The sequence below is a fragment of the Paucisalibacillus globulus DSM 18846 genome (genome assembly GCF_000482485.1).
Taxonomy (GTDB): domain Bacteria; phylum Bacillota; class Bacilli; order Bacillales; family Amphibacillaceae; genus Ornithinibacillus; species Ornithinibacillus globulus.
Map to the genome: position 1 here is coordinate 1 of NZ_AXVK01000033.1, position 48,196 is coordinate 48,196.

58 protein-coding genes, 2 rRNA genes and 2 other annotated features are annotated in these 48,196 nt (G+C 38.2%); all 60 genes read left to right on the forward strand.

Annotation, left to right across the window (positions count from 1 at the left end):
* Positions 1 to 208 (forward strand): 23S ribosomal RNA (locus tag K332_RS0110715); the annotation flags it as partial.
* A gap of 118 nt (positions 209 to 326) precedes the next feature.
* Positions 327 to 442: ribosomal RNA gene (rrf, locus tag K332_RS0110720) — 5S ribosomal RNA — on the forward strand.
* Positions 443 to 735: 293 nt separating this feature from the next.
* A complete protein-coding gene (locus K332_RS0110725; protein ID WP_026907445.1) occupies positions 736 to 1,431 on the forward strand; it encodes an MgtC/SapB family protein in 696 nt (231 codons plus the stop codon).
* Between the two features lie 354 nt (positions 1,432 to 1,785).
* On the forward strand, positions 1,786 to 2,247 hold the full coding sequence (locus K332_RS0110730) for a CtsR family transcriptional regulator (protein WP_026907446.1): 462 nt from the start codon (positions 1,786 to 1,788) through the stop codon (positions 2,245 to 2,247).
* Between the two features lie 41 nt (positions 2,248 to 2,288).
* Complete coding sequence (mcsA, locus tag K332_RS0110735) at positions 2,289 to 2,831, forward strand: protein-arginine kinase activator protein McsA (RefSeq protein WP_026907447.1); 543 nt, start codon at positions 2,289 to 2,291, stop codon at positions 2,829 to 2,831.
* Positions 2,828 to 3,892, forward strand: a complete 1,065-nt coding sequence (mcsB, locus tag K332_RS0110740; RefSeq protein ID WP_026907448.1) for a protein-arginine kinase McsB — start codon at positions 2,828 to 2,830, stop codon at positions 3,890 to 3,892. Before mcsA ends, mcsB begins: the two co-directional genes overlap by 4 nt.
* Before the next feature lie 17 nt (positions 3,893 to 3,909).
* A complete protein-coding gene (clpC, locus tag K332_RS0110745) occupies positions 3,910 to 6,336 on the forward strand; it encodes an ATP-dependent protease ATP-binding subunit ClpC (RefSeq protein WP_026907449.1) in 2,427 nt (808 codons plus the stop codon).
* 260 nt (positions 6,337 to 6,596) lie between these two features.
* A complete protein-coding gene (gene radA, locus K332_RS0110750) occupies positions 6,597 to 7,970 on the forward strand; it encodes a DNA repair protein RadA (protein ID WP_026907450.1) in 1,374 nt (457 codons plus the stop codon).
* Positions 7,971 to 8,162: 192 nt separating this feature from the next.
* Positions 8,163 to 9,254 carry a PIN/TRAM domain-containing protein gene (locus K332_RS0110755; RefSeq protein ID WP_026907451.1) on the forward strand — a complete coding sequence of 364 codons (1,092 nt, stop codon included), beginning with the start codon at positions 8,163 to 8,165 and terminating at the stop codon, positions 9,252 to 9,254.
* Between the two features lie 254 nt (positions 9,255 to 9,508).
* Positions 9,509 to 10,978 (forward strand): glutamate--tRNA ligase, encoded by a 1,470-nt coding sequence (gene gltX, locus K332_RS0110760; RefSeq protein WP_026907452.1) that lies wholly within the window; start codon positions 9,509 to 9,511, stop codon positions 10,976 to 10,978.
* A 222-nt stretch (positions 10,979 to 11,200) separates the two neighbouring features.
* Positions 11,201 to 11,415, forward strand: a binding site (T-box leader).
* A gap of 63 nt (positions 11,416 to 11,478) precedes the next feature.
* The gene (gene cysE / locus K332_RS0110765) at positions 11,479 to 12,126 is read left to right on the forward strand and encodes a serine O-acetyltransferase (protein WP_026907453.1); all 648 of its coding nucleotides are present in this window, start codon (positions 11,479 to 11,481) and stop codon (positions 12,124 to 12,126) included.
* A 3-nt stretch (positions 12,127 to 12,129) separates the two neighbouring features.
* Positions 12,130 to 13,530 (forward strand): cysteine--tRNA ligase, encoded by a 1,401-nt coding sequence (cysS, locus tag K332_RS0110770; RefSeq protein WP_026907454.1) that lies wholly within the window; start codon positions 12,130 to 12,132, stop codon positions 13,528 to 13,530.
* A gap of 4 nt (positions 13,531 to 13,534) precedes the next feature.
* Positions 13,535 to 13,933: a Mini-ribonuclease 3 gene (locus tag K332_RS0110775; RefSeq protein ID WP_026907455.1), complete on the forward strand. Its 399-nt coding sequence runs from the start codon at positions 13,535 to 13,537 to the stop codon at positions 13,931 to 13,933.
* Positions 13,933 to 14,676 carry a 23S rRNA (guanosine(2251)-2'-O)-methyltransferase RlmB gene (gene rlmB / locus K332_RS0110780; protein ID WP_026907456.1) on the forward strand — a complete coding sequence of 248 codons (744 nt, stop codon included), beginning with the start codon at positions 13,933 to 13,935 and terminating at the stop codon, positions 14,674 to 14,676. The genes K332_RS0110775 and rlmB overlap by 1 nt, the downstream gene beginning before the upstream one ends.
* Positions 14,677 to 14,678: 2 nt before the next feature.
* Complete coding sequence (locus K332_RS0110785; RefSeq protein WP_026907457.1) at positions 14,679 to 15,188, forward strand: NYN domain-containing protein; 510 nt, start codon at positions 14,679 to 14,681, stop codon at positions 15,186 to 15,188.
* Positions 15,189 to 15,389: 201 nt separating this feature from the next.
* Positions 15,390 to 16,040: an RNA polymerase sporulation sigma factor SigH gene (gene sigH, locus K332_RS0110790; RefSeq protein ID WP_026907458.1), complete on the forward strand. Its 651-nt coding sequence runs from the start codon at positions 15,390 to 15,392 to the stop codon at positions 16,038 to 16,040.
* 72 nt (positions 16,041 to 16,112) lie between these two features.
* Entirely contained in the window at positions 16,113 to 16,262 is a 150-nt protein-coding gene (gene rpmG / locus K332_RS23605; RefSeq protein ID WP_084287922.1) for a 50S ribosomal protein L33, read from the forward strand.
* A gap of 54 nt (positions 16,263 to 16,316) precedes the next feature.
* Positions 16,317 to 16,490, forward strand: coding sequence for a preprotein translocase subunit SecE (secE, locus tag K332_RS0110795; RefSeq protein WP_026907459.1), 174 nt, complete (start codon positions 16,317 to 16,319; stop codon positions 16,488 to 16,490).
* A gap of 146 nt (positions 16,491 to 16,636) precedes the next feature.
* Positions 16,637 to 17,170, forward strand: a complete 534-nt coding sequence (nusG, locus tag K332_RS0110800) for a transcription termination/antitermination protein NusG (protein ID WP_026907460.1) — start codon at positions 16,637 to 16,639, stop codon at positions 17,168 to 17,170.
* A gap of 233 nt (positions 17,171 to 17,403) precedes the next feature.
* The gene (gene rplK / locus K332_RS0110805; protein WP_026907461.1) at positions 17,404 to 17,829 is read left to right on the forward strand and encodes a 50S ribosomal protein L11; all 426 of its coding nucleotides are present in this window, start codon (positions 17,404 to 17,406) and stop codon (positions 17,827 to 17,829) included.
* Positions 17,830 to 18,006: 177 nt separating this feature from the next.
* Complete coding sequence (gene rplA / locus K332_RS0110810) at positions 18,007 to 18,699, forward strand: 50S ribosomal protein L1 (protein WP_026907462.1); 693 nt, start codon at positions 18,007 to 18,009, stop codon at positions 18,697 to 18,699.
* Between the two features lie 48 nt (positions 18,700 to 18,747).
* Positions 18,748 to 18,877: a sequence feature (ribosomal protein L10 leader region), on the forward strand.
* A 42-nt stretch (positions 18,878 to 18,919) separates the two neighbouring features.
* Positions 18,920 to 19,420 carry a 50S ribosomal protein L10 gene (gene rplJ / locus K332_RS0110815; protein ID WP_026907463.1) on the forward strand — a complete coding sequence of 167 codons (501 nt, stop codon included), beginning with the start codon at positions 18,920 to 18,922 and terminating at the stop codon, positions 19,418 to 19,420.
* Between the two features lie 63 nt (positions 19,421 to 19,483).
* Complete coding sequence (gene rplL, locus K332_RS0110820) at positions 19,484 to 19,849, forward strand: 50S ribosomal protein L7/L12 (protein WP_026907464.1); 366 nt, start codon at positions 19,484 to 19,486, stop codon at positions 19,847 to 19,849.
* 109 nt (positions 19,850 to 19,958) lie between these two features.
* The gene (locus K332_RS0110825) at positions 19,959 to 20,561 is read left to right on the forward strand and encodes a class I SAM-dependent methyltransferase (protein WP_026907465.1); all 603 of its coding nucleotides are present in this window, start codon (positions 19,959 to 19,961) and stop codon (positions 20,559 to 20,561) included.
* Positions 20,562 to 20,987: 426 nt separating this feature from the next.
* The gene (gene rpoB / locus K332_RS0110830; protein ID WP_026907466.1) at positions 20,988 to 24,524 is read left to right on the forward strand and encodes a DNA-directed RNA polymerase subunit beta; all 3,537 of its coding nucleotides are present in this window, start codon (positions 20,988 to 20,990) and stop codon (positions 24,522 to 24,524) included.
* Positions 24,525 to 24,605: 81 nt separating this feature from the next.
* Positions 24,606 to 28,211: a DNA-directed RNA polymerase subunit beta' gene (gene rpoC, locus K332_RS0110835; protein ID WP_026907467.1), complete on the forward strand. Its 3,606-nt coding sequence runs from the start codon at positions 24,606 to 24,608 to the stop codon at positions 28,209 to 28,211.
* 227 nt (positions 28,212 to 28,438) lie between these two features.
* The gene (locus K332_RS0110840) at positions 28,439 to 28,690 is read left to right on the forward strand and encodes a 50S ribosomal protein L7ae-like protein (protein ID WP_026907468.1); all 252 of its coding nucleotides are present in this window, start codon (positions 28,439 to 28,441) and stop codon (positions 28,688 to 28,690) included.
* A gap of 134 nt (positions 28,691 to 28,824) precedes the next feature.
* Positions 28,825 to 29,244: a 30S ribosomal protein S12 gene (gene rpsL / locus K332_RS0110845; protein WP_026907469.1), complete on the forward strand. Its 420-nt coding sequence runs from the start codon at positions 28,825 to 28,827 to the stop codon at positions 29,242 to 29,244.
* A 43-nt stretch (positions 29,245 to 29,287) separates the two neighbouring features.
* A complete protein-coding gene (rpsG, locus tag K332_RS0110850) occupies positions 29,288 to 29,758 on the forward strand; it encodes a 30S ribosomal protein S7 (RefSeq protein ID WP_026907470.1) in 471 nt (156 codons plus the stop codon).
* 42 nt (positions 29,759 to 29,800) lie between these two features.
* Positions 29,801 to 31,879 (forward strand): elongation factor G, encoded by a 2,079-nt coding sequence (gene fusA / locus K332_RS0110855; RefSeq protein ID WP_026907471.1) that lies wholly within the window; start codon positions 29,801 to 29,803, stop codon positions 31,877 to 31,879.
* 123 nt (positions 31,880 to 32,002) lie between these two features.
* Positions 32,003 to 33,193 (forward strand): elongation factor Tu, encoded by a 1,191-nt coding sequence (tuf, locus tag K332_RS0110860; protein WP_026907472.1) that lies wholly within the window; start codon positions 32,003 to 32,005, stop codon positions 33,191 to 33,193.
* Positions 33,194 to 33,652: 459 nt separating this feature from the next.
* On the forward strand, positions 33,653 to 33,961 hold the full coding sequence (rpsJ, locus tag K332_RS0110865) for a 30S ribosomal protein S10 (RefSeq protein WP_026907473.1): 309 nt from the start codon (positions 33,653 to 33,655) through the stop codon (positions 33,959 to 33,961).
* Positions 33,962 to 33,992: 31 nt separating this feature from the next.
* Positions 33,993 to 34,622 carry a 50S ribosomal protein L3 gene (rplC, locus tag K332_RS0110870; RefSeq protein ID WP_026907474.1) on the forward strand — a complete coding sequence of 210 codons (630 nt, stop codon included), beginning with the start codon at positions 33,993 to 33,995 and terminating at the stop codon, positions 34,620 to 34,622.
* 26 nt (positions 34,623 to 34,648) lie between these two features.
* Entirely contained in the window at positions 34,649 to 35,272 is a 624-nt protein-coding gene (gene rplD / locus K332_RS0110875) for a 50S ribosomal protein L4 (protein ID WP_026907475.1), read from the forward strand.
* On the forward strand, positions 35,272 to 35,559 hold the full coding sequence (gene rplW, locus K332_RS0110880; RefSeq protein WP_026907476.1) for a 50S ribosomal protein L23: 288 nt from the start codon (positions 35,272 to 35,274) through the stop codon (positions 35,557 to 35,559). Before rplD ends, rplW begins: the two co-directional genes overlap by 1 nt.
* Before the next feature lie 27 nt (positions 35,560 to 35,586).
* Positions 35,587 to 36,417: a 50S ribosomal protein L2 gene (gene rplB, locus K332_RS0110885; RefSeq protein WP_026907477.1), complete on the forward strand. Its 831-nt coding sequence runs from the start codon at positions 35,587 to 35,589 to the stop codon at positions 36,415 to 36,417.
* Positions 36,418 to 36,471: 54 nt separating this feature from the next.
* Complete coding sequence (gene rpsS, locus K332_RS0110890) at positions 36,472 to 36,750, forward strand: 30S ribosomal protein S19 (RefSeq protein WP_026907478.1); 279 nt, start codon at positions 36,472 to 36,474, stop codon at positions 36,748 to 36,750.
* A 20-nt stretch (positions 36,751 to 36,770) separates the two neighbouring features.
* A complete protein-coding gene (gene rplV / locus K332_RS0110895; protein WP_026907479.1) occupies positions 36,771 to 37,112 on the forward strand; it encodes a 50S ribosomal protein L22 in 342 nt (113 codons plus the stop codon).
* 3 nt (positions 37,113 to 37,115) lie between these two features.
* Positions 37,116 to 37,757 carry a 30S ribosomal protein S3 gene (rpsC, locus tag K332_RS0110900; RefSeq protein WP_026907480.1) on the forward strand — a complete coding sequence of 214 codons (642 nt, stop codon included), beginning with the start codon at positions 37,116 to 37,118 and terminating at the stop codon, positions 37,755 to 37,757.
* Between the two features lie 18 nt (positions 37,758 to 37,775).
* Positions 37,776 to 38,210, forward strand: coding sequence for a 50S ribosomal protein L16 (gene rplP, locus K332_RS0110905; RefSeq protein WP_026907481.1), 435 nt, complete (start codon positions 37,776 to 37,778; stop codon positions 38,208 to 38,210).
* Complete coding sequence (gene rpmC, locus K332_RS0110910) at positions 38,200 to 38,400, forward strand: 50S ribosomal protein L29 (RefSeq protein WP_026907482.1); 201 nt, start codon at positions 38,200 to 38,202, stop codon at positions 38,398 to 38,400. The genes rplP and rpmC overlap by 11 nt, the downstream gene beginning before the upstream one ends.
* Before the next feature lie 24 nt (positions 38,401 to 38,424).
* Positions 38,425 to 38,688, forward strand: coding sequence for a 30S ribosomal protein S17 (rpsQ, locus tag K332_RS0110915; protein WP_026907483.1), 264 nt, complete (start codon positions 38,425 to 38,427; stop codon positions 38,686 to 38,688).
* Between the two features lie 42 nt (positions 38,689 to 38,730).
* Entirely contained in the window at positions 38,731 to 39,099 is a 369-nt protein-coding gene (gene rplN / locus K332_RS0110920; RefSeq protein ID WP_010095756.1) for a 50S ribosomal protein L14, read from the forward strand.
* Between the two features lie 34 nt (positions 39,100 to 39,133).
* Entirely contained in the window at positions 39,134 to 39,445 is a 312-nt protein-coding gene (gene rplX, locus K332_RS0110925; RefSeq protein ID WP_026907484.1) for a 50S ribosomal protein L24, read from the forward strand.
* A gap of 27 nt (positions 39,446 to 39,472) precedes the next feature.
* Entirely contained in the window at positions 39,473 to 40,012 is a 540-nt protein-coding gene (gene rplE / locus K332_RS0110930; protein ID WP_026907485.1) for a 50S ribosomal protein L5, read from the forward strand.
* A gap of 31 nt (positions 40,013 to 40,043) precedes the next feature.
* A complete protein-coding gene (locus tag K332_RS0110935; RefSeq protein ID WP_026907486.1) occupies positions 40,044 to 40,229 on the forward strand; it encodes a type Z 30S ribosomal protein S14 in 186 nt (61 codons plus the stop codon).
* A 30-nt stretch (positions 40,230 to 40,259) separates the two neighbouring features.
* Positions 40,260 to 40,658 (forward strand): 30S ribosomal protein S8, encoded by a 399-nt coding sequence (gene rpsH, locus K332_RS0110940; protein WP_026907487.1) that lies wholly within the window; start codon positions 40,260 to 40,262, stop codon positions 40,656 to 40,658.
* A 30-nt stretch (positions 40,659 to 40,688) separates the two neighbouring features.
* A complete protein-coding gene (gene rplF, locus K332_RS0110945; protein ID WP_026907488.1) occupies positions 40,689 to 41,225 on the forward strand; it encodes a 50S ribosomal protein L6 in 537 nt (178 codons plus the stop codon).
* Positions 41,226 to 41,255: 30 nt separating this feature from the next.
* Positions 41,256 to 41,618: a 50S ribosomal protein L18 gene (gene rplR, locus K332_RS0110950; protein WP_026907489.1), complete on the forward strand. Its 363-nt coding sequence runs from the start codon at positions 41,256 to 41,258 to the stop codon at positions 41,616 to 41,618.
* Positions 41,619 to 41,638: 20 nt separating this feature from the next.
* Positions 41,639 to 42,142: a 30S ribosomal protein S5 gene (rpsE, locus tag K332_RS0110955; protein ID WP_026907490.1), complete on the forward strand. Its 504-nt coding sequence runs from the start codon at positions 41,639 to 41,641 to the stop codon at positions 42,140 to 42,142.
* A gap of 13 nt (positions 42,143 to 42,155) precedes the next feature.
* Entirely contained in the window at positions 42,156 to 42,338 is a 183-nt protein-coding gene (gene rpmD / locus K332_RS0110960; RefSeq protein ID WP_026907491.1) for a 50S ribosomal protein L30, read from the forward strand.
* A 30-nt stretch (positions 42,339 to 42,368) separates the two neighbouring features.
* Positions 42,369 to 42,809, forward strand: coding sequence for a 50S ribosomal protein L15 (rplO, locus tag K332_RS0110965; protein WP_026907492.1), 441 nt, complete (start codon positions 42,369 to 42,371; stop codon positions 42,807 to 42,809).
* Positions 42,809 to 44,101, forward strand: coding sequence for a preprotein translocase subunit SecY (gene secY, locus K332_RS0110970; protein WP_026907493.1), 1,293 nt, complete (start codon positions 42,809 to 42,811; stop codon positions 44,099 to 44,101). The genes rplO and secY overlap by 1 nt, the downstream gene beginning before the upstream one ends.
* 28 nt (positions 44,102 to 44,129) lie before the next feature.
* Positions 44,130 to 44,774, forward strand: coding sequence for an adenylate kinase (locus K332_RS0110975; protein ID WP_026907494.1), 645 nt, complete (start codon positions 44,130 to 44,132; stop codon positions 44,772 to 44,774).
* A 279-nt stretch (positions 44,775 to 45,053) separates the two neighbouring features.
* The gene (infA, locus tag K332_RS0110980; RefSeq protein WP_010095735.1) at positions 45,054 to 45,272 is read left to right on the forward strand and encodes a translation initiation factor IF-1; all 219 of its coding nucleotides are present in this window, start codon (positions 45,054 to 45,056) and stop codon (positions 45,270 to 45,272) included.
* Positions 45,273 to 45,303: 31 nt separating this feature from the next.
* Positions 45,304 to 45,417, forward strand: a complete 114-nt coding sequence (gene rpmJ / locus K332_RS0110985; RefSeq protein WP_010095733.1) for a 50S ribosomal protein L36 — start codon at positions 45,304 to 45,306, stop codon at positions 45,415 to 45,417.
* Positions 45,418 to 45,437: 20 nt separating this feature from the next.
* On the forward strand, positions 45,438 to 45,803 hold the full coding sequence (gene rpsM / locus K332_RS0110990; RefSeq protein WP_026907495.1) for a 30S ribosomal protein S13: 366 nt from the start codon (positions 45,438 to 45,440) through the stop codon (positions 45,801 to 45,803).
* A 21-nt stretch (positions 45,804 to 45,824) separates the two neighbouring features.
* Positions 45,825 to 46,217: a 30S ribosomal protein S11 gene (gene rpsK, locus K332_RS0110995; RefSeq protein ID WP_026907496.1), complete on the forward strand. Its 393-nt coding sequence runs from the start codon at positions 45,825 to 45,827 to the stop codon at positions 46,215 to 46,217.
* A gap of 295 nt (positions 46,218 to 46,512) precedes the next feature.
* Positions 46,513 to 47,457, forward strand: coding sequence for a DNA-directed RNA polymerase subunit alpha (locus tag K332_RS0111000; RefSeq protein ID WP_026907497.1), 945 nt, complete (start codon positions 46,513 to 46,515; stop codon positions 47,455 to 47,457).
* 45 nt (positions 47,458 to 47,502) lie between these two features.
* Positions 47,503 to 47,856 carry a 50S ribosomal protein L17 gene (gene rplQ, locus K332_RS0111005; RefSeq protein ID WP_026907498.1) on the forward strand — a complete coding sequence of 118 codons (354 nt, stop codon included), beginning with the start codon at positions 47,503 to 47,505 and terminating at the stop codon, positions 47,854 to 47,856.
* Positions 47,857 to 48,196 lie beyond the last annotated feature (340 nt).

The window sequence follows — 48,196 nt, forward strand, 5'->3', positions numbered from 1 at the left end:
AGTTGTTCTGCCAAGAGCATAGCTGGGTAGCTACGTGTGGAAAGGATAAGTGCTGAAAGCATCTAAGCATGAAGCCCCCCTCAAGATGAGACTTCCCATCACTTCGAGTGAGTAAGATCCCTTAGAGACTATGAGGTTGATAGGTCCGAGGTGGAAGCGTGGTGACACGTGGAGCTGACGGATACTAATAGATCGAGGACTTAACTAACTTTTTGATATCGTTGTTTATTCTTATTTAGTTTTTAGGGTATAAATTTATTTAAAAAACCCTTGCATTTCTTCTGAGAAATGAATATAATATATCTTGTCTTGATTTTAAGACAATGTCTGGTAGCGATAGCGAGAAGGTCACACCTGTTCCCATACCGAACACAGTAGTTAAGCTTCTCAGCGCCGATGGTAGTTGGGGCTTTGCCCCTGCAAGAGTAGGACGCCGCCAGGCAATCAAAAGTCGGGAGATGACTAAATCATCTCCCGGCTTTTTTGTTGCTTACAAGTTAAAGTAATCAGACTAATTTCCTTATGGCGGGATACCTAAAGATTATTAGAAAAAAATTTAGTTAATTGATATAGATAGATTCAAATGAAATTAATTAAGCAAAAGTCCTAGTTCAAAAAAGAGCTAGGACTTTATTTAATATTAAAAGAAGTAAAATCAAAAGCAAAATAATTCAAAATTCATATTTACAATTTTGCAGACTAAACTGATAATATATATAAAAGAAGGGGATAAATATGAACGCAATTTTTTCACAATTAATTGATGAACACTTTTTGCTTATACTAGTTCGTGTACTTATTGCCTTATTTTTATCAGGTTTAATAGGATTTGAACGGGAAATAAAGAATCACTCCGCAGGATTTCGTACACATATCCTAGTTGGAGTAGGTTCCTGCTTGATGATGGTGCTATCTTTGTACGGATTTGAAGCATTCATAGAAAAATATGAAAATGTACGTTTTGATCCAGCAAGAATCCCTTCTTATGTTATTAGTGGGATAGGCTTTCTAGGTGCCGGTACTATTATGGTTTATGGTGGTACTATTAGAGGATTAACAACTGCGGCGTCTATATGGGCTGTTGCTGGTCTTGGTTTAGTGGTTGGTGCTGGAATGTATGCTGTTGCAGTATTTACGACACTAATTATCTTATTAAGTCTTGTATTCCTAAATAACTTTGAAAAGCTATTTACAAAAGGCAAGAGCTCAATGGTTGTAGAAATTGTCTCCTACCCGAACCTGGCTATTAACAAGGTTGTCTCTGTATTTGAAGAAAGCAATCTAAAGGTTAGAAAGGTTGAAGTACTAAAAGTAGAAAATGATCTTCGAAGTATTTTTATAAAGTTAGAACCAAATGAGGAGCTTAATCGAATTACATTATTTGAAAGCCTCTCTAACATTGATGCTGTAAAAAGCGTTTCTGAAAGATAAATACTTCAAAGAAATCCCGTACTTCAGAAAACGATGATACGGGATTTCTTTGGTGAATAGTATATAAACTCTTTATTCGTTTTGTAACCTTGAGCCTTAGTAGTGAAAAAAGTTCAGATAGTTAGTTTTGTTTCTTAAAAATTTGTCAACAATGGATAGGGTAAGAATGGTTGCATCTGGTTAAATTTGAAGTATAATAAAAATATAGTCAAAGTTAGTCAAAGTCAAGATGGAAAAGGATTACTCTTGGCAGATAGGAAAGTACAAAGGTCTTTCTCGCCTGCATACGAAAAACTATCGTATTCAATAATGACAAGTGAATCGAGTTTTTCTAAAACTTAGGGAGGGAATCAATTGAGCAATATTTCAGATGTAATCGAACAATATTTAAAAAAGGTTTTACAGGCAAGGGGGCAAGATGCCATTGAAATAAAACGTAGTGAAATTGCAGATAGGTTCCAATGTGTTCCGTCTCAAATTAACTATGTTATCAATACTCGCTTTACCATCGAGAAGGGTTATATTGTTGAAAGTAAACGAGGTGGTGGAGGGTACATTCGTATCATAAGAGTAAGACACCGAGATAAATCAGAAATGATCGATGAAATTATAAAATTAATTAATCCTACTGTTACACAACAAGCGGCCTTCGATGTATTAGAGCGACTTATGGAGGAAGAAATTATTACTACAAGAGAAGCCAAAATAATGGCTAATGGAATTGGTAGGGAGACTTTAGCATTTAAACTGCCATTAAGAGATGAAATTAGAGCTCGTATTTTAACTGCCATGTTGACAACATTAAAATATTTATAATAAACATATTGGTTTTAGTTTAATCGTAAGGGGGAAAAACAATGGAGTGTCATGAATGTCACGAGCGGCCAGCTACCCTACATTATACACAAGTAGTTAACGGTCATAAAACCGAAGTGAAAATATGTGAGGTTTGTGCTAAAGAAAAAGGATATATGACGACATATCCAGAAGAAGGGTATTCTCTTCATAATTTACTAACAGGTTTATTTAACTTTGACACTGGTCATGTGAAGACACCTGGTTCCCATATACAAAAAGAACATCAATGTCCAAAATGTGGATTAACATTTTCAGAATTCAAACAGATTGGTAAATTTGGCTGTGGAGAATGCTACCATACTTTTTCAGCAAATCTTAATCCTATTTTTCGACGGGTTCATAGTGGAAATACAGAGCACCGTGGGAAAATCCCGAAACGAAAAGGTGGCAGTTTACATTTAAAAAAGCAAATAGTAATATATAAAGCTGAATTGCAGGAGTTAATAATGAACGAAGAATTTGAACAAGCTGCTGTAATCAGGGATAAAATCAAGGAATTGGAAGCAAATATTAATCAAAAAGAAGCAGGTGATAGCAAGTGACACTTCAACATTTTATGAATGAGGCGATTAGTCCTTGGATGCGTGAACAAGGTCCAAATCATGATATTGTTTTAAGTAGTCGCATTCGTTTAGCGAGAAACTTTGCTGATGTACCATTTCCTATCATCGCTGATCAAAAGGATTTAGAAAAAATAAGAGAGTTCTTTAAAGAGAATTATGAGCATAGTTCTTTTGAGGAGCATCAAAACTTTGAGTTTATTTCTATTCGTGATTTAACAGCTATTGAAAAAAGTGTATTAGTGGAAAAGCATCTCATTAGTCCATTGCTAGCCAAAAAAGAGGGAGCAGCAGCTACACTGATCTCAGATAATGAACAAGTATCCGTTATGATCAATGAAGAAGATCATATACGCATTCAGATTTACTTTCCGGGGTTGCAATTAACAAAGGCGTTAAGTAAGGCATTGGAATTTGATGACTGGATTGAAGAGAAGGTTAATTATGCTTTTGATGAAACTAGGGGATTTTTAACAAGTTGCCCTACTAATGTTGGTACTGGTATGAGGGCGTCCGTTATGATGCATTTGCCTGCTCTTGCGATGACGAAGCAAATTAACAGAATGATGCCAGCAATTAACCAACTTGGACTTGTGGTAAGGGGTATTTATGGTGAAGGTAGTGAAGCACTAGGTAATATTTTTCAAATTTCCAATCAAATTACCCTTGGTAAAGCAGAAGAACATATCATAGAGGACTTAGAGAGTGTTGTTCAACAATTAATTGAACATGAGCGTAAGGCGAGAACAAGAATACTTGAGCAGTCCGGAATTGAACTGGAAAATCGTATTTTTCGTTCTTTAGGAGTTTTAGAATATAGTAGAATTATTGAATCTAAAGAAGCTGCAAGATGTTTATCTAATGTTCGATTAGGAATTGATTTAGGAATCATTAAAAATGTTTCACGTAATATACTTAATGAACTGATGGTTTTGACACAACCCGGATTTTTACAGCACTATGCGAAAAAGACGCTAACGAGCACGGAGAGAGACATACTTAGAGCGTCATTAATCCGAGAACGATTACAATTTGAGGAATAGGTAGGAGGAAATCTTATATGATGTTTGGACGTTTTACTGAAAGAGCCCAAAAAGTACTTGCACTATCACAGGAAGAAGCGGTACGTCTTGGTCATAATAATATTGGTACGGAACATATTTTACTGGGACTCGTGCGTGAAGGGGAAGGAATTGCTGCAAAGGCATTGGAATCTTTAGGTTTGGAAGTTTCTAAAATTCAAGAGGAAGTAGAAAAGTTAATTGGAACTGGTAAGCAACCAATGCAGACCATTCATTATACACCTAGAGCAAAAAAAGTTGTGGAACTTTCACAAGATGAAGCCCGTAAATTAGGACATTCCTATGTCGGAACAGAACATATATTACTTGGTTTAATTCGAGAAGGTGAAGGAGTCGCTGCCCGAGTTTTAAATAACTTAGGTGTGAGCTTAAATAAAGCCAGACAGCAGGTGCTTCAATTACTAGGTAGCAATGAGTCACAGGCGGGAAGACAAGGCCGGGGTCAGGCTACAAGTGCTAATACACCTACACTTGATTCGCTTGCCCGTGATTTAACAGCTAGTGCAAAAGAAGGAAACATTGACCCGGTTATTGGAAGAAGTAAAGAAATTGAACGGGTTATTCAAATATTGAGTCGCCGCACGAAAAATAACCCTGTATTAATTGGAGAACCAGGTGTGGGTAAAACGGCTGTTGCTGAAGGTCTAGCACAGCAAATTGTAAATAACGAAGTACCAGAGACACTACGTGATAAACGAGTTATGACCCTTGATATGGGAACGGTTGTTGCTGGTACAAAATATCGTGGTGAATTTGAAGACCGTCTGAAAAAGGTAATGGAGGAAATTCGCCAGGCAGGGAATATCATTCTTTTTATTGATGAGCTACACACTTTAATAGGTGCAGGTGGTGCAGAAGGTGCTATTGATGCATCCAATATCTTGAAACCGTCGTTAGCACGTGGGGAACTGCAATGTATTGGTGCTACTACTTTAGAAGAGTATCGTAAATATATTGAAAAAGACGCAGCTCTAGAAAGAAGATTCCAACCAATTCAAGTAGATGAACCGACTCTTGAAGAAACTATTCAAATTTTAAAAGGGCTAAGAGATCGGTATGAAGCACACCATCGTGTAACCATTACAGATGAGGCGATTGAAGCGGCTGCTAATCTTTCTGATCGATATATTACGGACCGCTTTTTACCGGATAAGGCAATTGATTTAATTGATGAAGCAGGTTCAAAGGTAAGACTTCGTTCATACACTGTTCCGCCAAACCTAAAAGACTTAGAACAAAAGCTTGAAGAAGTACGTAAAGAAAAAGATGCAGCAGTACAGAGTCAAGAGTTTGAAAAGGCTGCTTCTTTAAGAGATTCAGAACAGCGACTTCGTGAAGAATTAGAGACAACGAAAAATGAGTGGAAAGAAAAGCAAGGTCAAGAAGATTCACAAGTAACAGTTGAAGATATTGCAAGTATTGTTTCCATATGGACTGGTGTACCTGTTTCTAAATTGACAAAAGATGAGAGTGAGCGACTCCTTAATTTAGAAGAGGTACTACACGGACGTGTTATTGGTCAGGAGGAAGCAGTTAAAGCAATCTCTAAAGCCATTAGAAGGGCTCGTGCAGGTCTTAAGGATCCAAAACGCCCTATAGGGTCCTTTATCTTCCTTGGCCCTACAGGAGTGGGAAAAACAGAATTAGCACGTGCACTTGCAGAAGCAATGTTTGCGGATGAAAATGCAATGATACGAATTGATATGTCTGAATACATGGAAAAGCACTCCACTTCACGTCTTGTCGGTTCCCCTCCAGGATATGTTGGATATGAAGAAGGTGGGCAATTAACGGAGAAAGTACGTAGAAAGCCTTATTCCGTTGTACTGTTAGATGAAATTGAAAAAGCGCATCCTGAAGTATTTAATATTTTATTACAGGTGCTTGAAGATGGACGTTTGACAGACTCCAAGGGACGTGTCGTGGACTTCCGTAATACCGTGTTAATTATGACATCGAATGTAGGTGCAAGTGAATTAAAACGGAATAAATTCGTTGGCTTTAATTTAGATGAAGATGGAAAAGATTATGCTAATATGAAGTCAAAAGTACTCGATGAATTAAAGAAAGCCTTCCGACCAGAATTTTTAAATAGAATTGATGAAACGATTGTGTTCCACTCCTTAGAGAAGAAACACATGAAGAGTATTGTTACGTTAATGATAAAGGATGTACAAAAGCGCTTAGCACAACAAGATATTGATTTTACTCTTACAGATAAAGCGGTTGAAAAGATTGCTAATGAAGGATTTGATCCGGAATATGGTGCTAGACCATTACGTAGGTCAATTCAGAAAAATATTGAGGATCTTTTATCTGAAGAGTTATTGAAGGGTAATATTAAAATTGGGCAAAAAGTTAAAATTGGACTTAATAATAAGGGAGATTTTATTATTTTGTCCTAGTGAAAAAAGATAAAATCTAATAGAAAAACTAGTAGGAACCCACCTTCTAGTTTTTTCTTTTGGATAAAAATTATGTTACGATGCGAATATGAAGTTTACGTGTATTAAAGGAAAATCAAAGATTTGTAGTTCCTGGGTACCCCCGCGCTTTTTTAATATGTGGCAGACTTTAGGAATTTTAACTTAAATTGATAGATTCTTGTAACCATACTGCATTTTAAAACGTTTATAATAGAGATATACGAAGGGACTGAATCGTTTTGGCAAAAATAAAGACAAAGTTTGTTTGTCAAGAATGTGGATATGAATCTGCAAAATGGATGGGAAAATGTCCCGGCTGTAACAATTGGAATAGTTTCGTTGAGGAAACGGCCATTACGGGTAAACAAACAAGACATACATTTAGTGGAATAACAACAGCAGGGAGCAAACCGGAGAGGATAACATCCATTGTATCAGAACAAGAACCACGTATTACGACAGATTTGAAGGAATTAAATCGTGTACTTGGTGGAGGAATTGTTCCGGGTTCACTTGTATTAATAGGTGGTGACCCAGGTATTGGAAAGTCTACGTTATTATTACAGGTTTCCCAGCAGCTAGCCAAAAAGCAACTACCAGTTTTATATATTTCTGGGGAAGAATCGACTAGACAAACCAAGCTTCGTGCCGATCGCTTAGGAGTTAGTTCAGATTCGCTATATGTACTGGCAGAAACAAATATGCTAAGTATAACCAATCATATAGAACAATTAAAACCTTCCCTTGTTATTATTGATTCCATTCAAACGATTTATCGTGAGGAAGTAACCAGTGCACCAGGTAGTGTGTCACAAGTACGTGAATGTACAAGTGAACTGATGCGAATTGCAAAAACTAGTGGTATCCCAATTCTTATAGTGGGACACGTTACGAAAGAAGGTGCTATTGCGGGTCCTAGGTTACTGGAGCATATGGTGGATACAGTGCTTTATTTCGAGGGAGAAAGACATCATACTTACCGCATATTACGTGGAGTAAAAAATAGGTTTGGAAGTACGAATGAAATGGGTATTTTTGAAATGAAGGAAGAAGGATTACGAGAAGTGTTAAATCCTTCTGAAATATTTCTTGAAGAAAGGTCTCAAGGATCTGCTGGTTCTACAGTAGTTGCATCGATGGAAGGGACAAGACCAATATTAGTGGAAATCCAAGCACTTATATCACCATCTAGCTTTGGCAACCCAAGGAGAATGGCAACAGGGGTAGATCACAATAGAGTGTCCTTATTAATGGCCGTATTAGAAAAGCGAGTAGGTTTAATGCTACAAAATCAAGATGCTTATATAAAAGTAGCAGGAGGAGTTAAACTGGATGAACCAGCTATTGACTTGGCCACTGCTATAAGTATTGCTTCAAGCTTTCGAGATATTCCAACAAGACCAGATGATATTTTTATTGGAGAAGTTGGATTAACTGGGGAAATAAGACGGGTATCTCGAATTGAACAGCGGGTACAAGAGGCAGCAAAGTTAGGATTTAAACGAGTAATTTGTCCACAAAATAATTTAGATGGATGGACCTTTCCAAAAAGTATTGAGGTAATTGGAGTTAAAACAATCCAGGAAGCATTAAATCTTGCAATACCAAGATGATAGTTTAAAAAAACACTAGAAATTTGTCGAATATTCGTTGACTTAACTATTTTAGTGTGTTAAAATTTAATGTTTTACCAATTTGATTGTTTGCTTAAGCTGTGCTATGATGATGAAGTACTACTCAAATTTCAAAATAATGGTTATTTTTTTAGGTTAATAGGCAATAATAATGGTTAGGAGGTGACAGTGGTGCTGAAAAAAATTGTACACTTATTTTTTATCATTTTAGGAGCTACCATTGGGTATTTATATATACCGTACATTATTAGGCTATTAGATTTTACCGATTTAACTTGGGTTGATTCACCATTTTTAGGAGCGGCATTAGGTGCAATTATATTATTTGTTATTTCCTATTGGATTGCCGAATATATTGTAGGTTTTTTAAGGTGGATAGAGGAAGGATTAGTAAAAATACCAATTGGTGATTTGCTTTTGGGAAGTCTTGGTTTAATCATCGGTTTGATAACAGCATTTTTGATTAATCTACCAATCCAAGAAATTCAAATCGAGTTTATTTCCAATGTAATGCCACTATTTATAACAATTCTGTTAGGTTATTTTGGCTTCCAGGTTGGATTTAGGAGACGCGATGAATTATTAAACTTGTTAAGTATTAATCGTAAAGAAAAGAAGAAGGGTTCTTCTGATAATGAAGGATCTGATGCAAATCCCCGACCTAAGATACTAGATACTAGTGTTATTATAGATGGACGTATTGCGGATATTTGTCAAACAAGTTTTATAGAGGGGACAATTGTAATCCCGCAATTTGTACTGGGTGAATTGCAACATATTGCTGATTCATCTGATGTATTGAAACGTAATCGTGGACGACGAGGATTAGATGTATTGAATCGAATTCAAAAAGAATTACCTATAAAAGTAGAAATCTATGAAGGTGATTTTGAAGACATTCATGAGGTTGATAGTAAATTAATAAAACTAGCTAAGGTTATCGACGGGATTGTTGTTACGAATGACTTTAATCTTAATAAGGTTTGTGATCTGCAAGGTGTACACGTACTAAATATCAATGACCTAGCAAATGCAGTTAAACCAGTAGTTTTGCCTGGTGAAGAACTGATGGTTCAAGTCATCAAGGATGGAAAAGAGCAAAATCAAGGTATTGCATATTTAGACGATGGAACAATGATTGTAGTAGAAGAAGGCAGAAATTATATTGGAAAAACGATTGAAGTACTTATAACTAGTGTTTTACAAACATCTGCCGGGCGAATGATCTTCGCCAAGCCAAAATTACTTGAAAAAGCACTATAAAAAAGGTATAACTTATATTGAGATTATCAATAAATAAAAGTGATAACAAACATGTTATCACTTTTTGTTATAATGTAATAAGTAAGATGATTGTAGTTCTTAGTTGATACGCAAATTATTATAATAAATGAATATTATAATGGATGCACTGAGTGGAGTGTATTCCAACCGCGGGCTACATTAGGCAGTCAATCATTAAGTGTTAATTTTAATTCAATCAAATATAAACCAATAAAAGAAGGAAGAGACCAAACATGACAAACGAAGTTCGCGTGCGCTATGCACCAAGCCCGACTGGCCATTTACATATAGGAAATGCAAGAACAGCACTATTTAACTATCTATACGCCAAACACTTTAATGGAAAATTCATCATCCGAGTGGAAGATACAGATGAAAAACGTAACGTAGAAGGCGGAGAGGAAAGCCAGAATAAATTCCTTAAATGGTTAGGGATAGAGTGGGATGAGGGAGCAGATGTTGGCGGAGAATACGGTCCATATCGTCAAATGGAACGCCTTGATATTTATAATAAGTATGTTAATGAGCTATTAGAGAAGGGATTAGCTTATAAATGCTATATGTCAGAGGAAGAATTAGAAGCAGAACGTGAGGAACAAATTGCGAGTGGCAAACCACCGAAATATTCCGGGAAACATCGTGATTTAACTCCTGAACAAATTGCTGCATATGAAGCGGAAGGACGTAAAGCTAGTATCCGTTTCCGTGTTCCTGATCATGTAACCTATAAATTTAATGATATTGTTCGTAATGAAATTAAGTTTGAATCTAGTGATTTTGGTGACTGGGTAATGGTGAAGCAAAATGGAGTTCCGACCTATAACTTCGCTGTTGCTATTGATGATCATTTAATGAATATTACCCATGTCTTCCGTGGTGAAGAGCATATTTCAAATACACCTAAACAGCTAATGATATACCAAGCATTTGGATGGGAAGCACCATTATTTGGTCATATGACATTAATCTTAAATGAAGACCGTAAAAAATTAAGTAAGCGTGATTCACATATTATCCAATTTATTGAGCAATACAAAAACCTTGGGTACTTACCAGAGGCGCTATTTAACTTTATTACGCTTCTTGGTTGGTCCCCAGGTGGCGAAGAAGAGATATTTACAAAGGAAAAGTTGATTGAAATTTTTGATTCAGAAAGACTATCTACATCGCCGGCGATATTTGATGTAAATAAATTAAAATGGATGAACGGCGAATATATTAAAGCATCTAATCTTGAAAAAGTAATTGAACTTGCTTTACCACACTTAATTGAAGCGGGAAGACTTCCTGACAATATGGATGACCAAACCCGTAATTGGGCAGAAAAAGTGATTGGTTTATACCATGATCAATTACGCTATGGTCATGAAATCGTAGAGCTCACAGATTTATTCTTTAATAAAAAAGTTACCCTTGATGAAGCTGCTAAAGAAGTCTTAGCAGAAGAACAAGTACCTGAGGTATTACAAGTATTTACCGATAAATTAATACACTTAGATGAGTTTAATAAAGATACAATTAAAGACCAAATAAAAGCAACACAAAAAGAAACAGGACATCGTGGTAAAAAGTTATTCATGCCAATTCGCGTAGCAACAACTGGTCAAACCCATGGCCCTGAACTACCACTAGCAATCGAATTATTAGGTAAAGAAGTAATAGTAGAACGCCTTGATAATTTATTAAAAGAACTAGATGCTTGATTAAGACCTTTGTGACCGACATTCTGTTGGTCCGAGGTTCTCCAACCTCCCATGGCAAGGTAGACACTGTGATGGTTCTTTTGGGCAGATGTCGTCCTGGTACTGGAAATGAAAGCGGAGTGTATGTCGACTGCGGGTAACGTCAGAAAGAGTTTAATTCGAAAAATATGAGCAATCCAATTCACATTTCACCCAAACTATAATATAGTATTAATACATTAATAAAGAACGTTGAAAAGGGAAAGTAATAGACAGTAGATTACACAGAGAGAATCACCTTGGCTGGGAGTGATTTTTATCGCTGACTATGAAGTGCCCCTTGGAGTCCGTTATGGAAAGGTACAGTACATAACGGCGGTTCTCTACCGTTATGAGAGCATAAGTTGGAAGGCGACTGCCTTCAAACAGAGTGGAACCGCGCTAAAAGCGTCTCTGTGTATTTACACAGAGACGCTTTTTTTGTTTATTATAGACAAAATTTTAGTTTAGGGGGATGGAAGATGGGGTTTTTAAAACGGATGAAGGAAGACATGGATGTGGTATTTGAACAAGATCCCGCAGCAAGAACCTATATAGAAGTGTTTTTAACATATTCTGGATTACATGCCATATGGTCCCATCATTTTGCTCATTGGTTCTTTAAGCGTAAACTATATTTCATTGCCCGTTCTATCTCACAGGTCAGTCGCTTTTTTACTGGAATAGAAATCCACCCAGGAGCCAAGATTGGAAGACGCTTTTTTATTGACCATGGTATGGGTGTGGTTATTGGCGAAACCTGTGAAATTGGGAATAATGTAACTGTGTTTCAAGGTGTTACATTAGGTGGAACCGGAAAGGAAAAAGGAAAACGGCATCCTACAATTAAAGATAATGCACTAATTGCATCAGGGGCAAAGGTATTAGGATCTATCACTATAGGGGAGAACGCAAAAATAGGTGCGGGTTCAGTAGTATTGAAAGATGTCCCTGACGATTCAACCGTCGTTGGTATTCCGGGTAAAGTAGTCATTAGAGATGGAAAAAGAGTAAGTCGTGATTTAAATCATCATAGATTACCAGACCCGGTGGAGGATCGTTGTAAGGAATTACAAAATGAAATCAATATGTTAAAAGAGGAAATTGTAAAACTAAAGGAAGGGAACTAGATTATGGCAATTACGATTTATAATACGTTATTAAGGGATAAACAGGAATTCAAACCAATTGAAGATGGGAAAGTACGTATGTATGTATGTGGACCAACTGTTTATAACTATATCCATATTGGAAATGCCCGCCCGGCCATTGTATTTGATACAGTTAGAAGATATCTAGAGTACAAGGGTTATCAAGTTGATTATGTTCTCAACTTTACTGATGTGGATGACAAAATTATTAAGCGAGCAAATGAATTAGGTGAAGATGTATTTGCTGTCTCCAATCGTTATATTGACGCCTATTTAGAAGACGTTACAAGACTTGGGGTAAAAAAGGCTACTCATAATCCAAGGGTTACCAATACGATGCAAGAAATTATTGGATTTATTGATAGCCTAGTGGGAAAGGGCTACGCCTACGTATCAGATGGTGATGTTTACTTTAAACCAAGAGCTTTTGATGGATATGGGAAACTCTCCCATCAATCAATTGATGAGTTAAGATCTGGAGCTAGAATTCAAATAGGAGAAAAGAAGGATGATCCTTTAGATTTTGCATTGTGGAAAGGTGCAAAAGAGGGAGAAATTTCTTGGGATTCTCCTTGGGGAAAAGGCCGTCCAGGTTGGCATATAGAGTGTTCAGCTATGGCAAAAAAATACCTAGGTGAAACAATTGATATTCATGCTGGTGGTCAAGACTTGACGTTTCCACATCATGAAAATGAAATTGCACAATCCGAGGCAAATAATGGTAAGTCTTTTGCCAACTATTGGATGCATAATGGGTATATTAATATTAATAATGAAAAAATGTCGAAGTCCCTTGGGAACTTTGTATTAACCAGAGACCTATTAGAGAATCATGATCCAAACGTTATTCGTTTCTTTATGTTAAGTGTCCATTATCGTCATCCAATTAATTTTTCTGAGGAGCTATTAGAATCTGCGAAAAACAGTTTGGAAAGAATAATAACATCTTATCAAAACTTAGAGCATCGGAAAGTATCCAGTACAAATCTTGATAAAAAGGGACAAGAATGGCTAGATAAAATTGATGTATATAAACAACGTTTTGAAGTGGAAATGGACGATGATTTTAATACTGCAAATGCTATTTCCGTACTTTTTGATTTAACGAAAGAGGCAAATGTTTATTTGAATCAAGATCATACTTCCGATAAAGTTATTACTCGCTTCCAAGAGATGATTCATGGCTTCCTTGAAGTATTAGGAGTAACGATACAAAATGAGGAGTCACTATTGGATGAAGAGATTGAGGTACTAATTGTAGAAAGAGATGAGGCAAGAAAAGCACGTGATTTTACTCGTGCGGATGAGATTCGTGACTTATTAAAAGATAAGAATATTATTTTAGAGGATACACCACAAGGGGTACGTTGGAAGAGGGGCTAAGCCGATGGAATCTGATATTAAACAAATGAAAAGCTTGGCCCTCGCCTATATGGGTGATGCTGTTTATGAGGTATATGTACGAGAACACTTATTAGAAAAAGGAACTGTTAAACCAAACCAACTTCATCAAGAAGCGATTACCTTTGTTTCAGCCAAAGCCCAAAATGCTGTTTTGAGAGACTGGTTGGACCAAGGTATCCTTTCTGAAGAAGAGGCGAGTATTGTAGCTAGGGGTCGAAATGCAAAATCTGGTTCTGTTCCGAAACATACAAGTGTACAAACGTATCGTTATTCGACGGCATTCGAAGCTTTGATTGGCTTTCATTATTTATCTAAGAACGAGTCCCGTCTGCAAGAGTTATTGAAATTAGCTATTAAAAATTTGGAAGGGAGGAAGCCTTAATGGAACAGGAAATGATTATGGGAAAAAACCCTGTTATTGAAGCACTTAAATCTGGTCGTTCGGTTAATAAGGTTTTAATATCGGATCAATTAAATTCAAATTCACAAGGGAAAATAATGCAACTTGGCAAAACAGCCGGAACAATTGTTCAAAAGGTTCCTAGAAATAAACTTGATCACTTGACTGATGGGAATCATCAAGGTGTAATTGCCTATGTTGCTTCCTACCAATATGCTTCACTAGATGATTTGTTTCGGAGAGCAAAGGAAAGAAATGAGGAACCATTTTTTATAATTTTGGACGAGTTAGAAGATCCTCATAACTTAGGTTCTATTTTAAGGACGGCTGATGCTACTGGTGCACACGGAGTTATTATTCCGAAACGGCGTTCAGTAGGGTTAACCGCAACAGTGGCAAAAACAGCAGCGGGTGCTCTGGAGCATATCCCTGTTGTTCGTGTTACCAATATTGCAAGTACAATTGATGAGTTAAAGAGCGAGAATATATGGGTTGTTGGCACAGAAGCGGAAGCAACAGAAGACTATAGAAAGCTTGAGGGTACACTTCCTATTGCAATAGTAATTGGTAATGAAGGAAAAGGTATGAGTAGACTTGTCAGGCAAAAGTGTGATTGGACTGTTAGCTTACCAATGAAAGGTGAGGTTTCATCTCTTAATGCCTCCGTTGCTTGTAGTTTACTGTTATATGAGGTTTTCAGGAAAAGGTTCCCAGCTGGTGTTTAGTTATGGTTGTATTGATAGTTGATGGTTACAACATTATCGGTGATTGGGATGAACTTAAGTTATTGAAACAGAAGGATATGAGCCAGGCCCGAGACCGCCTTATCGAGTTAATGGCCGAATACCAGGCATATTCTGGGTGTCGTGTCATCATCGTGTTTGATGCATACTATGTTCGGGGGATTGAAAGCAAGCTTAAGCAATTTAAGGTAGAAATTATTTATACAAAGGAGAAGGAAACGGCAGACGAGTGTATTGAACGGTTAGTAAAAAAGTTAAAAAACGTTAAGACTCGAGTCTATGTCGCAACTTCTGATTATACAGAACAAAGGGTTACATTTGGACAAGGTGCACTTAGGAAATCGGCAAGAGAATTAGCAATTGAACTAGAAAACCTAAACCGAGAAATTAGTAATAGTGTAATCAAACATGAAAACTCAAAGCCTAAATCAAAAATACCACTACCAGACGATATATTAGAGAAGTTTGAAAAATGGAGAAGAGGGGATATGTAGACTAGTGCATTCCCTGATTCTCTTTTATTTTTTTATCACATTTTCGAGAGGTATAAAGATTAAACTGGTGTTTCTGGAGCGGTTGACCAGATTATTTTAATGATTTTCAAGAAACGTTAGAAAATTAAAGCTATTGAGTTATCAAAGCGCTTACGGTATAATTGTTTGTAAAAATTGACTTTGTGTCAAGGGGGCATCCGGATGAACATCAAGCAATTAATCAAAGACAAAGACAAACTACTTACGCTTGATGATGACGATATATTAGAACTGGTACATCAAGGAGACAATCAGGCGCTAGACTATCTTATACATAAATATAAAAACTTTGTCCGGGCAAAAGCTAGAACCTATTTCTTAATCGGAGCAGATAAAGAGGATATCATCCAGGAAGGAATGATAGGCCTTTATAAAGCTATCCGTGATTATAATGAGGACAAGCTTACTTCATTTAAAGCATTTGCTGAGTTATGTATTACTAGACAAATTATTACAGCAATTAAGACGGCTACAAGACAAAAACATATTCCGTTAAATTCATATGTCTCATTGGACAAGCCTATTTATGATGAAGAGTCTGATCGAACATTACTTGATGTGATTGCGGGTTCAACAGAAATTGACCCACAAGAATTACTAGTAAATCAAGAAAAGTTTGGTGATATGGAGATTAAACTTTCTGAGTTATTAAGTGAATTTGAGAGAGGCGTTCTCCGACTATATCTTGAAGGAAGAACATATCAAGAAATATCAGCAGAATTAAAACGACATGTAAAATCTATTGATAATGCACTCCAGCGAGTAAAAAGAAAGCTGGAACAATTAATGGAAACAAATGAAGTGAATCTCTAGCTGGCGTTGACACAACTGGACAACCATGCTACATTAATATGAGAATAACCCTAAGAAATTCGGGGTGAAATTATGACGAATAAAGTTATACTAGCGTGTGCAATCTGTTCTAGCAGAAATTATACAACTAGCAAAAATGTATCCACACAAACAACTCGCATGGAAGTGCGTAAATATTGTAAGACATGTGGGCAACATACATTGCATCGCGAAACAAAATAATTTGATATAATAGTTTACGCATTTTCGAGGCTTTAGTTTGGGGAGGGCACAAGCATGTTTAAGTTTCTATCAAATGTATCTAGAGAAATGAAAAAAGTTAGCTGGCCAAAAAGCAAAGAATTAACAAGTTATACAGTAGTTGTTATTTCTACTGTAGTATTTATGGCTATTTTCTTTGGAGTAATTGATTTAGGGATTTCAGAGCTCTTGAACTTATTTTTTGAATAAATTTCCTATAAATATGCTATAATGAAAAATGGATGCAATATTTGTTTAAAAACCCGGTTAATCGGGTTTTTTTAATATGAATTTTTATTGTTTTTAATTGTGATTCACCTATAAAGGGAGGGACGGGCAATTATTGTCCTATAATAATGGAGAAAAATTGGTATGTGGTTCATACTTATTCAGGGTATGAAAATAAAGTTAAAACAAATTTAGAGAAACGCGTGGAAACGATGGGTATGGAAGATAAAATCTTTCGTGTTATTGTTCCGGAAGAAGAAGAAACTGAAATCAAAAATGGTAAAAAGAAAGTACAAAAAAAGAAAGTATTCCCTGGTTATGTTTTAACTGAAATGATCATGACAGATGATTCTTGGTATGTTGTTCGTAATACACCAGGAGTGACAGGTTTTATTGGTTCAAGTGGTGGTGGAACAAAACCTACTCCGTTATTGCCGGGTGAAGCAGAAGCGATATTAAAACGAATGGGCATGGCAGAACCGATTGTTCAAGTTGATTTTGAATTAAAAGAAAATGTTCGTGTCAATGACGGACCATTTGCGAACTTCACTGGAACTATCGAACATATTGACATAGATAAGCAGAAAGTAAAAGTACATGTTAACATGTTCGGAAGAGAGACCCCAGTAGAACTAGATTTTGCACAAGTTGAGAAATTATAATTTTTTTGTTGGGTTTGTATTAAGAAAAGTTTATGACAATGTATGTACCGGGTGTATCCGGGCTGCGGATATGTAAAGAGAGTTAACTGAAATTCGCGAACTGCACTTGCATTTTTTTCTTATTCATGCTAAAATTCTTTTGTTATTCATGCCCTCTAAGGAGGGAATGAAATTTGAGTGGGAGGGGAAAATCCCCAATTTACCACATCACGGACTTTAAGGAGGTGTGTCTCGTGGCTAAAAAAGTAATCAAATTAGTTAAATTGCAAATTCCAGCTGGTAAAGCGAATCCGGCTCCACCGGTAGGACCTGCACTTGGTCAAGCTGGTGTTAATATCATGGGATTCTGTAAGGAATTCAATGCACGTACACAGGATCAAGCTGGTTTAGTTATTCCGGTTGTTATCACTGTATACGAAGACCGTTCATTTACATTTATTACGAAAACTCCACCTGCTGCTGTATTGCTTAAAAAAGCGGCTGGTTTAGATTCAGGTTCTGGTGAGCCTAATAAAAACAAGGTTGCGACGTTAAAACGTGATAAAGTAAGAGAAATTGCAGAAACTAAGATGCCAGATTTAAACGCCGCTGACGTAGAAGCAGCGATGCGCATGGTTGAAGGAACTGCACGAAGCATGGGTATTGTTATCGAAGACTAATACTCTTTCATTTACAAAATTGTTAAGGTTGCGGTGATGGTCTTCCGTTTCGCGCAACCTTTTTCGTGAAAACAATTTACAGAGGTAAGTTGTTTTGTAAGCTTTATAGAAGCCAAGATGTGCTTTTATAAGTGGGAGGTACTACCGTTATTACCACAATAGAGGAGGATATTATTAATGGCTAAAAGAGGTAAAAGATATCAAGAAGCAGCTAAGCTTGTTGATCGTACTAAACAATATGATGTTAGCGAAGCTGTATCTTTATTAAAAGAAACTGCAAAAGCTAAATTTGATGAATCTGTGGAAGTTGCTTTCCGTTTAGGGGTTGACCCTAAGAAAGCGGACCAACAAATCCGTGGCGCTTTCGTATTACCACACGGTACTGGTAAAACACAACGTGTACTAGTATTCGCTAAAGGCGAAAAGCTTAAGGAAGCAGAAGCAGCAGGAGCTGATTATGTAGGGGATCAAGATCTTATCGCTAAAATCAACCAAGGTTGGTTTGAGTTTGATGTGATTGTAGCGACTCCTGACATGATGGCTGAGGTTGGTAAACTTGGACGTGTACTAGGACCTAAAGGGTTAATGCCGAACCCTAAAACTGGAACTGTAACATTCGAAGTTGAAAAAGCAGTTAAAGAAATTAAGGCTGGTAAGGTTGAATATCGTGTAGATAAGCAATCTAACATTCACGTTCCAATTGGTAAGATTTCATTTGATAACCAAAAGCTTATTGAAAACTTTACAGCACTTGTTGAAACAATTGTTAAAGTTAAACCACAAGCGGCTAAAGGTGTCTATATGAAGAATGTATCTATCACTTCAACTATGGGACCTGGAATCAAAGTTGACGTTTCAAACTACCGTTAATTGGTAATTGACTTTTTAGTGTCAATTCGGTATACTATTTTTTGTTAATCAATTAAATACGTTGTACCGTAGACAGTAGGTGCGGATTCGCTTAATTTCCTACCGAGGTTTTTGAAACAAGTGATATATTTGTTTGTTCGAGCCTTCATGTCTACATGAGGGCTCTTTTGATGAAGAGACCCAAGGACGGTATGATGAGAAACTAACGGGAGGTGGAACAATGTCTAAAGTAATGGAAAAGAAACAACAACTAGTTCAAGAAATCGCTGATAAACTACGTGAGAGTCAATCTACAGTTTTGGTTGATTACCGTGGACTTGATGTCGCGGAAGTAACTGAACTTCGTAAAGAACTTCGCGAAGCTGGTGTTGAATTCAAAGTTTACAAAAACACGATGGCACGCCGTGCTGCTGATGATGCTAACCTAAGTGAGTTGAACGAATCATTAGTTGGACCTACTGCTATTGCTTTCAGTAAAGACGATGTAATTGCTCCTGCTAAAATCCTAAGCAACTTTGCTAAAAGTCATGATGCTTTAGAGATTAAGGCTGGTGTGTTGGAAGGTAAAATGGTATCCCTTGACCAAATCAAGGAACTTGCAGACCTACCGAACTACGAAGGAATGCTTTCTATGCTACTCAGCGTACTACAAGCACCAATTCGCAACTTTGCACTTGCTACAAAAGCTGTTGCAGAGCAAAAAGAAGAACAAGGCGCATAAGTTGATTGAAAATCAACAACTTGCCTACGTATAAAAAACATAATAATTTAGGAGGAACTAAAAATGACTAAAGAGCAAATTATCGATGCTATTAAAGAAATGTCCGTATTAGATCTAAACGATCTAGTTAAAGCTATTGAAGAAGAATTTGGAGTAACTGCTGCAGCACCTGTAGCTGTTGCTGGTGGAGCTGCTGCTGGTGGCGCTGCTGAAGAACAAACTGAATTTGACGTTGTACTTGCTAGCGCTGGTGCTTCTAAAATTAAAGTTGTTAAAGCGGTTCGCGAAATCACTGGTCTTGGCTTAAAAGATGCTAAAGACTTAGTTGACAACGCACCTAAAGCAGTTAAAGAAGGCGTTTCTAAAGATGAAGCTGAAGAAGTTAAAGCTAAACTTGAAGAAGCAGGCGCTTCTGTAGAAGTTAAATAATTATAATTTTATTGAAATTTAAATGAGCTCGTCGCAATTATTCGACGGGCTCTATATTTACACAAAAGTATCTTCTCTTTTACATAATTACATTAAAGTAGGTGCCCAAATGTCTGAGCATTACTTTTCAGAAAAACCCCAATCTAAAAGTTCACCCTTACAATTGAATTACAGACTACGAGGAAAAACCTATAAGTTCACAAGTGATGTAGGTGTGTTTTCGAAAAAAGAAATAGATTTTGGTACTAAGTTACTGATTGAGGCATTTACACCACCTGGGATTCCAGGGAATGTTTTGGACTTAGGGTGTGGGTATGGACCAATTGGTATTACAACGGCGGACCTTTTGGATGAACGTGAAATTGTCATGGCGGATGTGAATGAACGCGCCATAGCACTGGCGAAGTCGAATGCCGAACTAAACGGTGTATCGAATGTTCGATTTGTGAAGAGTGACCAATTTTCCGGACTTGATGATCAAAGGTTTGCGGTTATCATAACAAACCCACCTATCAGAGCTGGGAAAAAAGTTGTACATGGAATGTTTGAAGGCAGTAAGGAAAGACTGCATAAAGGCGGAGAGCTTTGGGTGGTTATACAGAAAAAACAAGGTGCGCCGTCAGCGATGCAGAAAATGGAAAGTTTATTTGGAAATTGCGAGATCGTAATACGTAGTAAAGGTTATTATATTTTAAGGTCAATAAATGATTGACTTCTCATGTTGAAATATGATAATATAATAAAATGCTAATATGGGGTTCTTTTGTCAAGAGGAATTTTTGCGAATTTAAGAAAAGTGTATATTTCATTGGTTAACGGAAACAATGATAGAATCGAGTAAATGGGCGTTCTATCTGTTTTTCTAGTTTGCGGAGATTATGAATTGGATTCTTATTATTGCTTTTCTATTCTAAAATCATACCCCATAATCTTGAATATGACAAGTAATTATTTTATTCGAGAAATTTAAGTTGTTTTAAATAGGGTTATCGTTTTTGTGTAAACCTATTAGTTTCTATCAGTTGTGAAAACGTGATTTATTCTAACTGAAATAAATGATCGTTTTCTAACAATATATTGCTTTTTCATGTGGGCTATGCTCGCAAATAAAATATGCATGATTTGAGAGGTGAAGCAGTTGACAGGTCAACTAGTTCAGTATGGACGGCACCGAAAGCGTAGAAGTTATGCGCGCATCAGTGAAGTATTAGAATTGCCGAATCTAATCGAAATCCAAACCGCTTCATATCAATGGTTTATGGAAGAAGGTTTGCGGGAAATGTTCCAAGACATTTCTCCGATCGAGGACTTCACAGGTAATCTATCACTTGAATTTGTAGATTATAGCTTAGGAGAGCCTAAGTACCCTGTAGATGAATCAAAAGAAAGAGATGTAACTTATAATGCTCCTCTTCGTGTAAAGGTACGTTTGATCAATAATGAAACTGGCGAAGTGAAAGAGCAAGAAGTTTTTATGGGAGACTTCCCTCTCATGACAGATACTGGTACATTCGTAATTAATGGAGCTGAACGTGTTATTGTTTCTCAGCTTGTGCGTTCGCCAAGTGTCTATTTTAATGAAAAAATCGATAAAAACGGAAAAAGAGGTGTAGCTGCAACTGTAATTCCGAACCGTGGAGCATGGTTAGAGTTTGAAACAGATGCAAAAGACGTCGCTTATGTTCGTATTGATCGTACGCGTAAATTACCAATAACAGTATTATTACGTGCTTTAGGTTTCGGTTCAGATCAAGATATTATTGATTTGATTGGTGAAAATGAATACTTAATTAATACGTTAGAAAAAGATAATACGGAATCAACTGAAAAAGCATTACTTGAAATTTATGAGCGTTTACGTCCGGGTGAACCACCTACCGTAGAAAATGCAAAAAGTTTATTGATTTCTCGCTTCTTCGATCCGAAGCGCTATGATTTAGCTCATGTTGGTCGTTACAAGATTAATAAAAAGCTTCATTTGAAAAACCGCTTGTTTAATCAAGTATTAGCTGAGCCGATTGTAGATGCTGAAACTGGTGAAGTATTAGCAGAGGCAGGAGACAAGGTTGAGCGTAGATTATTAGATAAAATTATCCCGTATATTGAAAAAAATGATGTTGTTCTTGGAGAAAAAGTTCTTGAACCACATGATGGGGTATTGGAAGACCCAATCCACATTCAATCTATTAAGATTGTAGATCCTACAGATCCAAGTGGTGAAAGAGTTCTTAATGTAATTGGTAATGCAAACATTGAATCTAGTGTTAAACATATTACACCAGCTGATATTTTAGCATCAATCAGTTATTTCTTTAACCTACTACACAAAGTGGGGGATACAGATGATATTGACCATTTAGGAAACCGCAGATTACGTTCTGTAGGTGAACTTTTACAAAATCAATTCCGTATTGGGTTGTCTCGTATGGAACGTGTAGTTCGTGAACGTATGTCAATTCAAGATACATCAAGTGTAACACCACAACAATTGATTAATATCCGTCCGGTTATTGCATCAATTAAAGAATTCTTTGGTAGTTCTCAGTTATCACAGTTCATGGATCAAACCAATCCATTAGCTGAATTAACACATAAACGTCGTCTATCGGCATTAGGACCAGGTGGTTTAACTCGTGAGCGTGCAGGATTTGAAGTGCGTGACGTTCACTATTCACACTATGGTCGTATGTGTCCGATTGAAACTCCAGAAGGACCGAACATTGGATTGATTAACTCTCTATCCTCCTATGCAAAAGTAAATAAATTTGGATTTATTGAAACGCCTTATCGACGAGTTGATCCAGATACAGGTAAAGTTACAAATCAAATTGACTACTTAACTGCTGATGAAGAGGATAACTATGTAGTTGCACAAGCAAATGCTAGATTGAATGATGATGGTACATTTGTCGATGAAGAAGTTATTTCGCGTTTTCGTGGTGAAAACACGATTGTTGCTCGTGGAAAACTTGATTATATGGACGTTTCTCCTAAACAAGTAGTGTCAGCTGCGACAGCGTGTATTCCTTTCTTAGAAAACGATGACTCTAACCGTGCACTTATGGGAGCGAACATGCAACGTCAAGCGGTTCCTTTGCTAAGACCTAGATCACCTCTTGTAGGTACGGGTATGGAATATGTGTCGGGTAAAGACTCTGGTGCTGCAGTAATTTGTAAACATGATGGCATTGTAGAACGTGTAGAAGCTAAAGAAGTATTAGTGCGTCGAGTTTCTATTATTGATGGTAAAGAAGTACAAGGGGATCTTGATCGATACAAGGTTCAGAAGTTTATCCGTTCAAACCAAGGTACATGTATTAACCAACGTCCAATTATTTCAGAAGGTGACCGTGTGGTGAAAGGTGAAGTGCTTGCAGATGGTCCTTCCATGGAGTTAGGTGAATTAGCTCTAGGACAAAACGTTTTAGTAGCGTTTATGACATGGGAAGGTTACAACTACGAGGATGCAATCATCATGAGTGAACGCCTTGTGAAAGATGATGTTTATACTTCTATTCATATTGAGGAATACGAATCAGAAGCTCGCGACACAAAGCTTGGACCAGAAGAGATTACAAGAGATATTCCTAACGTAGGTGAAGAGGCACTTAAAAACCTGAACGAACAAGGAATTATTCGGATCGGTGCTGAAGTTACTGATGGTGATATTCTAGTTGGTAAAGTAACACCTAAGGGAGTAACGGAGCTCTCTGCCGAAGAGCGTTTATTACATGCAATATTTGGAGAAAAAGCACGCGAAGTTCGTGATACCTCTCTACGAGTACCACATGGTGCGGGTGGAATTGTCCTAGATGTTAAAATCTTTAATCGTGAAGATGGAGATGAATTGCCACCTGGTGTTAATGAGTTAGTTCGTGTTTATATTGTTCAAAAACGTAAAATTCACGAAGGAGATAAGATGGCTGGTCGCCACGGTAATAAAGGGGTTATTTCCCGCATATTACCAGAAGAGGATATGCCATTCTTACCAGACGGAACGCCGGTAGATATCATGCTTAACCCACTAGGGGTACCATCACGTATGAATATCGGACAGGTGTTTGAATTGCATTTAGGTATGGCTGCTAGACAGCTAGGTATCCATGTTGCATCCCCTGTATTTGATGGAGCAACAGAACAAGATGTTTGGGATACATTAGAAGAAGCAGGTATGCCAAGAGACGCTAAGACCATTCTTTATGATGGTAGAACTGGAACTCCGTTTGATAATCGTGTGTCAGTTGGGGTTATGTATATGATCAAACTAGCTCACATGGTTGATGATAAATTACACGCTCGTTCCACAGGACCATACTCACTAGTAACACAGCAACCGCTGGGTGGTAAAGCTCAGTTTGGTGGTCAGCGCTTTGGTGAGATGGAGGTATGGGCATTGGAAGCATATGGTGCTGCGTATACACTTCAAGAGATCTTGACTGTTAAGTCTGATGATGTTGTCGGACGTGTGAAGACATATGAAGCTATCGTTAAAGGTGACAATGTCCCAGAACCGGGAGTCCCTGAATCATTTAAAGTTCTGATTAAAGAATTACAAAGTCTAGGTTTAGATGTGAAGATTCTTGCTGGTGATGAATCAGAAATTGAAATGCGTGATTTAGAAGAAGAAGAGACGCAAGCTGCAAGTAAGCTTAATTTAGAAGTTGAAGAAAATTAATTAAGATGGGGAATAGACTACTTGTCTTTCCCCCATATCTTTAATCCATAGGGAATCGCACATTAAAAGGGAGGTAGACCCTTGATAGATGTAAATAACTTTGAATTTATGAAAATTGGTTTAGCTTCACCGGAAAAAATTCGTTCTTGGTCTTTTGGTGAAGTTAAGAAGCCGGAAACAATTAATTATCGTACATTGAAGCCAGAGAAAGATGGACTATTTTGCGAGCGGATTTTTGGGCCGACTAAAGATTGGGAATGTCATTGTGGTAAATACAAGCGAGTACGTTATAAAGGCGTCGTTTGTGATCGCTGTGGTGTTGAAGTTACCAAATCTAAAGTTCGTCGTGAAAGAATGGGGCATATTGAGTTAGCAGCTCCGGTATCACATATTTGGTATTTCAAGGGAATTCCTAGCCGAATGGGGCTAGTGTTAGATATGTCACCAAGAGCTTTAGAAGAAGTAATTTACTTTGCTGCTTATATTGTTACTGAACCAGGAAATACACCTCTAGAGAAAAAGCAATTGCTTTCTGAGAAAGAATACCGTGCGTATTATGAAAAGTACGGTAATTCATTCAAAGCTCAAATGGGTGCTGAAGCAATTCGTAAGCTTCTTCAAGATATAGATCTTGATAAAGAAGTTGATGCTCTTAAGGAAGAGTTGAAAACTGCTCAAGGACAACGTAGAACAAGAGCTATTAAACGTCTAGAAGTGTTAGAAGCTTTCCGTAATTCTGGTAATGAGACTTCTTGGATGATATTAGATGTACTACCTGTTATTCCGCCAGAAATAAGACCAATGGTACAATTGGATGGTGGACGTTTTGCTACTTCTGACTTAAACGATTTATATCGCCGTGTTATTAACCGAAATAATCGTTTAAAACGATTATTAGACTTAGGTGCGCCAAGTATTATTGTACAAAATGAAAAGCGTATGCTGCAAGAAGCAGTAGATGCTTTAATTGATAATGGTCGTCGTGGTCGCCCTGTTACAGGACCAGGTAACCGTCCGTTAAAATCACTTTCACATATGCTTAAAGGTAAACAAGGTCGTTTCCGTCAAAACTTACTAGGAAAACGTGTTGATTATTCAGGTCGTTCCGTTATTATAGTTGGTCCGAACCTAAAAATGTATCAATGTGGGTTACCGAAAGAAATGGCATTAGAGTTATTTAAGCCGTTTATTATGAAAGAGCTTGTTGAACGTGGAATTGCCCATAATATTAAATCTGCAAAACGTAAAATTGAACGTGTTCATCCTGATGTATGGGGTGTTCTGGAAGATGTAATTAAGGAGCATCCGGTATTGCTTAACCGTGCCCCTACACTTCACAGACTTGGTATTCAAGCATTTGAACCTACTCTAGTGGAAGGTCGAGCAATTCGTTTGCACCCACTAGTATGTACAGCATATAATGCTGACTTTGATGGTGACCAAATGGCGGTACACGTTCCGTTATCAGCTGAAGCACAAGCTGAAGCTCGTCTGTTAATGCTTGCTGCACAGAACATTTTAAATCCGAAAGATGGTAAGCCAGTTGTTACACCATCTCAGGATATGGTATTAGGTAACTATTACCTAACGTTAGAAAGAGCAGGTGCAATTGGTGAAGGATCTGTATTTACGGATGTGAATGAAGCAAAAATAGCATATCAAAATGGTTATGTTCATTTGCATACTCGTATTGCAGTTCAAGCATCAACGTTACACAAACAAACATTTACAGAAGAACAAAATAGTCAATTGTTAGTTACTACAGTTGGAAAATTGATTTTTAATGAAATTCTTCCAGATTCGTTCCCTTACATTAATGAACCAACAAGGTTTAACTTGGTGGAACAAACTCCTGAAATGTACTTTGTCGAAAAGGGAACCAATATTAAAGAAGACATTAAAGGTCGCGAAATTGTTAAACCGTTTAAGAAAGGTTTCTTAGGAGATATCATTGCAGAGGTCTTCAAACGCTTTAAGATTACGGAGACATCTAGAATGCTTGACCGTATGAAAGATCTAGGTTTTAGTATGTCTACAACAGCTGGTATGACGGTTGGTATTTCAGATATTGTTGTATTGCCTGAAAAAGAAGTAATTTTAGAAGAAGCACAGAAGAAAGTTGACAATGTAATGAAGCAATTCCGTCGCGGTTTAGTTACAGATGAAGAACGCTACGATAGAGTTATCGCAATCTGGACACAAGCTAAGGATAATATTCAAGATCGATTGATGGAATCACTTGATAACCGTAACCCAATCTTCATGATGAGTGACTCAGGTGCCCGTGGTAACGCGTCGAACTTTACACAGTTAGCGGGTATGCGTGGGCTAATGGCTAACCCGGCTGGTCGTATCATTGAATTACCAATTAAATCAAGTTTCCGTGAAGGATTAACAGTACTCGAGTACTTTATTTCTACTCATGGTGCTCGTAAAGGTCTTGCGGATACAGCGCTAAAAACTGCTGACTCTGGTTACTTGACACGTCGTTTAGTTGATGTTGCACAAGATGTAATTGTTCGCGAAACTGATTGTGGAACAGATCGTGGATTACCTGTTGCTGCTTTAACAGACGGTAACGAGGTAATTGAACCGTTATTCGATCGTTTAGTTGGACGTACAGCATTTGAAGCAGTTGTACACCCTGAAACTAACGAAGTTATTGTTGAATTTGATGCAGTAATTTCTGAAGATCAAGCTAAACAGATTGTCGAAGCCGGTATTGAACAAGTAACAATTCGTACGGTGTTTACATGTAATACGAAACACGGTGTATGTAAAAAATGTTATGGACGTAATCTTGCTACAGGTTCGGAGGTTGAGGTTGGAGAAGCAGTTGGTATAATTGCTGCTCAATCAATTGGTGAACCAGGAACACAGCTGACAATGCGTACATTCCATACAGGTGGGGTTGCTGGGGACGATATTACGCAAGGTCTTCCTCGTATCCAGGAGCTATTTGAGGCACGTAACCCTAAAGGTCAAGCGATAATTACTGAAATATTCGGTACTGTACTTGAAATACACGAGGTGAAGGATAAACAAGAAATTGTTATCCAAGGCGAGGTTGAACAGCGTTCGTACGCAGTGCCATACAACGCTCGTTTGAAAGTTTCTGTAGGCGATGAGGTAATCGCAGGGCAAGAACTTACAGAAGGTTCAGTAGACCCTAAAGAACTTATCCGTGTCCAAGGTGTAGCGGGTGTTCAAGACTACTTGCTTCGCGAAGTGCAACGTGTATATCGTATGCAAGGGGTAGAAATTGGCGATAAGCACGTTGAGGTAATGGTTCGTCAAATGCTTCGTAAAATCCGTGTTGTAGATGCGGGTGATACGGATGTTCTTCCGGGATCCTTGCTTGAAGTACATCAGTTCAAAGACGCAAACAGTAAAGTTCTAGCAGAGGGTAACCAACCAGCAGTTGGAAAACCAGTCCTACTAGGTATTACAAAAGCGTCTCTAGAAACAGATTCATTCTTATCGGCAGCTTCCTTCCAGGAAACTACTAGAGTACTTACAGATGCAGCAATTAAAGGCAAACGTGATGAACTACTAGGTCTGAAGGAAAACGTAATTATTGGTAAGTTAGTTCCAGCTGGAACTGGAATGCAACGCTACCGCAAAATTCAATTGCCTGCTGTAGAAACAGAAGAAGAAATCGAAGAATTAGAGCAACCTGTACAGTAATAAATAATATATTTTCTTGCGTTTGTGAGAGAAACTGTTTGTATATACTGCGTGGCCCGGTTGAAGTGTATCCGGGCTGCGGGTTTGTTCGACAATGAATTGTTTTGAGTCAAAAAACATCCGGAAGCACCAAAAAAATATCAGAATTCTAGTTGACAATAAAAAACGAGAATGATAATATATTCAAGGTGCTTCCAATTTATACTTCTTACTTTGGAGGATATATAATGTCTTATGAAAAAGTGAGTCAAGTAAAGTCTCGAACTATAATTGGAGTGAAGCAAACACTTAAGGCTATGAAAAATGGCCAAATAAGTGAAGTGTATATTGCCGAAGATGCTGATCGGTTTCTTACACAAAAAGTAGAAGAATTAGCCAAAACGCTAGGTATCCCATACCGGCGTATTGATTCCAAGAAAAAGCTAGGAGCCGCATGTGGTATTGATGTTGGTGCATCTACTGTAGCGATAAAGAAGTAATGATGGTTTTGGCGAGGATATCCTTGCGAAAGCTTTGTTTTTTGCTTCAAGATGAACCACCTGGATGTGTGGGTTTACGATACAGATGAAAACTAGCTATTCACGAAGTCATTTTAAGAAGGGAGGACAACATAATGCCTACAATTAACCAACTTGTACGTAAAGGTCGCGTAAGCAAACCTAAAAAATCCGATTCACCAGCACTTAACAAAGGGTATAACAGTTTTAAAAAGTCTTTAACTAACGAGAACTCTCCACAAAAACGTGGTGTATGTACTCGTGTTGGTACATTGACTCCTAAAAAGCCGAACTCTGCGTTACGTAAATATGCTCGTGTTCGTTTGTCAAACAACATGGAGGTAACTGCATACATTCCTGGTATTGGTCACAACCTACAGGAACACAGCGTAGTTTTAATCCGTGGTGGACGTGTAAAGGACTTACCTGGGGTACGTTATCACATTGTTCGTGGTGCGCTTGATACTGCAGGAGTAGATGGTCGTATGCAAAGCCGTTCTAAATACGGTACAAAACGCCCTAAAGTGAAAAAATAAGTTAATCGTTTAATAATATAGATATAGGAAAGGAGGGGGACATATGCCACGTAAAGGACCAGTACCTAAGCGCGATGTCTTGCCAGATCCACTTTATAATTCAAAACTAGTAACTCGTTTAATCAACCAAATCATGATTGATGGTAAACGCGGTGTAGCGCAAAAGCTTCTTTATAACGCTTTTGAACTAGTAGAACAACGTAGCGGACAAAATCCGAAAGAGGTATTTGAGCAAGCAATGAAAAATGTTATGCCTGTACTTGAAGTACGTGCACGCCGTGTTGGTGGTTCTAACTACCAAGTACCGGTTGAAGTTCGTCCAGAACGCCGTCAAACTTTAGGTTTACGTTACCTTGTTAACTACGCACGTTTACGCGGAGAGAAAACAATGGAAGAACGTTTAGCGAATGAAATTCTAGATGCTTCAAATAATACAGGTGCATCTGTTAAGAAACGCGAAGACATGCATAAAATGGCAGAAGCAAACAAAGCGTTTGCTCACTACCGTTGGTAATCTAAACAAAAATAAAGGTTTTAACAGGAAGGAGAAGAATACATGGCAAGAGAGTTCTCCTTGGAAAAGACGCGCAATATTGGTATTATGGCACACATTGATGCAGGTAAAACCACTACGACTGAGCGTATTCTTTTCTATACAGGACGCATTCACAAAATTGGTGAAACGCATGAAGGTGCTTCACAAATGGACTGGATGGAACAAGAGCAAGAGCGCGGAATTACAATTACTTCTGCTGCAACAACTGCTCAATGGAAAAACCACCGTATCAATATCATTGATACTCCAGGACACGTAGACTTCACTGTTGAAGTTGAGCGTTCACTACGTGTGCTCGACGGTGCTGTTACAGTACTAGATGCACAATCAGGTGTTGAGCCTCAAACGGAAACGGTTTGGCGTCAAGCAACAACATATGGTGTACCACGTATCGTGTTCATTAACAAAATGGATAAAACGGGTGCTGACTTCCTATATTCTGTTGGTACATTAAAAGATCGTTTGGGAGCTAATGCGCACCCTGTACAATTCCCAATCGGTGCTGAAGACCAATTCAATGGTATAATCGATTTGATTAATATGGAAGCACACTTTTATCTAGATGATCTTGGAACTAAAGATGAATCACGTGAAATTCCAGAAGAACTAAGAGAGAAAGCTGAAGAATTACGTGCAAGCCTTGTTGAAGCAGTTTCAGAGCTTGACGAAGAGCTTATGATGAAGTTCCTAGAAGGAGAAGAAATCTCTAACGAAGAACTTAAAAAGGCAATTCGTAATGCAACACTAGCTGTAGAATTCTATCCAGTATTCTGTGGGTCTGCTTTCAAAAACAAAGGTGTTCAGTTAATGCTTGATGGAGTACTTGATTACTTACCAGCACCAACTGATGTGGCTGATATTGAAGGTACAGTTCCTGATACAGATGAAAAGATAATTCGTAAATCTTCTGATGATGAGCCTTTCTCAGCGTTAGCGTTTAAAGTTATGACAGACCCATTTGTTGGTAAATTAACTTTCTTCCGCGTATACTCTGGAACACTTGATTCTGGTTCTTATGTTCGCAACTCTGTAAAAGGTAAACGTGAACGTGTTGGACGTATTTTACAAATGCATGCAAACTCTCGTGAAGAAATTTCAACAGTTCACGCTGGTGAAATCGCGGCAGCTGTAGGATTAAAAGATACTTCTACGGGTGATACACTATGTGATGAAAAGAATCTTGTAATTCTAGAATCCATGGAGTTCCCAGAACCAGTTATCTCGGTTGCGATTGAACCAAAAACAAAAGCTGACCAAGATAAAATGGGTATTGCTTTAGGTAAACTTGCTGACGAAGATCCAACATTCAGAACTGAAACAAACCCTGAAACTGGTCAAACGATTATCTCTGGTATGGGTGAACTTCACTTAGATGTCCTTGTTGACCGTATGAAGCGTGAATTCAAAGTGGAAGCTAACGTTGGTGCTCCACAAGTTGCTTACCGCGAAACATTCCGTTCAGCAGCAGAAGTTGAAGGAAAATTCGTGCGTCAGTCAGGTGGACGTGGACAATTTGGTCACGTATGGATTAAGTTCGAGCCAAACGAAGAAGGCGCTGGCTTTGAATTTGAAAACAAAATCGTTGGTGGTGTAGTTCCTCGTGAATACATCCCTGCTGTTGAACAAGGTGTTAAAGAATCAATGGAAAATGGTGTGTTAGCCGGATATCCATTAATTGATGTTAAAGCTTCTCTGTTCGATGGTAGTTACCACGATGTTGACTCAAACGAAATGGCGTTTAAGATCGCTGCTTCTATGGCACTTAAGGCTGCTAAAAACAAATGTAACCCAGTTCTACTTGAACCAATGATGAAAGTAGAAGTTGTTATGCCTGAGGAATACATGGGAGATATTATCGGTGATATCACTTCTCGTCGTGGACGTATGGAAGGTATGGAAGCACGCGGACAACTACAAGTTGTTAAAGCGTTTGTTCCTCTTGCTGAAATGTTTGGATATGCAACTGCATTACGTTCAAACACACAAGGACGTGGACAATACACCATGCACTTTGATCACTATGAAGAAGTACCGAAGAGTGTTTCTGAAGAAATTATTAAGAAAAACGCTGGAGAATAATTGCATTTTTAGTTATTCTCAAGTATAACTTTTATTGTAGGCTAAGAAATAACACAAGCTGTTATTTCTTGGCTCAAATATATACTTAAATATACTTTTATTTATTTAAAGGAGGAAATATAAATGGCTAAAGAAAAATTCGACCGCTCGAAAGATCACGTTAACGTTGGTACTCTTGGACACGTTGACCATGGTAAAACTACACTAACTGCTGCTATTACAACTGTAATGGCTAAGAAAAGTGGTAAAGGTAGCGCAATGGCTTATGACCAAATTGATGGTGCTCCAGAAGAAAAAGAACGTGGTATCACAATCTCTACTTCTCACGTAGAATACGAAACTGATACTCGTCACTATGCACACGTTGACTGCCCAGGGCACGCTGACTACGTTAAAAACATGATCACTGGTGCTGCACAAATGGACGGAGCTATCCTAGTAGTATCTGCTGCTGATGGCCCAATGCCACAAACTCGTGAGCATATCCTACTTTCTCGTAACGTTGGGGTTCCTGCATTCGTAGTATTCCTTAACAAAGTTGATATGGTAGACGATGAAGAATTACTTGAATTAGTAGAAATGGAAGTTCGTGACCTACTATCTGAATATGACTTCCCTGGTGACGATGTTCCTGTAATCAGTGGTTCAGCTCTTAGAGCGCTTGAAGGTGACGAAAAGTATGAGCAAGCAATCGTTGATTTAATGGCTGCTGTTGATGAGTATATTCCAACTCCAGAACGTGACACTGATAAACCATTCATGATGCCAGTTGAGGATGTATTCTCAATCACAGGTCGTGGTACTGTTGCTACTGGTCGTGTTGAGCGTGGACAAATTAAAGTTGGAGACGAAATCGAAATCATTGGTCTTCAAGAAGAATCAAGCAAATCTACTGTAACTGGTGTTGAAATGTTCCGTAAGCTTCTTGACTATGCTGAAGCTGGAGATAACATTGGTGCACTTCTACGTGGTGTTGCACGTGAAGATATCAACCGTGGTCAAGTATTAGCTAAACCAGGTACAATCAAGCCATACACAAACTTCAAAGCAGAAGTTTATGTATTATCTAAAGAAGAAGGTGGACGTCATACTCCATTCTTCACAAACTATCGCCCACAGTTCTACTTCCGTACAACTGACGTAACTGGAGTTATTCAACTTCCAGAAGGAGTAGAAATGGTAATGCCTGGAGACAACATCGAGATGAATGTTGAACTAATCTCTCCAATCGCTATTGAAGACGGTACTCGCTTCTCTATCCGTGAAGGTGGACGTACTGTAGGATCAGGCGTTGTATCAACAATCGTTAAATAATAATTGATTGATATAAAAACAGGTAACGGAACACCGTTGCCTGTTTTTTGATTTATAATGAAACGTTTTGTCTTGCTGATTTTTAGATAAGGTGATCGGTGAACTGTACGAACTGTATTCTATAAATGGAATTTTGATAGACTTGCTAATTTATGATTATTGTATTCTGTATAAGTCCTGATAACCGAAAACCACACCAATCTTTCCCATCAAAAAAGTTCCCTACAAACCTTGCAATCACTTAGAATACTAAGTATAATACATAGACGTGCTACAAATTGAATTTTATTCAAAAAAAGGTTGCACTGACCATGTATATTCTATATAATAAGAATGTTGGTCGTTTCAGGCGATGATGTGGAAGGTTGTTGGCACACCCGGACCCTTTGCCATGGGCGGTTGCTAAGAAATTTTCACGGAGTATGTCTATAATAATATGGGCGAAAAGGAGGTAAAATGATGGCAAAAGAGAAAATCAGAATCCGTTTAAAAGCATATGATCACCGTATTTTAGATCAATCTGCTGAAAAAATCGTAGAGACTGCGAAACGTTCTGGTGCGAAAGTATCCGGTCCGATTCCACTACCTACAGAGAAAGCTGTTTACACAATCTTACGTGCGGTTCATAAATATAAGGACTCACGTGAACAATTCGAGATGCGTACACATAAACGTCTAATCGATATTGTTAACCCAACACCACAAACAGTTGATTCACTAATGCGTTTGGATTTACCATCTGGTGTTGATATTGAAATTAAACTATAAAATTTTGTTTTTAAAATAGGAGGTGTAACGGATGACGAAAGGAATCTTAGGTCGAAAAATCGGCATGACACAGTTGTTTAACGAAAACGGTGAATTAATCCCGGTAACTGTTGTTCAGGCTGAACCTAACGTAGTTTTACAAAAAAGAACTCTTGAAAACGACGGTTATGAAGCAATTCAAATTGGTTTCCAAGATCTAAAGGAATCACGTACTAATAAAGCGGAAAAAGGTCATGCTGCAAAAGCAAACACAGCCCCTAAGCGCTACGTTCGTGAAATCCGTGACGTTAATCTTGATGAATTCGAAGTTGGTCAAGAAATTAGCGTTGAAATTTTCCAAGCGGGAGAAAAAGTTGATGTAACTGGAACATCTAAAGGTAAAGGATTCCAGGGATCAATTAAGCGTCATAATCAAAGCCGCGGACCAATGTCTCACGGTTCTCACTATCATAGATCCCCAGGTTCTATGGGAGCAGTTGATGCAATGCGCGTATTCCCAGGCAAAAAATTACCAGGTCATATGGGTTCAGAGCAAGTAACAATCCAAAACCTTGAAGTAGTTAGTGTTGATGTTGAACGCAACTTACTATTAATCAAAGGTAATGTCCCAGGTGCTAAAAAATCATTCGTGAAAATCGCGGGTGCAGTTAAGGCTAACTAATCATATAAACGAAGGGAGGATATGTCATGCCTAAAGTAGCACTATTTAAACAAGATGGTTCACAAGCTGGTGAATTCGAATTAAACGAATCTGTATTCGGTATTGAACCAAACACACATGTATTACATGAAGCGGTGATTATGCAACGTGCGTCAATGCGTCAAGGTACACACGCTGTTAAAAATCGTTCTGAAGTTCGTGGCGGTGGTCGTAAACCGTGGCGCCAAAAAGGTACAGGTCGCGCACGTCAAGGATCTATTCGCTCGCCACAATGGGTAGGCGGTGGAGTTGTTTTCGGACCTACACCACGCAGCTATAGCTACAAACTACCTAAAAAAGTTCGTCGCTTAGCACTTAAGTCTGCTTTATCTTCTAAAGTTAAAGAAGAAAGCTTAGTTGTTTTAGAAAGCCTATCGTTTGATGCGCCTAAAACTAAAGAAGTTGTTAAAATGCTAACTGCTTTAAACGTTAATGAAAAAGCTCTAATCGTAACTGCTGAAACTGAAGAAAATATTGTACGTTCTGCTAACAACCTACAAGGTGTTAAAGTTCTTACAGTAACTGAAGTTAATGTGTTAGATTTGTTATCGCATGGCAAGCTAATCTTAACTAAGGAAGCAGCTGAAAAAGCAGGGGAGGTGCTTGCATAATGACTGATGCACGTGATATTATTAAGCGCCCTGTCATCACAGAACATTCTGCTGACCTAATGGCAGAGAAGAAATATACTTTCGAAGTTAGTACGAAGGCTAACAAAACTCAAATCAAAGATGCTGTTGAAGAAATCTTTGGAGTGAAAGTAGAAAAAGTAAACACATTGAACCTAAAAGGTAAATTTAAGCGTATGGGTCGTTACGGTGGTTACCGCCCAAATCGCAAAAAAGCTGTAGTGCAGCTTTCTGAAGATAGTAAAGATCTAGACTTCTTTGAAGGCTAAGAATCATAAAGAAGGAGGGAAAACAAGATGGCGATTAAAAAATTCAAACCTACCTCAAATGGTAGACGTAACATGTCTGTATCTGATTTTGCAGAAATCACTACAGATAAACCAGAAAAATCCCTTTTAGCTCCATTATCAAAACGTGGTGGACGTAATAACCAAGGGAAATTGACGGTTCGTCATCAAGGTGGCGGTCACAAGCGTCAATATCGTATCATTGATTTTAAACGTGATAAAGATGGTATACCAGGTCGCGTTGCTACAATCGAATACGATCCGAACCGTACCGCTAACATTGCATTAATTAACTACGCTGACGGTGAGAAGCGTTATATTCTTGCTCCAAAAGGATTACAAGTAGGGCAACAAATCGAATCAGGTGTAAATGCGGATATTAAAGTGGGTAATGCACTTCCACTTGTAAATATTCCAGTTGGTACAATTGTACACAACATCGAATTAAAACCAGGTAACGGTGGACAATTAGCTCGTTCTGCAGGAGCTGAGGCTCAAATCCTTGGTCGCGAGGAGAAATATACACTTGTACGATTAGCTTCTGGTGAAGTTCGACTAGTATTATCAACTTGCCGTGCAACTGTTGGTCAAGTAGGTAACTTAGAACATGAACTAATTCGTGTTGGTAAAGCAGGTCGTTCTCGTTGGATGGGTATCCGCCCAACTGTACGTGGATCTGTTATGAACCCTAATGATCACCCACACGGTGGTGGTGAAGGACGCGCTCCAATCGGACGTAAATCACCAATGTCACCATGGGGCAAACCTACACTTGGTTACAAAACACGTAAACGTAATAAAACTACAGATAAGTATATTGTGCGTAAACGTAAAAAATAATCGTAACTATTGGTGGAAAGTATCCATCTCTGAACTTCGAAAGGAGGTTTATCCATGGGTCGTAGCTTAAAAAAGGGACCTTTTGCAGATGACCATCTATTGAAAAAAATTGATCAATTGAATGAATCTGACAAAAAGCAAGTTATTAAAACTTGGTCACGTCGTTCTACTATATTCCCGACATTTATCGGTCATACTATCGCTGTTTATGATGGACGTAAACATGTTCCTGTTTATGTAACAGAAGACATGGTTGGACATAAATTAGGTGAATTTGCTCCAACTCGTTCATACAAAGGACATGCAAATGACGATAAGAAAACAAAACGCTAATGAGAGGAGGCGCCTAAGGTATGCAAGCTAAAGCCGTAGCTAAATCAGTTCGTATTGCTCCTCGTAAAGTGCGATTAGTCGTTGATTTAATTCGAGGAAAAGAAGTTGGCGAAGCAATTGCTATTCTACGCCACACACAACGCGGTGCATCCCCAGTTGTGGAAAAAGTGTTAAATTCTGCGATCGCAAATGCAGAACATAACTACGAAATGAATACAGATAATCTAGTGATTTCTGAGGCATTCGTTAACGAAGGTGTAACATTGAAACGTTTCCGTCCACGCGCTCAAGGACGTGCAAGCAAAATTAATAAGCGCACAAGCCACATTACAGTGGTTGTAACAGAAAAGAAGGAGGGGTAGTTAGTGGGTCAAAAAGTGAATCCTACAGGTCTTCGCGTAGGTATCATTAAAGACTGGGAGTCTAAATGGTATGCGGGCAAAGACTATGCAGACTTACTACACGAAGATATCAAAATTAGAGAATATCTTGAAAACCGTTTAAAAACTGCAGCTGTTTCCCACATTGAAATCGAACGTGCAGCAAATCGTGTTAACGTTACGATTCATACTGGTAAACCAGGTATGGTTATTGGTAAAGGCGGTTCTGAAGTAGAAGCTCTACGTAATTCATTAAACGCTTTAACTGGCAAACGTGTTCACATCAACATTGTTGAAATTAAAAAGGTTGATGTAAATGCTAAACTAGTTGCAGAAAATATTGCTCGTCAATTAGAAAATCGTATTTCATTCCGTCGTGCACAAAAGCAAGCTATTCAACGTGCTATGCGTGCTGGTGCAAAAGGAATTAAGACGCAAGTATCTGGTCGTCTAGGTGGCGCGGATATTGCTCGTGCAGAACACTATAGTGAAGGAACTGTTCCACTACACACATTACGTGCTGATATCGACTATGCAACAGCAGAAGCTGATACAACATACGGTAAACTTGGTATTAAAGTGTGGATCTATCGTGGTGAAGTCCTTCCGACTAAAACTAACAAATAAGGAAGGGGGCTAATACGTATGTTAATGCCTAAACGTGTTAAATATCGTAGACAACATCGTGGTAAAATGAGAGGCCAAGCAAAAGGTGGTACTCAAGTTACATTCGGTGAATATGGACTACAAGCTCTTGAAGCATCTTGGATCACAAGTCGTCAAATCGAAGCTGCTCGTATCGCTATGACTCGTTACATGAAACGTGGCGGTAAAGTATGGATTAAAATTTTCCCAGATAAGCCTTACACAGCGAAGCCTCTAGAAGTCCGAATGGGTTCCGGTAAAGGTGCTCCTGAGGGTTGGGTAGCTGTTGTAAAACCAGGTAAGATTATGTTTGAAATTGCTGGAGTTTCAGAAGAGGTTGCGCGTGAAGCACTACGTCTTGCTGCTCACAAACTTCCAATCAAAACTAAGTTTGTAAAACGCGAAGAAATTGGTGGTGAAATCAATGAAGGCTAATGAAATCAGAGAACTAACCACTGCCGAAATTGAACAAAAACTAAAATCGTTAAAAGAAGAATTATTTAACTTACGCTTCCAACTTGCAACAGGTCAACTTGAAAATACTGCACGCATTCGTGAAGTAAGAAAGTCTATTGCTCGTATGAAAACTGTTGTACGTCAACGTGAACTTAGCGTAAACAACTGATAATGAGAGGAGGTTAGCCTCAAAATGACAGAACGTAATAATCGTAAAGTGTATACAGGTCGTGTTGTTTCAGATAAAATGGATAAAACAATCACTGTTTTAGTTGAAACATACAAAAACCATAAATTATATGGTAAACGTGTTAAATACTCTAAGAAATTTAAAGCTCATGATGAAAACAACCAAGCAAAAACTGGTGATATCGTTCGCATCATGGAAACTCGTCCGCTATCAGCAACTAAACGTTTCCGTCTAGTTGAAATCGTTGAAGAAGCGGTCATTATATAATAAAGTTCGTTCGGAAGATATCCGGAAGGAGGTCGCAGACGTATGATTCAACAAGAAACTCGTCTAAAAGTTGCAGATAACTCTGGTGCTCGTGAGTTACTTACTATTAAAGTACTTGGTGGTTCTGGACGTAAAACTGCTAATATTGGTGATGTTATTGTTTGTTCTGTAAAACAAGCAACACCAGGAGGCGTTGTCAAAAAAGGTGACGTTGTTAAAGCAGTAATCGTTCGTACTAAATCAGGTGTTCGTCGTAAAGACGGTTCGTATATTCGTTTTGATGAAAATGCTGCAGTAATCATTCGTGACGACAAAAGTCCAAGAGGTACTCGTATCTTCGGACCAGTTGCGCGCGAATTACGTGATGCACAATTCATGAAAATCGTATCTCTAGCTCCAGAAGTTCTATAAGAAGTGAATTACCTTGTAAGGAGGTGCGTCAAGCATGCATGTAAAAAAAGGTGATAAAGTTATTGTTATTTCCGGTAAAGACCGTGGAAAAACAGGCACGATCTTAGAAGCATATCCAAAAAAGGAACGTGTACTTGTTGAAGGTGTGAACATGATTAAAAAACACGCTAAGCCTTCACAAGAAAACCCGCAAGGTGGGATTCTTAATATAGAAGCTCCTATTCATGTTTCTAACGTGATGCCAGTAGATCCAAAAACCGGCAATCCAACTCGAGTTGGCTATGAAGTACGTGATGGAAAGAAAGTCCGCATCGCTAAAACATCCGGTGAAGCATTAGATAAATAGTATGTGCTGTGAAAGGAGGGCAACATGGTGAACCAATTAAGACAAAAATACCAAGATGAAATCGTATCATCATTAATGAATAAATTTAACTACAAGTCTGTTATGGAAGTGCCTCAGTTAGAAAAAATCGTTATCAACATGGGTGTTGGTGATGCAGTCCAAAACTCTAAGGCACTAGATTCAGCAGTAGAAGAACTAGCGTTAATTTCTGGTCAAAAACCTATGATTACACGCGCTAAAAAATCAATCGCTGGTTTCCGTCTTCGTGAAGGAATGCCGATTGGTGCGAAAGTTACTCTTCGTGGTGAGCGTATGTATGAATTCCTTCAAAAGTTAGTTTCAGTATCACTTCCACGTGTACGTGACTTCCGTGGAATCTCTAAAAAAGCTTTTGATGGTCGTGGTAACTATACACTAGGTGTTAAAGAACAATTAATTTTCCCAGAAATTAATTACGATAAAGTAAGCAAAGTGCGTGGTATGGATATTGTTATCGTAACAACTTCAAATACCGATGAAGAAGCACGTGAACTTTTAGCTCAGCTAGGCATGCCTTTCCAAAAATAGAGCTTATGAGCTAATACAAGGAGGGAAAATTGTGGCTAAGAAATCTATGATTGCGAAACAAAAACGCCCACAAAAATTCGCTGTACAAGAATATACTCGTTGTGAACGTTGTGGCCGTCCGCACTCTGTAATGCGTAAATTTAAACTTTGCCGTATTTGTTTCCGCGAACTTGCCTATAAAGGTCAAATTCCTGGTGTCAAAAAAGCAAGCTGGTAAACCCCGATTAGGGAAGGAGGTAATTTAGTAATGGTTATGACAGATCCAATCGCAGATATGCTAACTCGTATTCGTAATGCGAACATGGTAAAACATGAAAAGTTAGAACTTCCTGCATCTAAAATTAAAACTGAAGTTGCTGATATTTTAAAACGTGAAGGCTTTGTACGTGACTACGAAGTTATTGAAGATAACAAGCAAGGGATCTTACGTTTATTCCTTAAGTACGGTGCTAATGAGGAACGAGTAATTACAGGTATTAAGCGTATTAGTAAGCCAGGATTACGTGTTTATGCAAAAGCTGATGAGGTACCTCGTGTACTTAACGGTCTAGGTATTGCAATCGTATCAACATCTAAAGGTGTTCTTTCTGATAAAGAAGCACGCTCACAAGCTGTTGGTGGCGAAGTACTTGCATATGTATGGTAATTAATTTTTAAAGATAAGGAGGTGCATGGAATGTCTCGTATAGGACTTAAACCAATTGAGATTCCGAGTGGTGTAGAAGTAAAACTTAATGGTAACACAGTAACTGTAAAAGGCCCTAAGGGTGAGCTAACTAGAGATTTTCATCCTGAAATGAAAATTGTTGTTGCGGAAACGCAAGTGACAGTCGAACGTCCAAGTGATGGTAAAGAACATCGTTCGTTACACGGTACTACTCGTAGTAACGTTGCTAACATGGTTGAAGGAGTATCAAAAGGCTTTGAAAAACAACTTCAAATCATCGGTGTTGGTTATCGTGCACAAAAACAAGGTAATAAAGTTATTGTGAATGCTGGGTATTCTCATCCAGTTGAAATAGATCCAATTGATGGTATTGAAATCGATGTACCAAGCAACACTTCCGTAATTGTAAAAGGTATTGATAAAGAAAAGGTTGGAGCAGTTGCTGCTAACATTAGAGGTATCAGACCACCAGAGCCATATAAAGGTAAAGGTATTCGTTACGTTGATGAGTATGTACGTCGTAAAGAAGGTAAAACTGCTAAGTAAGGTTAGTTAGGCGAGAAAGGAGTGACCCAGATGATCACAAAACCTGACAAAAATGTTGCACGTAAGAGAAGACATGGTCGTGTTCGTAAAAATCTTTTTGGAACAGAGACTCGTCCTCGTCTAAACGTGTATCGTTCAAATAAACACATTTATGCACAGTTAATTGATGATACTAATGGTGTAACATTAGTTAGTGCATCTACTGTAGATAAAGAATTAAGCGTTGATTCAACTAGCGGTGTAGAAGCTGCTACTAAAGTTGGAGAAATGATTGCAAAACGTGCCCAAGATAAAGGTCATAAATCAGTAGTATTTGATCGTGGAGGCTACCTTTATCATGGACGTGTAAAAGCACTTGCAGATGCTGCTCGTGAGGCAGGTCTTGAATTTTAATTGTAAAAGGAGGGACATAGATGAAAACAGTAATTGATCCTAATAAATTAGATCTTGAAGAACGTGTTGTAGCGATTAACCGCGTTGCAAAAGTAGTTAAAGGTGGACGTCGTTTCCGTTTTGCTGCACTAGTTGTTGTAGGAGATAAGAACGGCAATGTTGGATTTGGTACTGGTAAAGCACAAGAGGTACCAGATGCAATTAAAAAAGCGGTTGATGATGCTAAGAAAAACTTAATTTCTGTACCAATCGTTGGTACGACAATTCCACATGAAATTCACGGTGTATTCGGTTCTGGTAATGTATTAATGAAACCAGCTTCTGAAGGTACTGGAGTTATCTCTGGTGGACCAGTTCGTGCGGTACTAGAACTTGCAGGTGTAGGTGACATTTTAACTAAATCACTAGGTTCTAATACACCAATTAACATGATTCGCGCTACTATGAATGGTTTAAGTAACCTAAAACGCGCGGAGGATGTTGCAAAACTTAGAGGAAAGTCTGTAGAAGAACTGTTAGGATAAGGAGGGAAACATTATGTCTAAAAAATTAGAAATCACCCTCACACGCAGTGTTATCGGTGCTAAAGAAAAACAAATTAAAACTGTTGAAGCACTTGGCTTAAAGAAGATTCGTCAAACCGTAGTTCTTGAAGATACTCCAGCTGTTCGTGGCATGGTTAATAAAGTATCTCATTTAGTATCGGTTCAAGAAGGTTAATAAACATAAGCGTAAAGAGGAGGTGCTCGTATGAAACTTCATGAATTGAAGCCAGCAGAAGGATCACGCAAAGAGAGAAACCGTGTAGGTCGCGGAACATCATCTGGTAATGGTAAAACTTCTGGTAGAGGACACAAAGGACAAAATTCTCGTTCAGGCGGTGGTGTTCGCCCTGGATTTGAAGGTGGACAAATGCCTTTATTCCAACGTTTGCCAAAACGTGGATTTACAAACATAAACCGCAAAGAATATGCTATAGTGAACTTAGATGTTTTAAATAAATTTGAAGACGGCACAGAAATCACTCCTGAGTTATTAATTGAATCAGGTGTCGTAAAGAACGAAAAAGCAGGTATTAAGATACTTGGAAATGGTTCTGTCGAAAACAAATATACCGTTAAAGCTCACAAGTTCTCTGCTTCTGCAAAAGCAGCTATCGAAGAAGCGGGCGGTAAAACAGAGGTGATCTAATGTTCCGTACATTCTCCAATTTTATGCGCGTGGCTGACATTAGACGGAAAATACTTTTTACATTAGCTTTGTTAATTGTATTCCGTCTAGGCACATTTATTCCTGTGCCATTCACTGATAAAAGTGCACTCGAATTTATGACTAAGCAAAATAATGTATTTGGATTTCTAGATACATTTGGCGGCGGGGCATTAATGAATTTCTCCATTTTAGCAATGGGGATTATGCCTTACATTACAGCATCAATCATCATGCAATTACTACAAATGGATGTTGTGCCAAAGTTTACAGAGTGGAAAAAACAGGGTGAAATGGGCCGTAAAAAATTAGCCCAAATAACTCGCTATGGAACAGTAGTTCTTGCGTTTGTTCAAGCGATTGCTATGTCAATTGGCTTTAACGCAATGGCGGGTGGATTATTAATTCGTGATCCTGGTCCAGGTAAATTTCTAATCATTGCACTTGTTCTAACAGCTGGAACAACATTCTTAATGTGGTTAGGTGAACAGATTACTGCACATGGAGTTGGGAATGGTATTTCGATACTAATTTTTGCGGGTATCGTTGCTGCTGTACCGAATGCTGTTAACCAATTATACGTCCAGTACTTTACAAATGCTGGCGATCAATTGTTTATTAATATCGTTATTGTAGCCTTAATTGCCTTGGTTGCCATTGCAATTACAGCAGGGGTTATTTTCGTAATTGAAGCATTACGTAAGATCCCTATACAATATGCAAAGAAACTTGTTAACCGTTCTCCAGTTGGAGGTCATTCTACACATTTACCACTTAAAGTAAATGCTGCGGGAGTTATCCCTGTAATCTTTGCGATTGCATTTATAATGGCTCCAAATACTGTTGCAACTTTCTTTGATGGAAATGTAGCTACAACAATTCAAAAGATTTTTGATTATACAACGCCTGTAGGTATGCTTATTTATGTAGCGCTGATCATTGCGTTTACGTATTTCTATACATTTGTTCAAGTTAACCCTGAACAAATGGCTGAAAACTTACAAAAACAAGGTGGATATATTCCTGGGATTCGTCCTGGTAAGAATACTGAAACGTATCTTACTCGTGTTATCAATCGATTAACATTTGTAGGAGCGATATTCTTAGCTGCAGTTTCCGTTTTACCTATTATATTCGGAAAGCTTGCAGGACTTCCACAAGCAGTTCAAATCGGCGGCACAAGTTTACTTATCGTTGTAGGTGTAGCAATTCAAACGATGAAGCAATTAGAAGGTCAGTTAGTGAAGCGACACTACAAAGGATTTATCAAGTAATAAACTGCCAATGAAGTGAGTGATTGTATTGAATCTATTGTTAATGGGTCTTCCTGGTGCTGGTAAAGGTACACAGGCAGAAAAAATCAGTGAGAAATATAAAATCCCTCATATTTCAACAGGAGATATGTTCCGTTCTGCTATTAAAGAAGGAACAGAACTTGGGATTAAAGCGAAAAGCTTTATGGACCAGGGTGCACTTGTTCCGGATGAAGTTACAATTGGTATTGTAAAAGAGCGTTTAAGTAAAGACGATTGTGAAAAAGGTTTCTTGTTAGATGGTTTTCCAAGAACTACCCGCCAAGCTGAGGCTTTACAAACGCTTTTATCCGAAATAAATCAAGAGATTGACCATGTATTACATGTTAAAGTACCAGAAGAAAAGTTAGTGGAGCGTTTATCCGGTCGTAGAATTTGTCCTACATGTGGTAGAGCATATCATGTTATGTATAATCCTCCTGAAAAAGAGGGTATATGTGATAGAGATGGTTCTGCGTTAATTCAACGTGATGATGACAAACCAGAAACGGTTAAAAATCGTTTGGCGATTAACATCGAACAATCGAAGCCGTTACTAGACTTTTATGATGATAAAGGATATCTTGTAACGCTTGATGGCGATCAAGATATTGACATAGTTTTTCAAGATATTCAATCGGTTATTGAAAAATAAGCTATTACTGTAGGCGGACGCGTTTAGGTCTTATTTGTTCTATTTTTCGAGGATAAGATAAGACAATATGGTTTTTTTAAATGATAATCGTTATGTCTTGGTAGCATGGGGAAAACGTAAATGATCGACCAATGATCAGAATAAACATCATATTGTAATATGGATTATACGTCTCCAGGTCCAAAACAGCCTTCTAGATACTGGTCGTGTCACAAATGAAAGTGAAAGCTAAATACGTTTTTGTAATTGTGACTGATTTAAAGAAGGGAGTAAAGCACGATGGCGAAAGATGATGTAATTGAAGTGGAAGGAACCGTAACGGAAACATTGCCTAATGCAATGTTTAATGTAGAGCTTGAAAACGGCCATACGGTCTTGGCACACGTATCTGGTAAAATCCGTATGCACTTCATCCGAATCTTACCAGGTGATAAAGTAACGGTAGAACTCTCTCCGTATGACTTGACTAGAGGACGAATTACGTACCGTTATAAATAAACGAGCTCCGATATAAAAGGAGGTAAAGATGATGAAAGTAAGAGCATCTGTAAAGCCAATTTGTGAAAAATGCAAAGTCATTAAACGAAAAGGCAAAGTAATGGTGATTTGTGAAAATCCGAAACATAAGCAAAAACAAGGATAAGAAGGAGGTGCTTGATACTAATGGCACGTATTGGAGGAGTAGACGTACCACGTGAAAAACGTGTGGTAATCTCTTTAACATATATTTATGGTATTGGTAAGAATACTGCACAGAATATCTTAAAAGAAGCAGGCGTTTCTGAAGATACACGTGTGCGTGATCTAACTGAAGATGAGTTAGGACGTATTCGTCAAGCTGTTGATGGATATACAACTGAAGGTGATCTTCGCCGTGAAGTTTCTCTTAACATTAAACGTCTTATTGAAATTGGATCATACCGTGGTTTAAGACACCGTCGTGGTTTACCGGTTCGTGGTCAAAATACGAAGAATAACTCTCGTACTCGTAAAGGCCCACGTCGTACAATGGCTAACAAGAAAAAATAACGTAAGGAGGTTAACAATTAGATGGCTCGTAAAACAACAAATACACGTAAACGTCGTGTGAAAAAGAATATTGAGACTGGTGTGGCACATATCCGATCAACTTTTAATAACACTATCGTTACAATTACTGATGTTCAAGGTAATGTAGTTGGATGGAGTTCTGCTGGTGCACTAGGTTTCAAAGGTTCTCGTAAATCTACACCATTCGCTGCACAAATGGCTGCTGAAACTGCTGCTAAAACTGCAGTGGATAATGGCATGAAAACTCTAGAAGTATCAGTTAAAGGCCCTGGAGCTGGTCGTGAAGCTGCTATCCGTTCTCTACAAGCAGCTGGACTAGAAGTTACAGCTATTAAAGATGTGACTCCAGTTCCTCATAACGGTTGCCGTCCACCAAAACGTCGTCGTGTATAATTTTAACGTATATTGATTTGTCACCCTGTCAATAATGGGTATGATGACTAAAAGTATAGACGTAGATAGAGATAGAACAAAATGACTAAGGTTTATGAAAAGCAGAGCTGATAGTTTCAATAAGACTCTCGGAATTTGACTAATTATAGCCTTACCTATACAGCATCGCATAGACAATAAAATACGAGAAAATATACAAGTTGTGCCCAAGAAAGCCAACTTCCTATTTGAGGAATTTCGGTTAGATGTATAGGTCTAACCGGGGTTTCGACGTTTTAAAGGAGGGTATTATGGAATGATTGAAATAGAAAAGCCAAAGATTGAAACGGTTGAGATTAGTGATGATGCTACATTTGGGAAATTTGTGGTAGAACCGCTCGAACGTGGTTATGGTACAACTCTTGGAAACTCCTTGCGTCGTATTCTACTATCCTCACTTCCAGGTGCTGCTGTTACATCAATTCAAATTGATGGCGCATTACATGAGTTTTCAACAATCGATGGAGTAGTTGAAGATGTTACAACAATCATTTTGAATTTGAAAAAGCTAGCCCTTAAAATCTATTCAGATGAACCAAAGACATTAGAAATTGATGTGCAAGGTGAAGGAGTAGTTACTGCTGCTGATCTAACGTATGATAGTGATGTAGAAGTATTAAATCCGGATCTTCCAATTGCAACACTTAATGCAAAAGGAAACTTGCGTATGAAAATTAACGCCGGGCGTGGTCGTGGTTATGTTCCAGCCGAGGCAAACAAACATGAAGATCAACCAATTGGTGTTATTCCAGTTGATTCCATTTTCACACCGGTATCAAAAGTTACTTACCAAGTAGAGAATACTCGTGTAGGTCAAAGTGCAAACTACGATAAATTAACATTAGATGTTTCTACTGATGGAAGTATTCGTCCTGAGGAAGCAATTTCTCTTGGTGCAAGAATTCTATCGGAGCATTTAAACATTTTCGTAGGCTTAACAGATGAAGCGCAAAATGTTGAAATAATGGTTGAAAAAGAAGAAGACCAAAAAGAAAAAGTAATGGAAATGACAATTGAAGAATTAGATCTTTCTGTTCGTTCTTACAATTGTTTAAAACGTGCTGGCATAAATACAGTTCAAGAGCTTTCAAATAAATCTGAAGAAGATATGATGAAGGTACGTAACTTAGGTCGTAAATCTTTAGAAGAAGTAAAAGTAAAACTTGCTGATTTAGGCTTAGGACTACGTAAAGACGACTAACAAAGAAGGACATCTTTAGAGTTTCAAGAAAGGGAGGGATAGTCCATGGCAAGAAAACTAGGACGTACAACAGATCAACGACTAGCACTACTTCGTAACCTAGCTTCTGATTTGATTATTCATGAGCGCCTTGAAACAACAGAAGCTAAAGCGAAAGAGCTTAAGTCTGTTGTTGATAAAATGATTACGTTAGGTAAACGTGGTGATCTACATGCTCGTCGTCAAGCAGCAGCATTCTTATACAAAAAAGAAGCTAATGAAGAAGATACAGTACTTCAAAAGCTTTTTAATGACGTTGCAAAACGCTATGAAGACAGACAAGGTGGATACACACGCGTTCTTAAATTAGGGGAACGCCAAGGTGATGGAGCGAAAATGGCTATTATCGAATTAGTTTAATCAATCCATACGCGTTAAGGGCAGGACTTGATCTCTTCCACGAGGTGAAATCCAAGCCCTTTTTTTATATAGAAAAGTGTACCGGGGCCGTTTAGCGACGGAACCATAAGCGAGAGACCGTAGAGCGCCCGGTTTTGGCTCTCGGAGAGTCTTTCGCTTATGGTAGTAGTCGTTGACCACACGCGCAACTAGACAGGTTCCGCGCCCGCCTATCCCCCAAACAAAGCCGCAGCCGGTACGTGCTGCGGCTGATGTTCCAGAATAACGGCTGATGTTCCAGAATAACGGCTGATGTTCCAGAATAACGGCTGATGTTCCAGAATAACGGCTGATGTTCCAG

What these genes read in the sequence shown, in the direction of transcription:
- K332_RS0110725 (WP_026907445.1), top strand. Translation starts at nt 736, where the DNA reads ATGAACGCAATTTTTTCACAATTAATTGATGAACACTTTTTGCTTATA.
- mcsA (WP_026907447.1), top strand. Translation starts at nt 2,289, where the DNA reads ATGGAGTGTCATGAATGTCACGAGCGGCCAGCTACCCTACATTATACA.
- clpC (WP_026907449.1), top strand. Translation starts at nt 3,910, where the DNA reads ATGATGTTTGGACGTTTTACTGAAAGAGCCCAAAAAGTACTTGCACTA.
- gltX (WP_026907452.1), top strand. Translation starts at nt 9,509, where the DNA reads ATGACAAACGAAGTTCGCGTGCGCTATGCACCAAGCCCGACTGGCCAT.
- cysE (WP_026907453.1), top strand. Translation starts at nt 11,479, where the DNA reads ATGGGGTTTTTAAAACGGATGAAGGAAGACATGGATGTGGTATTTGAA.
- cysS (WP_026907454.1), top strand. Translation starts at nt 12,130, where the DNA reads ATGGCAATTACGATTTATAATACGTTATTAAGGGATAAACAGGAATTC.
- K332_RS0110775 (WP_026907455.1), top strand. Translation starts at nt 13,535, where the DNA reads ATGGAATCTGATATTAAACAAATGAAAAGCTTGGCCCTCGCCTATATG.
- rlmB (WP_026907456.1), top strand. Translation starts at nt 13,933, where the DNA reads ATGGAACAGGAAATGATTATGGGAAAAAACCCTGTTATTGAAGCACTT.
- K332_RS0110785 (WP_026907457.1), top strand. Translation starts at nt 14,679, where the DNA reads ATGGTTGTATTGATAGTTGATGGTTACAACATTATCGGTGATTGGGAT.
- sigH (WP_026907458.1), top strand. Translation starts at nt 15,390, where the DNA reads ATGAACATCAAGCAATTAATCAAAGACAAAGACAAACTACTTACGCTT.
- rpmG (WP_084287922.1), top strand. Translation starts at nt 16,113, where the DNA reads ATGACGAATAAAGTTATACTAGCGTGTGCAATCTGTTCTAGCAGAAAT.
- secE (WP_026907459.1), top strand. Translation starts at nt 16,317, where the DNA reads ATGTTTAAGTTTCTATCAAATGTATCTAGAGAAATGAAAAAAGTTAGC.
- nusG (WP_026907460.1), top strand. Translation starts at nt 16,637, where the DNA reads ATGGAGAAAAATTGGTATGTGGTTCATACTTATTCAGGGTATGAAAAT.
- rplA (WP_026907462.1), top strand. Translation starts at nt 18,007, where the DNA reads ATGGCTAAAAGAGGTAAAAGATATCAAGAAGCAGCTAAGCTTGTTGAT.
- rplJ (WP_026907463.1), top strand. Translation starts at nt 18,920, where the DNA reads ATGTCTAAAGTAATGGAAAAGAAACAACAACTAGTTCAAGAAATCGCT.
- rplL (WP_026907464.1), top strand. Translation starts at nt 19,484, where the DNA reads ATGACTAAAGAGCAAATTATCGATGCTATTAAAGAAATGTCCGTATTA.
- K332_RS0110825 (WP_026907465.1), top strand. Translation starts at nt 19,959, where the DNA reads ATGTCTGAGCATTACTTTTCAGAAAAACCCCAATCTAAAAGTTCACCC.
- K332_RS0110840 (WP_026907468.1), top strand. Translation starts at nt 28,439, where the DNA reads ATGTCTTATGAAAAAGTGAGTCAAGTAAAGTCTCGAACTATAATTGGA.
- rpsL (WP_026907469.1), top strand. Translation starts at nt 28,825, where the DNA reads ATGCCTACAATTAACCAACTTGTACGTAAAGGTCGCGTAAGCAAACCT.
- rpsG (WP_026907470.1), top strand. Translation starts at nt 29,288, where the DNA reads ATGCCACGTAAAGGACCAGTACCTAAGCGCGATGTCTTGCCAGATCCA.
- fusA (WP_026907471.1), top strand. Translation starts at nt 29,801, where the DNA reads ATGGCAAGAGAGTTCTCCTTGGAAAAGACGCGCAATATTGGTATTATG.
- tuf (WP_026907472.1), top strand. Translation starts at nt 32,003, where the DNA reads ATGGCTAAAGAAAAATTCGACCGCTCGAAAGATCACGTTAACGTTGGT.
- rpsJ (WP_026907473.1), top strand. Translation starts at nt 33,653, where the DNA reads ATGGCAAAAGAGAAAATCAGAATCCGTTTAAAAGCATATGATCACCGT.
- rplC (WP_026907474.1), top strand. Translation starts at nt 33,993, where the DNA reads ATGACGAAAGGAATCTTAGGTCGAAAAATCGGCATGACACAGTTGTTT.
- rplD (WP_026907475.1), top strand. Translation starts at nt 34,649, where the DNA reads ATGCCTAAAGTAGCACTATTTAAACAAGATGGTTCACAAGCTGGTGAA.
- rplW (WP_026907476.1), top strand. Translation starts at nt 35,272, where the DNA reads ATGACTGATGCACGTGATATTATTAAGCGCCCTGTCATCACAGAACAT.
- rplB (WP_026907477.1), top strand. Translation starts at nt 35,587, where the DNA reads ATGGCGATTAAAAAATTCAAACCTACCTCAAATGGTAGACGTAACATG.
- rpsS (WP_026907478.1), top strand. Translation starts at nt 36,472, where the DNA reads ATGGGTCGTAGCTTAAAAAAGGGACCTTTTGCAGATGACCATCTATTG.
- rplV (WP_026907479.1), top strand. Translation starts at nt 36,771, where the DNA reads ATGCAAGCTAAAGCCGTAGCTAAATCAGTTCGTATTGCTCCTCGTAAA.
- rplP (WP_026907481.1), top strand. Translation starts at nt 37,776, where the DNA reads ATGTTAATGCCTAAACGTGTTAAATATCGTAGACAACATCGTGGTAAA.
- rpmC (WP_026907482.1), top strand. Translation starts at nt 38,200, where the DNA reads ATGAAGGCTAATGAAATCAGAGAACTAACCACTGCCGAAATTGAACAA.
- rpsQ (WP_026907483.1), top strand. Translation starts at nt 38,425, where the DNA reads ATGACAGAACGTAATAATCGTAAAGTGTATACAGGTCGTGTTGTTTCA.
- rplN (WP_010095756.1), top strand. Translation starts at nt 38,731, where the DNA reads ATGATTCAACAAGAAACTCGTCTAAAAGTTGCAGATAACTCTGGTGCT.
- rplX (WP_026907484.1), top strand. Translation starts at nt 39,134, where the DNA reads ATGCATGTAAAAAAAGGTGATAAAGTTATTGTTATTTCCGGTAAAGAC.
- rpsH (WP_026907487.1), top strand. Translation starts at nt 40,260, where the DNA reads ATGGTTATGACAGATCCAATCGCAGATATGCTAACTCGTATTCGTAAT.
- rplF (WP_026907488.1), top strand. Translation starts at nt 40,689, where the DNA reads ATGTCTCGTATAGGACTTAAACCAATTGAGATTCCGAGTGGTGTAGAA.
- rplR (WP_026907489.1), top strand. Translation starts at nt 41,256, where the DNA reads ATGATCACAAAACCTGACAAAAATGTTGCACGTAAGAGAAGACATGGT.
- rpsE (WP_026907490.1), top strand. Translation starts at nt 41,639, where the DNA reads ATGAAAACAGTAATTGATCCTAATAAATTAGATCTTGAAGAACGTGTT.
- rpmD (WP_026907491.1), top strand. Translation starts at nt 42,156, where the DNA reads ATGTCTAAAAAATTAGAAATCACCCTCACACGCAGTGTTATCGGTGCT.
- rplO (WP_026907492.1), top strand. Translation starts at nt 42,369, where the DNA reads ATGAAACTTCATGAATTGAAGCCAGCAGAAGGATCACGCAAAGAGAGA.
- secY (WP_026907493.1), top strand. Translation starts at nt 42,809, where the DNA reads ATGTTCCGTACATTCTCCAATTTTATGCGCGTGGCTGACATTAGACGG.
- infA (WP_010095735.1), top strand. Translation starts at nt 45,054, where the DNA reads ATGGCGAAAGATGATGTAATTGAAGTGGAAGGAACCGTAACGGAAACA.
- rpmJ (WP_010095733.1), top strand. Translation starts at nt 45,304, where the DNA reads ATGAAAGTAAGAGCATCTGTAAAGCCAATTTGTGAAAAATGCAAAGTC.
- rpsM (WP_026907495.1), top strand. Translation starts at nt 45,438, where the DNA reads ATGGCACGTATTGGAGGAGTAGACGTACCACGTGAAAAACGTGTGGTA.
- rpsK (WP_026907496.1), top strand. Translation starts at nt 45,825, where the DNA reads ATGGCTCGTAAAACAACAAATACACGTAAACGTCGTGTGAAAAAGAAT.
- K332_RS0111000 (WP_026907497.1), top strand. Translation starts at nt 46,513, where the DNA reads ATGATTGAAATAGAAAAGCCAAAGATTGAAACGGTTGAGATTAGTGAT.
- rplQ (WP_026907498.1), top strand. Translation starts at nt 47,503, where the DNA reads ATGGCAAGAAAACTAGGACGTACAACAGATCAACGACTAGCACTACTT.